At 56.4% G+C, this 57,671-nt stretch carries 45 protein-coding genes, 1 tRNA gene and 1 other annotated feature (2 of these 47 cut by a window edge); of the genes, 38 read left to right on the top strand and 8 right to left on the bottom strand.

What is annotated here, in order from left to right; genetic code table 11:
- The 7 genes from H8699_RS04355 to H8699_RS04325 form a co-directional block, all read left to right on the top strand.
- A protein-coding gene (locus tag H8699_RS04355; protein ID WP_249284646.1) for a nucleoside recognition protein crosses the window boundary here: on the top strand, positions 1 to 500 show its 3' portion. It extends 73 nt beyond the left edge of the window; 500 of the gene's 573 nt are visible here — the last part of the coding sequence; the start codon falls outside the window, past its left edge; its stop codon occupies positions 498 to 500.
- 2 nt (positions 501 to 502) lie between these two features.
- Positions 503 to 1,036, top strand: coding sequence for a spore maturation protein (locus tag H8699_RS04350; protein WP_249284645.1), 534 nt, complete (start codon positions 503 to 505; stop codon positions 1,034 to 1,036).
- A 122-nt stretch (positions 1,037 to 1,158) separates the two neighbouring features.
- Positions 1,159 to 1,887 (top strand): 2-phosphosulfolactate phosphatase, encoded by a 729-nt coding sequence (locus H8699_RS04345; RefSeq protein ID WP_249284644.1) that lies wholly within the window; start codon positions 1,159 to 1,161, stop codon positions 1,885 to 1,887.
- A 33-nt stretch (positions 1,888 to 1,920) separates the two neighbouring features.
- Positions 1,921 to 2,160 (top strand) — a binding site (T-box leader).
- 60 nt (positions 2,161 to 2,220) lie between these two features.
- A complete protein-coding gene (metG, locus tag H8699_RS04340; RefSeq protein ID WP_249284643.1) occupies positions 2,221 to 4,170 on the top strand; it encodes a methionine--tRNA ligase in 1,950 nt (649 codons plus the stop codon).
- A complete protein-coding gene (locus H8699_RS04335) occupies positions 4,171 to 4,938 on the top strand; it encodes a TatD family hydrolase (protein ID WP_249284642.1) in 768 nt (255 codons plus the stop codon). It begins immediately after the preceding gene.
- Positions 4,939 to 5,011: 73 nt separating this feature from the next.
- Entirely contained in the window at positions 5,012 to 5,650 is a 639-nt protein-coding gene (locus H8699_RS04330; RefSeq protein WP_249284641.1) for a TatD family nuclease-associated radical SAM protein, read from the top strand.
- 56 nt (positions 5,651 to 5,706) lie between these two features.
- Positions 5,707 to 6,972, top strand: a complete 1,266-nt coding sequence (locus H8699_RS04325) for an O-acetylhomoserine aminocarboxypropyltransferase/cysteine synthase family protein (protein ID WP_249284640.1) — start codon at positions 5,707 to 5,709, stop codon at positions 6,970 to 6,972.
- A gap of 70 nt (positions 6,973 to 7,042) precedes the next feature.
- On the opposite strand, the gene H8699_RS04320 is transcribed toward H8699_RS04325, so the two are convergent.
- Both H8699_RS04320 and H8699_RS04315 read right to left on the bottom strand, forming a co-directional pair.
- Complete coding sequence (locus H8699_RS04320) at positions 7,043 to 7,555, bottom strand: nitroreductase family protein (RefSeq protein WP_249284639.1); 513 nt, start codon at positions 7,553 to 7,555, stop codon at positions 7,043 to 7,045.
- 12 nt (positions 7,556 to 7,567) lie between these two features.
- Positions 7,568 to 8,113, bottom strand: a complete 546-nt coding sequence (locus H8699_RS04315) for a nitroreductase family protein (protein ID WP_249284638.1) — start codon at positions 8,111 to 8,113, stop codon at positions 7,568 to 7,570.
- 150 nt (positions 8,114 to 8,263) lie between these two features.
- Here H8699_RS04315 and H8699_RS04310 point away from each other — a divergent pair, with 150 nt between their 5' ends.
- Entirely contained in the window at positions 8,264 to 8,734 is a 471-nt protein-coding gene (locus H8699_RS04310) for a GNAT family N-acetyltransferase (RefSeq protein ID WP_249284637.1), read from the top strand.
- A 166-nt stretch (positions 8,735 to 8,900) separates the two neighbouring features.
- Complete coding sequence (locus H8699_RS04305) at positions 8,901 to 9,326, top strand: VOC family protein (RefSeq protein WP_249284636.1); 426 nt, start codon at positions 8,901 to 8,903, stop codon at positions 9,324 to 9,326.
- 113 nt (positions 9,327 to 9,439) lie between these two features.
- On the opposite strand, the gene rsmA is transcribed toward H8699_RS04305, so the two are convergent.
- Entirely contained in the window at positions 9,440 to 10,303 is an 864-nt protein-coding gene (rsmA, locus tag H8699_RS04300) for a 16S rRNA (adenine(1518)-N(6)/adenine(1519)-N(6))-dimethyltransferase RsmA (protein ID WP_249284635.1), read from the bottom strand.
- Positions 10,304 to 10,405: 102 nt separating this feature from the next.
- The gene (locus H8699_RS04295) at positions 10,406 to 11,818 is read right to left on the bottom strand and encodes a 3D domain-containing protein (protein WP_249284634.1); all 1,413 of its coding nucleotides are present in this window, start codon (positions 11,816 to 11,818) and stop codon (positions 10,406 to 10,408) included.
- A gap of 469 nt (positions 11,819 to 12,287) precedes the next feature.
- On the opposite strand from H8699_RS04295, the gene H8699_RS04290 reads away from it, so the two are divergent.
- The 12 genes from H8699_RS04290 to H8699_RS04235 all read left to right on the top strand — a co-directional run bounded on the left by H8699_RS04290 (position 12,288) and on the right by H8699_RS04235 (position 36,157).
- A complete protein-coding gene (locus tag H8699_RS04290) occupies positions 12,288 to 14,360 on the top strand; it encodes a penicillin-binding transpeptidase domain-containing protein (RefSeq protein ID WP_249284633.1) in 2,073 nt (690 codons plus the stop codon).
- A gap of 40 nt (positions 14,361 to 14,400) precedes the next feature.
- Positions 14,401 to 15,105: a hypothetical protein gene (locus H8699_RS04285; protein ID WP_249284632.1), complete on the top strand. Its 705-nt coding sequence runs from the start codon at positions 14,401 to 14,403 to the stop codon at positions 15,103 to 15,105.
- Positions 15,106 to 15,177: 72 nt separating this feature from the next.
- Positions 15,178 to 15,253: transfer RNA gene (locus H8699_RS04280), tRNA-Arg, on the top strand.
- 395 nt (positions 15,254 to 15,648) lie between these two features.
- A complete protein-coding gene (locus H8699_RS04275) occupies positions 15,649 to 16,602 on the top strand; it encodes an alpha/beta hydrolase (RefSeq protein ID WP_249284631.1) in 954 nt (317 codons plus the stop codon).
- Positions 16,577 to 17,830 carry a hypothetical protein gene (locus tag H8699_RS04270; protein WP_249284630.1) on the top strand — a complete coding sequence of 418 codons (1,254 nt, stop codon included), beginning with the start codon at positions 16,577 to 16,579 and terminating at the stop codon, positions 17,828 to 17,830. Before H8699_RS04275 ends, H8699_RS04270 begins: the two co-directional genes overlap by 26 nt.
- A gap of 13 nt (positions 17,831 to 17,843) precedes the next feature.
- The gene (locus H8699_RS04265) at positions 17,844 to 18,506 is read left to right on the top strand and encodes a DUF6320 domain-containing protein (RefSeq protein ID WP_249284629.1); all 663 of its coding nucleotides are present in this window, start codon (positions 17,844 to 17,846) and stop codon (positions 18,504 to 18,506) included.
- A 331-nt stretch (positions 18,507 to 18,837) separates the two neighbouring features.
- Positions 18,838 to 20,028 carry an AfsR/SARP family transcriptional regulator gene (locus H8699_RS04260; RefSeq protein ID WP_249284628.1) on the top strand — a complete coding sequence of 397 codons (1,191 nt, stop codon included), beginning with the start codon at positions 18,838 to 18,840 and terminating at the stop codon, positions 20,026 to 20,028.
- Between the two features lie 178 nt (positions 20,029 to 20,206).
- Entirely contained in the window at positions 20,207 to 31,978 is an 11,772-nt protein-coding gene (locus H8699_RS04255) for a SpaA isopeptide-forming pilin-related protein (RefSeq protein ID WP_249284627.1), read from the top strand.
- A 200-nt stretch (positions 31,979 to 32,178) separates the two neighbouring features.
- Positions 32,179 to 34,008, top strand: a complete 1,830-nt coding sequence (locus H8699_RS04250; RefSeq protein WP_249284626.1) for a hypothetical protein — start codon at positions 32,179 to 32,181, stop codon at positions 34,006 to 34,008.
- Positions 34,009 to 34,123: 115 nt separating this feature from the next.
- A complete protein-coding gene (locus H8699_RS04245) occupies positions 34,124 to 35,065 on the top strand; it encodes a DUF1848 domain-containing protein (protein ID WP_249284625.1) in 942 nt (313 codons plus the stop codon).
- 256 nt (positions 35,066 to 35,321) lie between these two features.
- Entirely contained in the window at positions 35,322 to 35,645 is a 324-nt protein-coding gene (locus H8699_RS04240; RefSeq protein WP_330605136.1) for a cupin domain-containing protein, read from the top strand.
- A 14-nt stretch (positions 35,646 to 35,659) separates the two neighbouring features.
- Positions 35,660 to 36,157 carry a flavodoxin gene (locus H8699_RS04235; protein ID WP_249284624.1) on the top strand — a complete coding sequence of 166 codons (498 nt, stop codon included), beginning with the start codon at positions 35,660 to 35,662 and terminating at the stop codon, positions 36,155 to 36,157.
- Positions 36,158 to 36,210: 53 nt separating this feature from the next.
- Here H8699_RS04235 and H8699_RS04230 read toward each other — a convergent pair whose 3' ends face one another.
- Positions 36,211 to 36,570 carry a hypothetical protein gene (locus H8699_RS04230; RefSeq protein ID WP_249284623.1) on the bottom strand — a complete coding sequence of 120 codons (360 nt, stop codon included), beginning with the start codon at positions 36,568 to 36,570 and terminating at the stop codon, positions 36,211 to 36,213.
- Between the two features lie 246 nt (positions 36,571 to 36,816).
- Here H8699_RS04230 and H8699_RS04225 point away from each other — a divergent pair, with 246 nt between their 5' ends.
- On the top strand, positions 36,817 to 37,953 hold the full coding sequence (locus tag H8699_RS04225) for an ABC transporter ATP-binding protein (RefSeq protein ID WP_147518568.1): 1,137 nt from the start codon (positions 36,817 to 36,819) through the stop codon (positions 37,951 to 37,953).
- Positions 37,946 to 39,520 (top strand): ABC transporter permease/substrate-binding protein, encoded by a 1,575-nt coding sequence (locus tag H8699_RS04220; protein WP_249284622.1) that lies wholly within the window; start codon positions 37,946 to 37,948, stop codon positions 39,518 to 39,520. The genes H8699_RS04225 and H8699_RS04220 overlap by 8 nt, the downstream gene beginning before the upstream one ends.
- Positions 39,521 to 39,571: 51 nt before the next feature.
- On the opposite strand, the gene H8699_RS04215 is transcribed toward H8699_RS04220, so the two are convergent.
- Entirely contained in the window at positions 39,572 to 40,240 is a 669-nt protein-coding gene (locus tag H8699_RS04215) for a DUF3298 and DUF4163 domain-containing protein (RefSeq protein WP_249284621.1), read from the bottom strand.
- Positions 40,241 to 40,790: 550 nt separating this feature from the next.
- Between H8699_RS04215 and H8699_RS04210 the strand changes: the two genes are divergently transcribed.
- The 5 genes from H8699_RS04210 to H8699_RS04190 all read left to right on the top strand — a co-directional run bounded on the left by H8699_RS04210 (position 40,791) and on the right by H8699_RS04190 (position 45,268).
- Positions 40,791 to 41,375: a tryptophan transporter gene (locus H8699_RS04210; RefSeq protein WP_249284620.1), complete on the top strand. Its 585-nt coding sequence runs from the start codon at positions 40,791 to 40,793 to the stop codon at positions 41,373 to 41,375.
- Positions 41,376 to 41,390: 15 nt separating this feature from the next.
- Positions 41,391 to 42,233 (top strand): energy-coupling factor ABC transporter ATP-binding protein, encoded by an 843-nt coding sequence (locus tag H8699_RS04205; protein ID WP_249284619.1) that lies wholly within the window; start codon positions 41,391 to 41,393, stop codon positions 42,231 to 42,233.
- Positions 42,230 to 43,027: an energy-coupling factor ABC transporter ATP-binding protein gene (locus H8699_RS04200; protein WP_249284618.1), complete on the top strand. Its 798-nt coding sequence runs from the start codon at positions 42,230 to 42,232 to the stop codon at positions 43,025 to 43,027. The genes H8699_RS04205 and H8699_RS04200 overlap by 4 nt, the downstream gene beginning before the upstream one ends.
- 1 nt (position 43,028) lies before the next feature.
- The gene (locus H8699_RS04195) at positions 43,029 to 43,790 is read left to right on the top strand and encodes an energy-coupling factor transporter transmembrane component T family protein (RefSeq protein WP_249284617.1); all 762 of its coding nucleotides are present in this window, start codon (positions 43,029 to 43,031) and stop codon (positions 43,788 to 43,790) included.
- A 176-nt stretch (positions 43,791 to 43,966) separates the two neighbouring features.
- The gene (locus tag H8699_RS04190; protein WP_249284616.1) at positions 43,967 to 45,268 is read left to right on the top strand and encodes an L-cysteine desulfidase family protein; all 1,302 of its coding nucleotides are present in this window, start codon (positions 43,967 to 43,969) and stop codon (positions 45,266 to 45,268) included.
- Between the two features lie 65 nt (positions 45,269 to 45,333).
- Here the strand turns inward: H8699_RS04190 and H8699_RS04185 are convergent, their stop codons facing one another.
- Together H8699_RS04185 and H8699_RS04180 are read right to left on the bottom strand one after the other, a co-directional pair.
- Positions 45,334 to 46,692: an MATE family efflux transporter gene (locus H8699_RS04185; protein ID WP_249284615.1), complete on the bottom strand. Its 1,359-nt coding sequence runs from the start codon at positions 46,690 to 46,692 to the stop codon at positions 45,334 to 45,336.
- A 275-nt stretch (positions 46,693 to 46,967) separates the two neighbouring features.
- On the bottom strand, positions 46,968 to 47,168 hold the full coding sequence (locus H8699_RS04180; protein ID WP_138295186.1) for a cold-shock protein: 201 nt from the start codon (positions 47,166 to 47,168) through the stop codon (positions 46,968 to 46,970).
- 1,255 nt (positions 47,169 to 48,423) lie between these two features.
- Here H8699_RS04180 and H8699_RS04175 point away from each other — a divergent pair.
- From H8699_RS04175 to H8699_RS04130, 10 genes are all read left to right on the top strand, one after another.
- Positions 48,424 to 49,185: a 3D domain-containing protein gene (locus tag H8699_RS04175; RefSeq protein ID WP_138295185.1), complete on the top strand. Its 762-nt coding sequence runs from the start codon at positions 48,424 to 48,426 to the stop codon at positions 49,183 to 49,185.
- Between the two features lie 169 nt (positions 49,186 to 49,354).
- Positions 49,355 to 50,164: an aldo-keto reductase family protein gene (locus H8699_RS04170; protein ID WP_249284614.1), complete on the top strand. Its 810-nt coding sequence runs from the start codon at positions 49,355 to 49,357 to the stop codon at positions 50,162 to 50,164.
- A gap of 191 nt (positions 50,165 to 50,355) precedes the next feature.
- A complete protein-coding gene (gene rfbA, locus H8699_RS04165) occupies positions 50,356 to 51,228 on the top strand; it encodes a glucose-1-phosphate thymidylyltransferase RfbA (RefSeq protein WP_249284613.1) in 873 nt (290 codons plus the stop codon).
- Positions 51,229 to 51,795, top strand: a complete 567-nt coding sequence (gene rfbC, locus H8699_RS04160) for a dTDP-4-dehydrorhamnose 3,5-epimerase (protein WP_249284612.1) — start codon at positions 51,229 to 51,231, stop codon at positions 51,793 to 51,795.
- Positions 51,796 to 51,818: 23 nt separating this feature from the next.
- Positions 51,819 to 52,877 (top strand): dTDP-glucose 4,6-dehydratase, encoded by a 1,059-nt coding sequence (gene rfbB, locus H8699_RS04155; RefSeq protein ID WP_249284611.1) that lies wholly within the window; start codon positions 51,819 to 51,821, stop codon positions 52,875 to 52,877.
- Between the two features lie 89 nt (positions 52,878 to 52,966).
- Positions 52,967 to 53,983: an aldo/keto reductase gene (locus H8699_RS04150; RefSeq protein WP_249284610.1), complete on the top strand. Its 1,017-nt coding sequence runs from the start codon at positions 52,967 to 52,969 to the stop codon at positions 53,981 to 53,983.
- 36 nt (positions 53,984 to 54,019) lie between these two features.
- A complete protein-coding gene (locus tag H8699_RS04145; RefSeq protein WP_249284609.1) occupies positions 54,020 to 55,030 on the top strand; it encodes an aldo/keto reductase in 1,011 nt (336 codons plus the stop codon).
- A gap of 42 nt (positions 55,031 to 55,072) precedes the next feature.
- Positions 55,073 to 56,014 carry an aldo/keto reductase gene (locus H8699_RS04140; RefSeq protein ID WP_249284608.1) on the top strand — a complete coding sequence of 314 codons (942 nt, stop codon included), beginning with the start codon at positions 55,073 to 55,075 and terminating at the stop codon, positions 56,012 to 56,014.
- A gap of 185 nt (positions 56,015 to 56,199) precedes the next feature.
- Positions 56,200 to 57,126: a triose-phosphate isomerase gene (locus tag H8699_RS04135; RefSeq protein ID WP_249284607.1), complete on the top strand. Its 927-nt coding sequence runs from the start codon at positions 56,200 to 56,202 to the stop codon at positions 57,124 to 57,126.
- Positions 57,127 to 57,140: 14 nt separating this feature from the next.
- Positions 57,141 to 57,671: the start of a lactate racemase domain-containing protein gene (locus H8699_RS04130; RefSeq protein ID WP_249284606.1), read on the top strand. 891 nt of this gene lie beyond the right edge of the window; only the first 531 of its 1,422 coding nucleotides appear in the window; the start codon lies at positions 57,141 to 57,143; its stop codon lies beyond the right edge, outside the window.

The following is a 57,671-nucleotide window of genomic DNA, read 5'->3' as shown; positions in this document are numbered from 1 at the left end:
CCGTAGGGCAGGCCGCCATGGATGCGGCCAGCCAGGCCGTGACCCTCTCGATCGGCCTGGCCGGCGGATATGCCCTGTGGCTGGGACTGATGCGGGTGGCCGATGCGGCGGGGCTGCAAAAGGGGCTGGGCAGGCTGCTGAAAAAGCCCATCGCCTGGCTGTTTCCCGAGGCGCGAAGCGCCAAAAGCCGGGAGGCCATCTCCATGAACCTGACGGCCAATATGCTGGGCCTGGGGAACGCGGCGACGCCCTTGGGCCTTGAGGCCATGCGGGAGCTGGAGGCCTGCAGCCCGCTTAAGAAAAGGGCGACCAACGCTATGTGTATGCTGTTGGTGATCAACGCCTCTTCCATCCAGCTGGTGCCCACCAGCCTGATCGCCCTGCGTCAGAGCGCGGGCTCGGCCAACCCGGCGGAGATTGTATTGCCGGCGCTGCTGGCCACCACTGTTTCCACGGCGGTAGGGATTTTGGCGGCTAAGCTGATGCAAAGGTGGTTTTGATCATGCAGCTTTTACAATCCGCGGGCGATCTGGTCATCCCGGTCATCATCGCGCTGATCGTGCTGTTTGCCGCGCTGCGCGGCGTACAGGGGTACGACGTGTTTGTGCAGGGCGCGCGCCAGGGTCTGGGCACGGCGCTGCGGGTGCTCCCCTTTTTGACGGCCATGCTGGTAGCGGTGGCGATGCTGCGGGCCAGCGGCGCGCTGGGTGCGCTGGAGAACGCGCTGGCTGCTCCGCTGGCCGCCATCGGCATGCCCAAAGAACTGCTGGGACTGACGCTGATCCGCCCGCTATCGGGCTCTGCGGCGCTGGGCGTGATCTCGGAACTGTTTACCGCGTACGGGCCGGACTCCATGATCGGCCGGATGGCCTCGGTGATGATGGGCTCTACGGAAACGGTGTTTTATACCGTAGCGCTGTATTTCGGCGTGGTGGGGGTGCAAAAGACCCGTTATACCATCCCAGCGGCGCTGCTGGCCATGCTGGCGGGCACGGTGGCGGCCATCGGCATCTGCAACCTGATGTGGGGCGGATAAGATCTGATATAACTGAAGGTGATGCGCATCATAAGCCTTCGCCCATTTTCGCTATATTGCTCTGCCTGCGCGCACAAAGGCCCACGGTTATGGTATAATCCCCTTTGAAGGAAGGGATCAATATGCCAAAGTGCGCGGTGTTTTCGATAATCGATGAGGCGCGGCCGGAGCGGCTGCGCGATCATTTTGTGTTGGTGATCGACGTATTGCGGGCGACCAGCGTGATGGTGACGGCGCTGGACAACGGCGCGGCGCGGGTCTACCCGGTGGAAACGGTGGAGCAGGCCTTTGCAAAGCGGGAGCGCCATCCCGGCGCGCTGCTGTGTGGGGAGCGCAAGGCGGTGAAGATCGAGGGGTTTGACCTGAGCAATTCCCCGTCTGAATATACGCCTCAGGCCGTGGCGGGTAAGGAACTGATCATGACCACCTCCAACGGCACCCGCGCGATCCTGCGGGCAGTGCAGGGGGGTAAAACGGTTGGGCTGGCCTGTTTTCGCAATGCCTTGGCGGCCTGCCGGGCGGCGGCCGCATCCGGGCTGGATGTGGCGATTTTGTGCGCGGGCACCAACGATAAGTACTCCATGGACGATGTGCTCTGCGCCGGGGCATTGGTACACCGGCTGTGTGCATTGGGCGATTTTGAGCTGGACGATCTGGCAAACCATGCGCTGGCGCTCTACCGCCTGGGGAAGGACGATATCAAGGGTGCGCTGGCGCAATGCCTGCACGTGGGCCGGGTGATCGCCGCGGGCTTCGCGGCGGACCTTGATTATTGCTATGCGCAGGATGTGGTGCAGACCCTGCCCCTGTGGCAGGATGGGGCCATCACCACCTTGACAGAAGCGAAATAAGGTATATAATAGTTTTTAATTGGAAATAGTAGACCTGTAGCGATGATGGGAAGAGTAACCGTTTTTATCCCTTTTAAAAGAGAGCCGGGGCGGGTGAAAGCCGGCAAAGGGCGGGCGGCGAACATGGCCCCGGAGCTTCTGGCGCCGAAAGGGATTCTTAGGCGGCAGCGGGCGCGCCCGATACAGCGCGCGGATGGTGTTAGCCGTCCGGCTTTGAGGCCGCCGCAACGGCGGCAAAATAAGGGTGGTACCGCGGGCATTCCCGCCCCTTCGTGGGGTTGGGGTGCCTTTTTTAATTTCCAAAAGAAAAGATAGAAAGAGGGGATTTTCCTCATGGCGGACAAAAAAACTTTTTATGTGACCACGCCCATCTATTACCCCAGCGATAACCTGCATATCGGCCATGCCTACTGCTCGGTGGCGGCGGATACGCTGGCCCGCTTTAAAAAGCTGACGGGGTATGACGTCTATTTCCTCACCGGGACGGATGAGCACGGGCAAAAGATCGAGCGCCGGGCTAAGGAGGCCGGGGTCACGCCCCAGGCGTTCGTGGATAAGATCGTATCCGGCGTAAAAGAGCTGTGGAAGCTGATGGACGTGGACTACAACGATTTTATCAGAACCACGGACGAACGGCACGTAAAAGCCGTGCAGAAGATCTTTAAACAGCTTTACGACCAGGGCGATATCTATAAGGCCGAGTACGAAGGCTGGTATTGTACGCCCTGCGAATCCTTCTGGACGGAGATCCAGGCCAAAGACGGCGTGTGCCCGGATTGCGGCCGGCCGGTGGAGCGCATGCGGGAGGAGAGCTATTTCTTCAAGCTCTCTAAGTATCAGGATTGGCTGATCGATTACATCGAGAAGAACCCGGAGTTCATCCAGCCGGTGACCCGCACCAACGAGATGCTCAATAACTTCCTGCGGCCGGGGCTGGAGGATCTGTGCGTGTCGCGTACCTCCATCAAGTGGGGCATCCCGGTCACCTTTGACCCGGGGCATACGGTCTACGTATGGCTGGATGCGCTAAGCAACTACATTACCGCCCTGGGCTATGGCAGTGAGGACGACAGCCTGTACCAAAAGTACTGGCCGGCAGACGTGCACCTGGTGGGCAAGGAGATCGTGCGCTTCCACACCATCATCTGGCCGATCATGCTCAAGGCCCTGGGCCTGCCGCTGCCCAAGCAGGTGTTCGGCCACGGCTGGCTGGTCTTTGGCGGGGGCAAGATGTCCAAATCCAAGGGCAACGTGGTGGACCCGGTGGTGCTGTGCCAGCGCTATTCTCCGGATGCCATCCGCTACTTCCTGATGCGGGAGATGCCCTTTGGCGCGGACGGCGAGTTTTCCAACGAGGCGCTGGTGGGCCGCATCAACGCGGACCTGGCCAACGACCTGGGCAACCTGGTCAGCCGCACGGTGGCCATGGTAGAGAAGTATTTTGACGGCACGGTGCCCGCGCCCGGCCCGCTGGCCGCGGAGGATAAGGAGCTGCGCGCCAAGGCCGAGGCCCTGCCCGGCAGCATGGAAAAGCAGATGGATCAGCTGCAATTTAGCGTAGCCCTGGCGGAGCTGTTCAAGTTCGTCAGCGATTGCAACAAGTATATCGACGTGACCGAGCCCTGGGTGCTGGCGCGCACCGAGGAGGGGAAGGAGCGCCTGAAGGGCGTGCTCTACCACCTGGTAGAAGCCATCCGCTATATTGCCGTGCTGGTCTCACCCGTCATGGTGCACGTGCCCGAGAAGATTTATGCGCAGATCGGCCTGGAGGATGAGGCGCTCAAGACCTGGGACAGCTTGAAAGCCTTTGGCCAGTTCCCTGCGGGTGCCAAAGTGTGCAAGGGCGAGGCGCTGTTCCCGCGGCTGGATCTGAAAAAGGAGCTGGAGGCGTTGATGCCGGCTAAACCGGAACCGGAGGCCAAGCCGCAGCCCAAGGCGGAGGAAAAACCTGCGCCTGCGCAGATCAAGATCGACGACTTTGCCAAAGTACAGCTGAAAGTCGCCCGGGTGTTGAACTGCGAGGCGGTGGAAGGCTCCAACAAATTGTTGAAATTCAGCTTAGATCTGGGCGGTGAGACCCGTACGGTGGTCTCTGGCATCGCCAAGTATTATAAGCCGGAGGAGCTGGTGGGCAAAAACCTGATTCTGGTGGCCAACTTAAAGCCGGCCAAGCTCAAGGGCATCCTGTCCGAGGGCATGCTGCTCTCGGCCGAGGGGCCGGATGGCAGCCTGAAAGTGCTGACAGTGGACGGGGAGATGGCCCCGGGTTCCGAGGTGGGCTAAATGCTTCTGTTCGATAGCCATGCCCATCTGGACGACAGCCGTTTTGATGAGGACCGGGAGGCGCTGATCGCCCACCTGCAGGCGGGCGGCGTAGCCCGGGTGGCCAACGCGGCCTCCGACCTTGAGACTTCCCGCGCGGCCATTGCCCTGGCGGAGCGGTACGACTTTATCTACGCCATGGCCGGGGTGCACCCCCACGAGGCGGCGCAGGCGCCGGCGGATTACCTGGAGCAGCTGCGCGCGCTGCTCAGTCACCCCAAGGTGGTGGCCCTGGGCGAAATTGGGCTGGATTATCATTATGACCTGAGTCCGCGGGACGTACAGCGCGAAAAGATGGCTGAGCAGATGGCGCTGGCCGTCCAGTTGGATAAGCCGGTGAGCTTCCATCTAAGGGAGGCCTGGGGAGATGCTATGGAATTGCTCCGCGCGAACAGGGGCCGCCTGCCCCGGGGCGTGATGCACTGCTTTTCCGGCAGCTGGGAGACGGCTAAACAGTGCCTGGATATGGGCTTTTACATCTCCTTTGCGGGCCCGGTGACCTTTAAAAATGCCGGCAGGCTGCGGGAAGTGGCCGCGCAGGTGCCATCTGACCGGCTGCTGATCGAAACGGACAGCCCTTATATGGCGCCCGAACCCCACCGGGGTAAGCGCAACCAGCCGGACTTTGTAGCCGAGGTTGCTTCGCGCCTGGCCGCGGTGCGCGGCGTGGGGCCGGACCGGCTGGCCGAGGAATGCTATGAGAACGCCTGCCGCCTATTTGGGCTTTGAGGCGTGACGCGAGAGATAAGATGCACTATAATGGAGAAAAGAGCGGCCGGTCCGCAAAGAATGAGGGGATATTATGCAGACAGTGGTTTATGATCTGGACGGAGCCCTGTATATCAATCTGACCAACCGGTGTGATTGCGCCTGTAGCTTTTGCGTGCGGCGGGACCATAAGGGCGTAGGGGACCATAACCTGTGGCTGGATCACGATCCTTCCACGGATGAGGTATTAGAAGCGCTGCGTCAGGTGAACTTGGAGGATTACCGCGAGGTGGTCTTTTGCGGCTTTGGCGAGCCTACCTATCGCTTAGAGCAGCTCAAAACCGTGGGCGCCTGGCTGAAAGCCCAGGGCAAGCGGGTACGGCTGAACACCAATGGCCATGGGGAGCTGATCAACAACAGAAGGATCGCTCCGGAGTTGGTGGGCGCGGTGGATGTGATCTCGGTCAGCCTGAACATGGACAATGCCAAGGATTACCAGATGACGGTAAACAGCCGCTACGGCGAGCTGGCCTTTGACGCGATGCTCTCTTTTGCCAAGGATTGCGCCAAACAGGGGATCGATACCTGTTTGAGCGTGGTGGACGTGATCGGCCAAGGGCGGGTGGCGAATTGCCGGAAATTGGCGGCTAAGGTAGGCCTGCCGCTGCGGGTGCGCGCCTATATCCCGCCGGAAACGCCGGAATACGCCAGCGGCACGCCTGGCGAGGAGTAATTGAAACGCTGCTTGCCCATTAGAAGTAGGGCAAAGCTTGAAGGAGAGATGAAGTTTTGAAGATCGAGACGCAGTGCCTGCACGCAGGCTATCACGCGGAGAACGGACAGCCTCAGGCGCTGCCCATCTACCAGAGTACCACTTACCGCTATGCCTCTACGGAGCATGTGGGGCAGTTGTTTGACCTGACGGCGCCTGGGCATATGTATACGCGCATCTCCAACCCCACCGTCGAGGCGGTGGAAAATAAGATTGCCGCGCTGGAAGGCGGCGTAGGGGCGCTTTGCACCTCCTCCGGGCAGGCGGCCAGCCTGCTGGCGCTGCTGAATATTCTGGAGGCGGGCGATCACTTTGTCAGCACCTCTACCATCTACGGCGGAACAGTCAACCTGTTTGCAGTGACCATGAAAAAGATGGGCATCGAGGTCACCTTCGTCAATGCTGACGACGATGAGGAGAAGATCGCCCAGGCCTTCCGTACCAACACAAAGGCGGTTTTCGGCGAGACCATCGCCAACCCGGCCATCGCGGTGCTGGATATCGAAAAGATGGCGCGCATCGCCCATCAATTTGGCGTGCCGCTGATCGTAGATAATACCTTTGCTACGCCCATTTTGTGCCGCCCCTTTGAGTTTGGGGCGGACATCGTCACCCATTCCACCACCAAATACATGGATGGCCATGCGGTGCAGGTGGGCGGCGTGATCGTGGACAGCGGCAATTTCGACTGGGAGAACGGCAAGTACCCGGGGCTGACCCAGCCGGATGAATCCTACCATGGGGTGACCTATACCAAGGATTTTGGCAAGGCGGCGTATATCACCAAGGCTCGCGTGCAGCTGATGCGGGACTTAGGTACCTGCCAGAGCGCGCAGGGGGCTTTTTTGATCAACCTGGGCCTGGAGACCCTGCACCTGCGCATGGAGCGCCACAGCCAGAATGCCGATGCCGTGGCCCGCTTTTTAGCCGGGCACGAGAAGTTGGAAGCCGTAAACTATCCCACGCTGCCGGGCAACCCCTATAAGGCCCTGGCGGAGAAATACCTGCCCAAGGGGTGCAGTGGGGTAATCGCCTTTTCCATCAAGGGCGGGCGCGAGGCGGCGGTGCGCTTTATCGATAGTTTGAAACTGGCCTCTTTGGTGGTACATGTAGCCGACGTGCGCACCAGCGTGCTGCATCCGGCCAGCTCGACCCACCGCCAGCTGACCGATCGCCAGCTGATCGACGGCGGCATCACCCCGGGGCTGATCCGCTTATCCGTAGGGATCGAGAACGTGGAAGATATCATTGAGGATGTGCGCCAGGCGCTGGAAAACGCATAGGGAAATAAGCTTCAGGGTAAAAAAGCCTGCGCACTTGTTAGCGCAGGCTTTTTTGTATATTGATAATCTACTACCAGACTTCTTCGTGTACCCGATCTGCTAGGTAACGGTCGTTGGGCTGTCTGCTTTCAGCAGGGTTGCCTACGGCAATAATGCAGAAGGGGACGATGTTTTTCGGCACTTTTAGGATCTGGGAAAGCGCTTCAACCCGCTCCTGCATGGGATAGATGCCTAGCCAGACCGCACCCAGCCCCTGTGCCTGTGCGGCCAGCAAAATATTCTGCGCCGCGGCGCCGCAATCCCCGGGGAAGTAGCCGGGGGCCTTTTCCCGGTCCAGATCCGCCAGGATGACGATGCCAAGATCCGCGTCCAGCAGCGGGCGGCCGTTGGGATGGACTTTGACGATGGCCTCACGGGCCGCCGGATCGCGCATGAGGACAAAGTGCCAGCACTGGGTATTGGCGGCGGTGGGGGCGCACATGGCGGCTTTCAGCAGCTGGTGCAGCTGCTCATCTGTCACAGGTTTATCGGTAAATTTGCGGATCGATCGCCGCGCGTACAGGTTTTCTAAAGCTTGGTTCATCTGTAGCCCTCCTTAGTTCTTTTGGCCGCCAAAACGCTGCCAGTGGATAGCCGCCTCGTCGTACTGGGTGCGGGGCTCCGGCTTTTCGGCCGGGTAGCCGATGTAGACCACGCCCAGCGGAACCAGCGTATCGGGCAGGCCCAACGTCTTTTGTACGGCCGGATATTGGGCGGAATTGGGATAGCTGCCCAGCCATACCGTTCCCAGGTCCAGCCCCACGGCGGCGATGAGGATGTTCTCCAGCGCGGCCGAGCAGTCCTCGATCCAGAATCCACCCTTTTCGCCCTCCTGGGTTTTGGACATATCCCCGCAGACCACGATGGCGGCGGGCGCATTGTATTTGCCAAACAGCATCGTATCCCGCAGGGCGTTCATGCTTTCGGGCTGATCGACCACGACAAAGGCCCAGGGCTTGGAATTGCGGGCGGAAGGTGCGGCCATGGCGGCCTTGAGCAGCAGCTCCAGTTTTTCCCGCTCCACGGGCCTATCTTGATAACTGCGGACGCTGCGGCGGTTAAAGATTACGGATAAACGGTTGTCCTGATGAAATTCCTGCATGCTATTTCCTCCCCTTATGGTTGATTTGTGTATGATGAAGATATCCAAGTATTTCCATATCCATTATAGCATGGTTGTCAACAGGAAAAAGGGAGAGAAAAGGGCGCAGGGCAAAAGTGATCCGATATTTTCTTGAAAGGGTGATGTTTGATGCAGGTCAGAAGGTTCCGCGCGGAGGACGCAACGGCCGTATCGGCGCTGGTTCGCCGCAATTTTATGGAGGTCAATATCCGGGATTATCCGCTTTGCGAGATGCAGGCTCTGTTCGAGGCGTACAGCCCGGAAAAGATATTGGAGATCGCCAGCCAGGCGCATACCTATGTCGTTACGGATGAAGGGGAGCGGATCGTGGGGACGGGCTCCATCACGAGCTATTGGGGCAGCCAGACCGAGAGCATTCTGCTGACCATTTTCGTGCTGCCGGAGTACCACGGAAGGGGCATCGGCCGCCGCATCATACAGGCATTGGAGGGCGATGAGCTGTTTTTGCGCGCCCGCCGCATTGAGATCCCGGCGTCCATCACAGCATGCCGGTTTTATGAAAAGATGGGTTACGGCTATAAGGGCGGCGTCAAGAGCCTGGATGCGGAGGGTCTGTACCGCATGGAGAAATTTCGATGACAAGGTTTGACAAGTCAGCTCCGCGCCGTTACCATGATGATAATAAGGCGGCGCGGCGATAGGATGACGAGGCGTAAAGGCCTGCCTGCTGCCGTAAAATATGCTACATAACCGCGTTTGGTTTAGGCACGGTGAAAATAGGTTGAAAGGGAGAATATATTGCAATATGGATGCAAAGCTGAAAATTAAACTGTACGCCCTTACGGTGGATTGTAAGGAGCCTTATGCTTTGGCGCAATTTTATGCGGCGCTGCTGGGATGGGAGATCCCTTTCTATGATGAGGATTGGGCCTGCGTGGGGGCGCCGGGGGCGGCGCAGGGGGCCTACCCCGGCATAACGTTCCAGCGCAATCCGGACTATCAGCCGCCTGTATGGCCGGAGCAGCCCGGTGCGCAGCAACAGATGGCCCATCTGGACTTCGCCGTTAGTGATTTGGAAAAAGCGGTTGCGCACGCCATTGCGTGCGGCGCGACGGTGGCGGCCGAGCAGTTTTCTAATGACTGGCGGGTGATGCTGGACCCTGCCGGACATCCCTTTTGCCTGTGCCGGATGAAAGAGTTGATGGAAAGCAGCCAGTTTGCCCTGCTTTAAGCCGGTAAGGACAATTATAAAGACGGCTTGCTATAAACACGGAAAGCGGAGGGCTCCTTTTGGAACCTCCGCTTTTGTCTGCGAAGGAAAACATCACCCGCTCTGGGGCATGTTTAATCGGCGCCATAAAACGCCCGGGTCAGCCGTGCAAAATCCTGCAAGGATAGCGCCTCGGCCCTGACGGCGGGCGATAGCCCACAGGCTTCGATCTTTTCCCGCACCTGATCCCGCGAGAGGCCAAAATTTGAAGCGGCCAGGTTGTTGTGTAAAGTCTTGCGGCGCATGGCAAAAGCCGCGCGCACCAGGTGGAAAAATGCGTCTTCGTCCACCGGCCCGGCAGGGCACTCCGGCAATTTTGTCAGCGTAATGACTGCGGAGCCCACCTTGGGGCGGGGCATAAAGGCGGAAGGCGGTACCATAAATTGCAGCTCAGCCCGGCAATAAAACTGCACCGCTACCGATAGCAGCCCGTAATCATTGCCGCCGGGCGCGGCGCTCATCCGGTCGGCCACCTCTTTTTGTATCATCAGCGTCATGCTTTGCAGCGGCAGGCCGCTTTGCAGTATGGCCATAATGACGGGGGAGGTAATGTAATAGGGCAGGTTTGCCACCACGCTAAAGGGCTGTCCCTCCAAGTGCTCTTGCCACAGTGCAGGCAGATCGACCTTGAGAATATCCCCCTGTACCACGCTCGCATGGTCATACCCGGCCAGCGTATCGCTTAAAATGGGGATCAACCGCCGGTCGATCTCCACGGCGGTAACGAATGCGCCGCGCTGGGCCATGGCCTGGGTCAGTACCCCGATGCCAGGGCCTACCTCCAGTACCCGGTCGCCTGGGCCGATGGCGGAGGCATCCACGATCTTTTGAAGGATGTTTTCGTCGATCAGAAAATTCTGCCCCAGGGATTTGGTAAAGCTCGCCCCGTGGCGGGCCATCAGCTCCTGCACGACGGTAGGGCTGGTCAATCTATTCATGCGTTTGCTCCTTATCCTTAAAAAAGGAGTTTAAGCCGAGCAAATCTCTTTGCTGGTTAAACCCCTTTTGCGCGCTTCTATATTATTCTAACAGAGAAGGCCCTATTTTAAAATATAAATTTTTACCGAGCGGATACCCCAAGAGCGGCACTCGGCCTCCGTATTCATGAAGAGATCCACGGTGTTGCCGCTGATAAATGAGCCGCCCGTATCCTGCGCCACGCCAAACCCATAACCCGGGATGTAAAGCCGCGTCCCAAGCGGGATCACGCTTGGATCCACGGCCACCGTACCTACCGAGGGCATAACACCGGAAGCCGTAGGCCTGCCCGTATGGGTATAAGCCGTGGCTCTGCCGGATAAGACGGAGGAATAGGCATAGTTCTTTCCGCCGATGGTTAAAACCGCCTCACTGCTGGAGGAGCTGCCGCTCGAGCTGGAGCTACTGCCAGAGGAAGAGGTCTTATTCCCGCTGCTGGATGAAGTACCTTTGCTGGTGGAGGACGATGTATTTTTGGCCGTCGTTTTACCGCTGGAACTCTCGGTTTTAGAAGTACTTTTCTGGCTGACATTGCTGGAAGCCACCTGTTGCGGCGCACCGGTCCCTTGCAAGATCACGCGGTTTTGCGCCTTTTGCACCATGGAGGCCACCTGCTCGCGCTCTACCTCCTGGCCGTTGCGCAAGGTGATCTCCATCTCGCGCATCACTTCGCCCTCTTTGCCGGAGAAAGCCACCTTTTCGGTGCCGATCTCTAGCGAATCGGTCTTTTCTATAACAGTATCAAAGGGCAGCGTTTCGTAAAGGACCTCCCGCTTTTTTTCCACGCGGGCGACCTCGATCTGCATGCCGGGGTAGATGCTGTTTTCAAGCGCCGGCTCGACTTCGTCATATTCGCCCAGCGTGATGCCGGCCAGCTGCAGCGCATCCTGTACCGTGCCCTCCAGGATCTTGACCTGGCGCACATCTCCATCCACCCGTACCAGAAGGTTGGCGGCGTTTTGTACGGTAACGCGCATGTTGGCGTAAACCGGCGTATCCAAGGGCGGCTCCACCTTGTCCGCCTCGCCAAGGGTAATACCGTATTGCTCCAGTAACTGGCCCACGTTCTCGCTCTGGGTCTGGATCTGGCGGCGTTCGTTGCCGATATCCAGCGTGACGACGCAGCGCTGCGCGCTTTTAACACACCATAGGATCCCTAAGCTCAAAAAAAGTACGGCGATGACGCCCAGACCGATCCGCAGGCTATTCGGGCTGCAAAGGGTCTGCACATCGCTCCAAAACTGGCTCCACGCAGTTTGTCCAAATGAACCATCGCGCACCCGCGCCCGGCGAGAGTGGCTGATTTTGCCCCACTGCCCAGTGCGCCTGCGCGTCCGGTATTGATCCGCATGCCTTTGTAAGGGGGTCAACAATTGCTGAGCCCGTTCGGCGGCGCGCGTCCCCAACCGTTCCTGTTCATTGGTCAGATCCAGCCGGGTGCCCGTGCCATAGGCATAACGTTTCAAGCTGCGCATGTTTTCACCTGCCTTGTCCCACTTTAAGATTTAGCGTATCGCTATTTTATATGAGTAAATTTCGTTTGTCAAACAAATCCTTTGGCGCAAATACCATTTTTGCCTAAAAAAAGGGTTAAATTCGGATATTTTCCCCCACTTTTTTATAAAAAATAAGGGTTAGAGGCTATTGCTGGAAAATACTATATGTTCGGTCTCAAACTTTACACCCATACCATATAAGCGTATAATATATCTAATCGCGGCGCGAAAACTGTCGAAGCCTGAAATGTTACGATTCTGTAATAAAAATACTACTTTTAGTAGCAGCCCAAAGAAACTAAAGAATCAGGTTTTGCAGGCGAAAACGGCGTATTTTACAGGCTGTAACAGCGGAGCGGCCGGGATTCTTACATTATATATAAAGGGATATGGGAATATCGCGCTAAAGCAGCGCTTAACTGGGCCCATAGTAGAAAAGGAGCGACTTATGCACAAGCGGATGGGCGCATTGGCCATCAGTTTTATACTTTTATGCCAGCTATTATTGTTATCAGGCTGCGGGATAGGCGCGCAGGAGGCTGAACAGGCAGCAGCGCAGCGGTACCACCAACTGTGGGCCAAGCGGGATTACCAGGGCATGTACGATATGCTCGACACCGTGACCCAGCGCAGCGTGACGTTTGAGGATTTTGAGCAGGCGCACCGGAAGATCTACGACCCCATCGGGATAGAGGCGATCGCCGCTGAAATGGTGGGGGAGATGCGCAAGAGCGAGACCAGAGCATATGAAAAGTTCAAATTGACCTATACAGCTGGCGATTATGGCGAGGTCAGCTATGATATGGAGCTACCGCTGGTCAAGCAAAATGGCGAGTGGAAGGTGCAATGGGATTATAGCCTGGTACTGCCCGGCATGGAGGCGGACGACGAGCTGCGCACCGTGACCACCCAGGGCAAGCGCGGCGAGATATTCACCAGCGATGGAGAACTGCTGGCGCAAAACGGTTATGCGTCAACGGTTTATGTCCTGCCGGACAAAGTGGAGGACGAAACGGCGCTGGTTTCCTCCTTAAGCGCGGCGCTGGAGATGGAGGCCGAAAAGATCACGGAGATCTTAAACAGCAAGGAAACCCAGCGGGATGGCCTGGCGATCATCAAGGCCTATCCTTATGGAAAGATGAGCGACGAGCTGCGCACACAGCTGGGCGAAATCGCGGGCGTGGGGATTGACGAGAAGATGTACACCCCCCAGCGCATCTACCCCCATGGGGATATGTTGGCCCATGTGATCGGCTATATGGGCGTGGCCTCTGAGGAGGAGCTGGCAAAGTTGGACCCCGAGATTTATGGCGCCGACGAGCGCATCGGCAAGACCGGGCTGGAAGCGGCCTATGAATCCCAGCTGCGCGGTAAAAACGGCAAAGAAGTGCGGCTTTACAGCTCCGATGGCCGGCTAAAATTGACCGTATGCAAAATTGCCGCCGAGGATGGGCTGGATCTGATCCTCAATATTAACTATAAGTTGCAAAGCCGGGCGGAAAAACTGCTAAAAGAGAATATTGACGAGGGAAACAGCGGCGCGGTGGTGGTGTTGAACCCCAAAACCGGCGCGGTGGAGGCGCTGGCAAGCTACCCGACCTTTGACTTGAACCTCTTTGCGCTTGGTATCGATCAGGCGACTTGGGACCAGCTGAACGATGAAAACGGCAACCAGCCCCTGTTCAGCCGGGCATTTCAGGGACTATATGCGCCGGGCTCTACCATTAAGCCCTTTACAGCCGCCATTGGGATGGAGAGCGGCGCCATTACCAAGGACTATGTGTTTACCGGCAATATCGTAAACCGCAGGTGGAAGCCTAACGACCCTTCCTGGATCTACCCGCCCATTACGCGCTATTCTGATTACGCGCAGCCCTACAATATGGAAAATTCGATGATGCACTCGGATAATATCTATTATGCGGATGTAGCGATGAAGGTGGGTTCGGATGGATTTACCGAATACCTGAAAAAGATCGGCTTTGGAGAAAGGATGCCCTTTGACCTTAGCGTTGGCAAGGCGCAGATCTCCAACTCCGGCGAGATGGAGAACGAAAAGTTTTTGGCGGACTGTGGGTATGGCCAGGGCGAGATGCTGATCACCCCGCTGCAGCTGAACGTGCTGTTCTCCTGCTTTGCCAATGGCGGCACGGCGATGAAGCCGTTCCTGGTCAAAGAGACCCGGCGGATGGAGGATAAGGACTATGTGCTGGTATCCAGCACCGAACCGGAGGTCTATCTGGAAAATATCGTTTCTGAGGCATCGATGGAGGTGCTGCAGCCCATTTTGCGCAAGGTTGTGACCAGCGGCACGGGCATCTCCTGCGCCCCGGCAGGCATGGGCGTATCGGGCAAAACGGGTACGGCGGAGGTCGGCACGCTAAAGAAGCACGAGATCAACTGGTTTACCGGTTATGTATCGGACGGCAGCTTTGACAGGGCGGTGTGCGTGATGATCGACGCGATCGACGGCAATACGACGAGTAAATCGGTGATTGCACAAAACATGTTTTTGCCGTAAGATAGTAGGCAGTGAGATGGAAAGGCCGAGGGGGTAAAGTATGGCAGAGCAGAGGGGCCCCAAACCGAGCAAGGCGATTACGGATTACTGTGAGAAACATGCGCGGCCCGAAAAATTGCGCTTGGATGAGGAAACGGTAAAAAAGGATAAAAGCGGCGTGCTGCTGGCGCTGAAGCGGGCAAAGGTGCTGCTGGCGGCGTCTACGGCGGTGATGCTGATCGCCGCGGGCGTGATTATCTATTTTGTGACGGTATATTCCCCGCTGGAGGGGACCAGCCGGGGCGCTTACTTCCGGGGGATGGGCGTGGTGGATCAGCTGAGCGACCCGGAAAAGCGGGAAGAGATGCAGGAAGAATTGGATGCCGCTGTTGCCGCATCCGGCGCGCAGACGGTGCAGGAGATTTATGCGCAGGCACAGGATTGTTTCCCCGAACTGATGGAAAAAATGGATAACATCGCTGGAGATAACGCCGGCCCGGGCGACCAAAGGATGGAGCAGGCCGTAAGGACATATTGGGGCCTGGTACGAGATCAGATGGCGGGTACGACGCTGGGAAAGGCTTCGGCCGCATTTGAGGAGATTTATCCATCCCGAAGCTATGTGCCGCCGGGAGGCACGCCAGAAATGACGATCGCCCAGGCTATCGACAGCGTGCACCAGCGTTTAAAAGACGCGCACGATCAAGTCGCGCTGGAAGAGGTGATCGCTTGGGACGCGATCCTGGGTGTGTGTGCTGAATCATAAGATGGGTAATTTTGGCCGGGGGGTTTTCAATCCGGCGGAAATGTGCTATACTAACATACGCAATCGAAAAATGCGCTTGTAGCTCAGTGGATAGAGTGTTCGACTCCGACTCGAAAGGCCGTGGGTTCGAATCCCGCCAGGCGCACCAAAAAGCCCAGCACCGCGCGAAAGCGCAGTGCTGGGCTTTTTAATTATCGGTGGGATTCGAACCCAGGTGGGTTCAAGCGAGCGGGAGCCTGAAGGGGCGTAGCGCGAGGTATAAACGCGCTTACGGCGGCTTTGGCTCGCTGCCACCTTGGGCGTATAATCTCCACCAGTAAGGCATAAGGAGTATCTTTTATATTTCACAACGATTGCTGACCGATAGGTATAAAGCAACAGTTTAATAATTGCTATTGTATGGGGCCTGGGTGCAAGCTGCGCGCAAAAATCGGCCGAATGCCCAGGTTTGGCGGTTGGTTTTAAACTGTGCTATAATAAAGCCAATCCGGCAATGCGCGGCCTGTGTACTGGCAGCGTGCGTTTGCCGCCGAAAGGTATGCCATGGCGATCAATAAATTTATGCGCCTTGCCCTCAAGGTGCTCTCTTATCCGGATATCGACATCCGTAAAACATATCCGCTGGAGCGGTCTATCCGCTATTTGCGGCCGCCGGCGCTGCTGCCCAAAAACCGCTGGCGGGATCATATGATCCTCTCAGACGGAAGAGAGATTCTGACGCGGATCTATAGCCCGATGGACGATGCGGGAATGGATACCCTGCTTTTTTTCCACGGGGGCGGTTGGGTAACCGAGAGTATTGATACGTACAATAAGGTGTGCTATGCTCTTGCATGCGCTACGCGCAGCTGCGTAGTATCGGTAGAATACCGTCTGGCGCCGGAGTATCCCTTTCCCCAGGGGCTGGAGGACTGTTACGCCGCCGCGCGGGAGCTGATCCTCAGGCCCGCCGGGTTTGGCTTTAAGGCGGCGGGACGGGTGACGCTGATCGGCGACAGCGCGGGCGGCAATCTGGCCGCGGCGGTATCGCTGATGGCCAGGGATCAGGGTGAGTTTTGCATACCGCGCCAGATTTTGATCTATCCGGCGACGGCAGCCGACCATAGCGCAGCTTCGCCTTATCCGTCGATACGGGAAAATGGCAGCGATTATCTGCTGACGGCCAAGCGAATCTGCGAATACATCGACCTGTATAAGCGAAGCGACCAGGACCTTCAAAGTCCTTATTTTGCGCCATTGCTGGCGCAGGATTTTGCAAACCAGCCGGATACCTTGGTCATTACAGCCGAGTACGACCCGCTGCGGGACGAGGGGGAGGCCTATGCCAGGCAGCTGCGCGATGCAGGCAACCGCGTAACGGTTTACCGCATGAAGGATGCTCTGCATGGATTTATGGGCCTGGGCACAGGATATGTCCATGTGCGCCGCGCGCATGCGCTGATCAATTCATTTTTAAGTGGGAGGGATCGGGATGAATCAGCCGGGCAGCTGGCTTAAACTGGATAATGCCGGCAAGATCTTCCCCGCTACCAGCAGCCCGCGTGTGACGGGCGTATTCCGCTTCAGCTGTGAGTTGAACGAGAACGTGCAGCAAGCGCCGCTTCAGCGGGCGCTGGAAAAGACGCTGGAGCGCTTCCCGCATTTTTTATATATCATGCGCAACGGGCTTTTTTGGTACTATTTGGAAGCCAGCGACCTGCACCCTGAGGTGCATGCGGAAAATACCGGCGTATGCGCACAGCTTTTTTACCGAAACCGCCGGCACCTGTTGTTTGATGTGAGCTTCTACCATAACCGCATTAATCTGGAGGTCTATCACGCCTTGACCGACGGTACGGGCGCGATGCAGTTTCTCAATTATCTGATCTGCTGCTATCTTATTCAAATGCACCCCAGCCAGATCGGCGCTGAACTTTTGGATGGACTGGCCCCGGCCCCGACCTCTTCCCGCGAGGAGGACAGCTTTAAAAAATATTACCGCCGCATCAAAAAGGAAAGTAGCGGCCTGCCACGACGCGCCTACCGGCTGACCGGCACGCCCGGCGAGATGCTTCGGGTGACAGAGGGGCTTATGCCCTGCCAGGCAGTATTAGCGCTGGCAAAGGCCCACCATACCTCGCTGACGGTCTTTCTATGCGCATTGATGATGCTGTCCATCCACCGGGAGATGATGCTATACAATGAAAAAAAGCCGGTGGTGATAACGGTACCGGTCAATCTGCGGCAGTACTTCCCCTCAGAGACCAGCCGCAATTTTTTTGGAAATATTCGGGTCGCTTATCAGTTCAAAGATGGGGAAGAGGATTTGGATGAGATACTCGCATCGCTCAAGGCAGCCTTCCAGCGGGAGCTGACGCAGGAGCGATTGCGCGGCAGGATCAGCAGCTATATGGCCGTAGAACGCAATCCATTTGCAAAGATTGCGCCGCTAAGCTTTAAAAACCTTTGCCTGCGCATTGCCCGCAGGGTCTCTGACGGCGGGGAGACGATGGTGGTATCCAACATCGGCAGGGTCACGCTGCCAGAGGCGCTGGAACCCTTTGTGCACAGTATGACGGTGCTGGCCAGCACTGCTAAACTGCAGGCCTGCATTTGTACTTGCGGGGATGTGCTGTCCATTGGCTTTAGCTCCCGTTATGCGGAGACTGATGTGCAGCGCAATTTTTTCAGGATGCTTTCGGAAATGGGGATCAAGATCGAAGTGAAGAGCAATGCCCCCGACTAGAGAGGAAAATACAATGCTTTACTGTAAATCATGCCGCGTTAGCGTGGCGGGCAACCGCAGATACTGCCCGCTTTGCGGAGGCGGCCTTACGGGCGACGGGGAGGAATATACGGATTATCCGATTTTGCCCCAGGATCAAAGCCACAGCAAAAGGCTGATCCAAATCATTTCAGGCGCCGCGCTGACGGCCGCGATCATCTGCGTCGCCATCAACCTGTTGGTGCCGGCCAAGATTTGGTGGTCGCTATTCGCCGCGCTGGGATTGGGGTGCGGGTGGCTGTGGGCAGTTGTGGGCATCGTTAAGAAGGCGAAGCTGCTGAACAATATCGTGTGGCAGCTGGTGCTGATCTCCGCTGTGGCACTTTTATGGGACGGACTGACGGGATGGCGGGGCTGGTCGTTGGATTACGTTTTCCCTTGTGTGTGCACGGGGGCTATGCTGGCGGTGATCATCCTCTCCCGGGTGCGGCATATGCCGGACCGGGACTATATTATCAGCCTGATCCTGTGCGCGGTGATGGGCGTTATCCCCCTGGTTTTTCTGTTCACCGGGGTGCTGAGCGTCATCATTCCGTCGGTGATCTGCGCGGCTGCCAGCCTGATCGTGATCCTATTACAGATGATTTTTAATTGGAAGGCCATGTACCGTGAGATCCATAAAAAATTGCATTTGTGATGAGTAGAACCTCCCTTTAAAGGTAATTGAGCCTAAAAGGGAGGCTTTTTTATTGACGAGCGGATACCTTATTATATATAGGTAGAAACCACTGCTGACAATGATGGTTCAGGAAAAATGCGCTGTTGCTGAGGCAGATCTAAAATAGGCATGAAGAGAAAAATTGGTAAAAAAGGCTATGGGGTTGTGCGTCACATATTTATGATATATACTAAAAATAACCTAATATGTGACGGAAATATCGGGCCTTTGACCGTATATTACAGCGTCTTGCGGCAATGCCCGTAAACTGTACTGAGCTTACGAATATGAAATGGGGGGGAGTTTGTTGTTGAAAAATATCCAACCGCTGCAGATCAAAATGTTTGAAAAGTTTACGGTTAGCAATGAGCACTTTGAATATCCAACGGGCAAGAAGAAAAACAAGCAGCTGAGTACGCTGGTAGCCTATCTGCTGGCCAACCGCAATATTGAGGTTTCCAGGGAAAAGCTGTTTGAAACGCTGTGGACGGAAGAGAACAGCAACCCCGGCGGCGCGCTGCGCAACCTGGTCTACCGTGCGCGGCAGGCTTTTGCCCCGTTCTTTCCCCAGCAGAAGGTGGACTGCATTTTGCTTAAAGGCAATACCTATGCCTGGAATCCGGAGATCCCCTGTGTCCTTGACATCGACGTATTTGACGATTATTATCGCAAGGCCGGGGCGGCTAAGGATGCAGATGAAAAGTATGAGAATCTGAAAAACGCCATTTCAGTTTACTCCGGCGACTTTTTGTCCGACATGCAGGATGAAGAGTGGGTGACCTTTGCCAGTATGTACTACCAGCGCAAGTATATGGAGTGCATTCTGGGCGTGTGCGACTATCTAAAGGCGCACGAGCGCTTCGAGGAAATTCTGGATCTGGTGGACAGCGTCAATAAAGTGGAGCGGATGTATGAAAAGATCCATGAATATTACCTGGAGGCGCTGCTGGCGATGGGGCAATTTCAGCGCGCGATGGATTACTATTACTATGTGGTGGATCTTTTTTATTGCAAGCTGGGCGTGGATATTACCGGCACCCTGCACGACGTATATACGCGTATCGTACAGGTAATCCCCGATTATAAGGTGAGCATACGCAACCTGGAGGACCGGCTGCGGGAGGATGCGCAGCCCTCCGGTTCATTTTATTGCAACTACGAAGTGTTCAAAAACATTTACCGCTTTAATGCCCGGTCCATCCGCCGGGCGCGCAATGCCCGCTTTTTGATCCTGCTTACGTTGGAGGACCGCCGCGCAAGCGCGGCGCCCAGCGAAACGATGGAGCAACAAATGGAGATGCTTAAGCAGATCATCTTTGATCAGCTGCGCCGGAACGATGTGTTTACCCGTTTTAGCGCCACCCAGTTTTCGATCATCCTCTCGGCGCAAAATGAGAATAACTGTATGATCGCCATTAATCGCATCGTGCAAAAATTCGACCAGAAAAACAAGCAGCAGGATATCCGCATCCTGTGGGATGTCAAGCAGATCGAGGGCTGAATAAGCGTCACGTATGCCCACAAAAAATTGCAGATGAGCCAATGCGTGATAATATGTGATGCTGTTATGACAGCGCGATTTTATAATGAAAGCAGAATGAAGATAATAGGGCGGATTATGCGAAAAGGTAGAACGCGGTGCGCGTAAGAAGTTCCACGAGGCACGGGAGGAATACGGAATGAGGAATAGAAGATTCATGCGCAATGCAAATCAGTGGAGAAGGAAATGGATCGCGTGGCTGTTGGTCATTGCGATGGCGATCCCGGGGCTGCAGCTGGATACGGTAGCCTGGGCGGAGCCGTCTGCCAATATCAGCCTGACCGCTAAGGTCCTGAACGCTGCTGAGGCGGGCTCGGCGATCGACAGCGTGCCGGCCGGCGAGACTTTTTACGTCCAGGTGGCTTACAACATCGCGCCCAACAGCTCGGGCGGGACGTATGAGAATCCGCTTATCACCATCCCGATACCCGATGGGGTGGAGTATGTGGGCTTCCGCTCCAGCAATATCGTGGCGGATGTGGTGGAAGGGACTACGCCGAACCACCATGTCGCCTTCATCCTCAATCCGGACCTGAACTCCGGCGCGGCGGGGACGATCTCCATCGCCTGCCGGTTTACCAACATGGTCACCCCCAACGATAAGCAGGTCAGCTTCCAGGCGACCATGGGCGGGACCTATCCGGTTGAGGGCCAGCCCAATCAGGATATCGGCGTGGAGTCCAATACGGTCAACATCAAAAACACCGCATCGGACGAGTGGAACGTCACCAAGGAAGTGACGGCGGGCCCCACCCCCAACGAGGCGAGCGACACTTATGAGGTAACCTACAAGCTCTCGGCCAAACTGGCGGGGGACTGGAACCGCTTTGGCCGCTTGGAGCTGGACCACTATGTGCTGACCGATACCCTGCCTACCAATTACCTGGATAATGGCGGGGCCACGTTGATCGAGATACGCGACAAGGATGGCAAGCTGCTGACGCAGGGAGAGGACTACACCACCACGGCCAATGATGATGGGTCGCTAGCGACGATTGCCATTACTACCTATTCTAAATTCACCCAGCAGGTGGAGGGCGAAACCTATAACGTGCCGCTGAACGCGTCGCTAGACAGCGACTATTATGTCAAGGTAAGCTATCCGCGTTCCCCCTACTATAAACCTTCCAACATTCCGCTGGTCAAGGAAAAACTGACCAACACGGCAAAGTTGGAATACAGCCTGGAAACGGACGCGAACATTATTACCAAAAACGCTGATGCGACCATCGAGCTGGGCGAAAAAGAGCCGCCCACTCAGGCGCAGAGCCTAAAGATCAAAAAACAGCTGAAGATCGGAGACCTGACGTTTGCCTTGGATGGGGCGGCTGTAGCAAAGGGCTATTCTCGCGCGGCCTTCTCCCTGTATATGAATGAGGATTGCACGATCCCGGCGACGGACATCAACGGGGATACCATCGCCACGGAGCTGATCAAAAACGTGGAGACGGATGACGCGGGCATGGTTACCTTTAGCAACCTGCGCTATGGCACTTATTTTGTTAAGGAAGAGATCGTTCCTGAAGGGTTTGCCGCGCCTACAAGCGCGGTGACCAAAGTGACGATCCAAACCAACGGCAAGGTGATCTACGGCGAGGACAATACGCCCAAGGATCAGGTCCTTCTTACCAACGAAGCCACGCCGGATGGAATGGGCATCGTTGAGTTTTGGAAGATCGGCATGGGCGCGGGCGGCACCGATACCGCACCGCTGGATGGGGTGACCTTTACCCTGCGCAATAAGACCACTGGCGCGAGTGTGACGGCTACTTCGGATGCGCAAGGGTATGTGCGCTTTGACGCCGTGATGGCAGGCGATTATGAACTGACGGAAACCGGCCTGGGCAGCCATGCCGGGGAATATGGCTTATCGGATGCCGTGAAGGAATTGACCGTTACGGGCAACACGGTCAACCGGCCGGCGACGGATCAGGGCGCCACGGGCGATATGCCCTCGGTATTCCTGAACGTATCGGAAAAGGGTAAATTTACCCTGACCAAGCTGGATGCAAACGACCATGGCAAAAAGCTCGGCGGGGCGAAGTTCCGGCTGTACGGCCCGTACGATGCGGCGCTGACCCAGCCGCCGATAGACGATGTGGACGATGCGGCGAAGTATACCGAGATCACGATCGGGGCCGATGGAACCTATACTTCTGAAGCGCTGGAACAGGGCAAGTATTTTCTGCAGGAGAGCCAGGCGCCCGAGGGCTATCTGCTGGACGATACCTGGTACGATGTAACGGTGCAGAAAAATAGCACTGCCGCCATTTCCGCATACAACGAAGAATATGCGCACCTGGCGATCTATAAATATGGCGTGCTGGGCAGCGGGCTGTACAAGACTGGCCTAGCCGGCGTGCACTTTGAGATTTACGACGCGCAGACGGGCGGTAACAAGGTGCTGGATGCGGATATCGTCTCCTCGATAGACGCTACCGGCAACCCCAACACCCCCTTTGTAGACCTGCCCGCGGGCACGTACTGGTATGAGGAGGTAGCCTCTACCGTGCCGGGCGAGTATACGCCGATCACCGGGCGGGTAGCCTTTACCCTTAGCGCGGGCCAGAACCTGACGCTGACGGTGGATAACGCCACGGTATATGGCCAGTTTGTGTTCCACAAAGTGGATGCGCGCACCGGCAACGGCGTAAGCGGGGCTGAGTTCCAGATCTTTGATGATGCGGCCTGCGCGGCCCAAAACCTGGTGGATACCGTGACGGTAGACGCAAATGGTAAGGGTACCTCGCGGCTGCTGCCGGTGGGCAAGTACTGGGTAAAAGAGAGCCGCGTGCCGGCCGGCTATTTCCAGGAGATCGAAGTGATCCGCGGTCTGGACGGCGGCGTAGCCACCGGCACGGGCAGCGGGCTGGACATTACGGAAAACGCGCAGACCGAGGTGACCGTGAAAAACGACCCGGCCGTCAGCGTGCGCATTACGAAAAAGGATGAAGCGAGCAATGCCTCCGGGCAGGATATCCTGATCGACGGGGCGACGTTTAAGCTGTATGCTACCGAGGCGGACGCGCAAGATGATAGAAACGCGCTGGCTACCCGGACCACAGACCAGGGCGGCGTGCTGGTGTTTGACGGCTTGAAGCCGGGCGAAACCTACTATTATAAAGAAACGGCTGTGCCCGCAGGTTATATCCTGGATAGCAGCATTCACGCGATCCAGGCGCCTACGACGACTGAGGCGGCGATAAAAGATATTACGGTCACCAATGCCCATGATGCGACGCTGGTCATCTCCAAAACGGGCCAGATGGATCAGCAAAATACCAATCTGGCCGGGGCGGTATTCCACCTGTATCCGCGGCTGAGTACGAATGCGGCGCAGGATAAGCAGGATGCCGGCGCCTTTGATATCCAAACCATTGCCACGCAGACGGGCGGGACCGGCAAGATGGAGCACGTGATCCCGGGGGATTACTGGCTGGAAGAGGTCACCGCGCCTGACGGGTACGATCTGCCGGATCAGCCGGTCCAGGCGATTACCGTGGCCTCGGGTGAGAATACCGCGGGCTATGCGGCCAACGTACATGCAATCGTAAACGTTGCGGGCAAGGGCAAGGTAAGCATTCAAAAGATAGATAGCCACACCCGAACCGGACTGACGGCGACCTTTGATATTTACCCGAAGAATCCGGATGGCAGCTATGCCGCCCAACCGGTAGGACAGATCAAGACCAGCGCCGCCAATAATGGTATCGGCGTATCGGGTTGGCTGGAGCCGGGGACCTATGGCCTCAAGGAAATTTCGGTCACGGGCGATTACGTGATGGAGCCGGATTATCAGGATGTGGTGATCGTGGCTGGCGAAACGGCGCATCTGGACGCGCCGCTGACCATTGAAAACCAACCCATGGGCAAGATTTTGATTAAGAAATTTGCCAAGTGGTCGTTAACGCCTGCTGGCGGCGCGCAGGAAGACGTGCGCTTTACTTTGGGCGGCGCAAAGTTTGAGATCTACCATAAAACCGGTACCTTTGCAGCGGATGCGGCCGGCGGGAAGGATTCTCCCAATTTTGTGCAGGAGCTGACCACCAGCACTGAAAATGGCCAGGCGCTTTCCCAGGCTTTGGCGCCGGGCGAGTACTGGGTCGTGGAGACTGCGGCGCCCGAGCACTACGAGCTGCCCTCGCCCAATGAGCCGGTGGCGATAACCGTGGGCGCCGACGGCGCTACGGTTGAACATTCTTTTGACAATACGCCGGAACGTGGGCGGATCAAGATCTACAAGCGGGAGCTGGGCTCTGAGGCGCTGCTGGACGGCGCGAACTTTGAGCTTTACGTAGAGGACGCGGCCGGAACGGCGTACACCATCGACGGCCAGACCAAGTACCTGACCCGGGTGGATACGGGCGATATCCAAACCGGCACCGTGGTAGGCGAAACGGGTACGGCGCTGACCATCGAGCTGGATCCGGATAAGACCTACTATCTGCGGGAGCTGGAAGGTTCGCCGCTGATGCAGGATGGCTACGAGATGGTGACCGAATGGACCGGGCCGATTCAGGTAACGGCCGCGACCATTGAACCGGTAACCGTATACAACTATAAACCGGTCACCCCTCCGGGTATTAAAGTGGACCAGGCGGGTAAGGGGCTGGAGGGCGTGTGGATCGCCGTATTCGAGAGCGTAACGGATGCGGAGAACATGCAGGCCTACCTGGCGAACCATACCATTACCGATGCCGATATGGCCAGCGCGGATTACCGCGCCAACCTGGAGGCAACCTACAACATCGCCAGCATGGCGCGCTCGGACAAGAACGGATCGTTTGCCTTCCGCGATTTGGTCCCCACCTATACCTATTATGCGCTGGAGATCACCACGCTGCCCAACTATGTGCGGGATGCGGATTACCACGTGGTCACGGTCAGCGATACGGGCGATACCTTCACCAGCGAGCTGCGCATCGTCAATAAGGCGTACCGCCAGATCTTGGTGCGCAAGGTGACCCAGCTTTCGGGCGTGACATATAACTTAAACGGCGTAGAGTTCTCCATTTACAAGGCCGAGCCTACCGGCGTTGCCGGCGAGTACACCCGCGGCGAATTTGTGACCAAGGGCTTTACCGGCACGGGCGGCGCGGCGGAGGGCTATTATAAGTCGATCCTGCTGCCCCCGGGCACATATATCGTGGTGGAGACCGCGGTGCCCGACGGCTTCCAGCTGGATGCCACCGAGCATGTGGTCACGCTGGAGGCGACGGGCGACAATGAGACCTTGGCCGATAACCCGATCAACAATATCACCAGTTATGGACGCTTTGCGCTTAAAAAGGTGGACCGGGATGCGCCGGGCACCAAGCTGAACGCGACCTTCCTGGTGGAGAAGGTGGGGGACGATACATTTGAACCCTTTACCTTCAGTACGGATAAGACGAAGGATTATTACCTCTCCGAGCTGCTGCCGGCGGGAACCTACCGCATTACCGAGCAGAGCGTGCAGGCGGGATATACCAACGCGCAGGCAGTGCGGGAGATCACCATTGAAGGCGGCAAGATCACCGACGCTTCCGGCGTGCGCAGCGATACGGTAGATGCCGATCATCCCATCGACCCGATCGCCATTGCAAACGCAAAACAGGGCTCGCTGGAGATCGAGAAGTACGGCGTGTGGCAAGGCGGGCGTGAGGGCTACCTCAATGGCGTGACCTTCCGCCTGTATAAGAACGTGACCGGCGATGCCGCGCAGGATTGCACGGGAGATGATTACCGCCAGGTCACCACGGCGGGCAACGTAAAATCCACCATCAGCAATCTGGACGAGGACGATTACTGGCTTAAGGAGTACAGCGTTGGCAACAACGGCGCTTATGCCGCCAATCTCGCTCCCATCCCTGTGCGCATTACAGCTGGGCAGACCACCCGTTTAACGGGGGATGCCGCCGTGGAGAATACCACCACTTACGGCAAGCTGAAAGTCGTCAAGGTGGATGCAAACGACGAGACGGTCAAACTGCAGGGCGCCAAGTTCGAGATTTATGATAACGCTAACGGCACGGGCACCAAGTACGATACGCTGGAGACCAATGCCCAGGGCGAGGATACCTCGGTTCTGCTGGATCCCGCCAAGACCTATTACCTCAAAGAGGTGAAGACACCGGATGGCTACATGCTGACGGACGGCGAATTTATAGGGCCTTTCAGCGTGACGGCCAACGGCCTTGCCACCTATACTGTTGAAAACGACAAGATACAGACGGTAGAGGTCTATAAGTACTATCAGGATGCGGGCAAGCACGCTGTACAGGGGGCCAAGTTCCAGCTTTACGCCAGCCGGGAAGACGCGCTGGCCGGCGCCAACCCGCTGTTTAGCGAGGATAAGACCACTAACGCCAGTGGTATCGTCAGCTTTACCGGCCTGCGCCCGGAAACGGATTATTATCTGGTAGAGCGCCAGCCGGCCGAAGGGTATGTGGCCAATCCCGCCCCGGTGCTGGTACGCACGGATAATAGCGCGAGCAAGCGCGTGGAGATCGAGAATATCCCCCAGGGCAAGATCAAGATTGAGAAACTGGCCCAGTGGGTCGATTCGGAAAATGCAGACGTTGCCGTACCGGTAGAAGGCGCGGTGTTCGACATCTATAAATGGAATGGCGATCTGGCCACCGGTTCGCGGGGCGAAAAGCTGGATATGACCATCACCACAGATGCGCAGGGCTACGGCCTTTCCGGCTGGCTGGACCCCGGTAATTATGAACTGGTAGAGAGCACGGTGCCCACAGGCTTTGATCTGGACCCGACGCACCCCAATTCCTACAAGGTAAGCGTAGCTGCCGGCGAGATCGACCAGGCGTATGTGGGCCAGGATCAGGCGATTTATAACGTGCCCAACCGCGGACGTTTTACCTTGGAAAAGCGCATTACCGGCACCGAAACGCCGGTCAGCGGCGCGGTATTTAACCTGTATAAGGAAAGCGCACAGCCGGGCGCCGCGGGGCAGTATGAACTGTACGACCCGCAGAACCCCACCTTTGAGGTGGACGGCAGTTATACCTCCGGCATGCTGCCGCCGGGCAACTATATGGTTGAAGAGGTGAGCGCGCCGGACGGCTACACGATTGTAGCGCCCAGCCGGTACGAATTCAGCATCGTCAGCGGAACTACGGTGCAATTTGAGGTGTATAACGACGCGCAGGGGCGGATCGAGCTGACCAAGCGCGGCGACGTGCAAAACGGCAGCCCGCTGCTGACGGGCGCGAAGTTCCAGCTTTATAAGGATAGCGTGGCACCCGGCAACGAAGAGCAGGATGTTAAGACGACACAAAACGGCGTATGCGCTTGGGAAAATCTGGATGCGGGTACCTACGTGATCCACGAAGTCAGCGCGCCGGATGGCTACAAAATCTCTCAGGCGGATCAGACGATCGTTATTGCTGCAGGCCAGAGCCAGTATCTGACGTATGATGCCGCTGTGACCAACGCTGCCGATAAGGGCCGCGTGGTGATCAGCAAGGTCAATAGCTTAGATCAGCCTCTGACGGGCGCGATCTTTGAGGTGTGGAGTGTAGATGCGCACGGTGATCCGGTAGAAAAAGTGGATGGGCCGCTGACCACCCAGGGCGGTATTGCCATGAGTAAGCTGCTGCCCGCTGCGCAAAGCGGCACGCGGTACCTGGTCAAAGAGATTCAGGCGCCAAACGGGTACACGCTGGACGAACGGTTCAATCCCACCAGCGAATGGGTGACCATCTATCCGCTGCATGTGCCGGCCGGTGAACAGAATCAGGTGACCTTTACCAATACGCCAACCACGGATATTCAGGGCTTTACCGGTATTATCAACAAGGGCATCACCGATACGCAGGCCGACGAGAGCCTGCTGATGCAGCCCTTTGCCACCACGTTTACGCTGCGCGATTATGCAAACGGTGAGAATAACGTAGCGATGGATGATTTTACCGTAACGGATAACAACGTGGCGATGCAGTACTACGAGAGTTCGGATTCCTCTACGCCGGTCGATAAGACGATTGCTCAGGGCGACTATGCATTTAACAGCGTGCGCATCTATAAGGCGAGCAATGCCGGCGGCGGCAGCGTCAGCGCACGGGTAGAGTACCAGACCTACAGCCAACTGGGCACGGAGGAGTGGACGCCGCTCTCGGCGACTTATACGAAGAACGATTTGCAGAACCTGGCGGACGGGCGTTTTGAAGAGGTCAACCTGGATAGCGCCCTGCCCGATGGCGTAAAGGCCATGGGCGTGCGCGTGGTGTATGAAAACGTGGGCGCCGGCTTTACGGCGCAGGGGATCGATCTGGATATTACCTTTGCGCAGCGCCAAGGCGATGTGACTGAGCACGAGATACGCCGCGTGACCAATCAGGCAAAGTTGAGCTATACCTATAGCGAGTACAGCGCCACCGGTACGGCGGTGCCGCGCAGCGTGAATCGCAACAGCAACGTGGTAACGGCTACGATCCCGCTGCTGGAGGTGGCCAAGACCCGCGTATCGCTGTCCAACACCCCCACAGGTACGATGTTCTTCCCGGGCGAGCCGGTGGAATACACCCTGCGCGCCACCAACCAAAGCGCGGATACCCCGTTTGTGGATCCTATCATTTCGATGGATCTGCCGGGCTATACCTCGCTGGACCAGTTCTATGCGGATGGGAAGACCTTTACCTTTACCAACAGCCTGGGTAAAGTGCTGACGCCTCGCATCGCATATGAATATGAGGTGCCGGCCTCGCGGCTGGACGAGAGCACGGGCCAGATCGTACAGATGGCCGGCGTGACGACCACACGCGTGGTATTTACCTTTGACGATGTGGAGCTGGCCCCGGGCGAATCGATCGAGATCAAGTATCAGGTCTACATTGCGGCGGATAAGCCTTCCGAGGTGACGCAGCTGCTCAGCCCGGCGTACTTGAGCAGTGCCTACCGGCTGCCGCTATCGGTAGAGAATCCCACGGGGGTGAGCTTTGAAAACTATATGGGCTCGCTGGTGGAAAACCCCGAGTTGGATGAAGTGGTCAACGATGAGACCGGGCTAGAGGGCCAGAACCAGTACGTAAACGCCAATGCCAACATCACCGTGCATGATAATAACGTGCTGAACATCTACAAGTATGTTAAGGGGCCGCTGAACGACGATTACCTGCCGGCCGGGCAGGTGGCCAGCACTTACCCGGGCGGGGATGTGGATTACAAGATCCGGCTCTACAACGGCTCCACCAGCCCGATCAAGACGGCGCGGATTATCGATATCCTGCCGTTCTCGGGCGATTCGTACGCGCTGCGTAACGTGGATAACGTGATCGGGCGCTCGACCGATATGCCAGGCCAGATGATCCTGACGGGTGTGGATGCGCCGGGCGCTACCGTGTACTACTCGACGGCGGATTGGTCGCAGGATACGCGTAATGCGCAAACCCCCAGTAGCGAGCTGCCCATGGCCTACGAAACGGCTACCGACTGGAGCGGCTGGACGACAACGCCGCCTGCGGATTTGAGCCAGGTAACCGCCATCGGCATTGAGATCACCTTCCCCGATGGGGACCTGATGGAGGAGCGCGACGCCTATGAGATCGAGCTGCACATGCAGGCGCCTGGGTTTACCGGCGAACAGATCGAGGAATACGTAGGCAAGCTGATCGCCAACTCCGCCATGGGCGCGGTGGTACGCGCCAGCAATACCGGCGACACCATCGATTCGGAGGACCGGGTCGAAAACGTTGAGGTGCTTTGCAACCTGGATCTGCCGCTGGGCAGCATTGGCGATTATGTGTTCCTGGACAACAACCGCAACGGCATCCAGGACGAGGGCGATACCTTTGTGGCGGATTCGCCGGTCACCCTGCACATAAAGAAGGTGACGGTGGATGGCACTACGGAATCGACCAAGACCACGGCTACGGATGCAGAAGGCAAATATCTGTTTGAGGATCTGCCCTGTAATTACCTGAAGGCGGGCGCGCCGCAAGGCTCTACCGACCCGAAGGACTATATCGGAGAGACGTACTATACCTACCGCGTGGAGTTTACCAACCCCGATACGGGCTATACGGTTACCGAGCGCTATAAAGGGGAAGACCGCACGATCGACTCGAATATCGATGAGAACTATTTCTCCGAGGAGATCACCCTTAAAGTTACGCTGGACGCCCTGGGCGTACTGCATGGCGAGGATAACGACACCATCGACGCTGGCTTCATCACGGCTTCCGCCCTGGGTAACCGGGTGTGGATGGATGAGAACCGCAACGGCATTCAGGATCCTGACGAGCCGGGCGTAAACGGTGTTACGGTCAACCTCTACCGGGCCGATGAAGCGGGGACGGTCGATCCCGTGATTTACAGGAGTACCACGACCGCCACGATCGACGGCGTAGCGGGCACTTACTGGTTTGAGAACCTGCTGCCGGGCAAGTACGTGGTAGAGTTCGACATTACGAACCTGAAGAATACCCAAGGTATTTATGAGTTTGCCTTTACCACCCCCAGCCAGGGCGTCAGCGATGTGGACGACTCCGATGCGCAGTTCGCCGCTGATGAGAGCGACCGCATCCGCCAAACGGAAGTGATCGATCTGCCGGTGAACACAAGGGATGAGACCTGGGACGCGGGGCTGATCACCTACAGCGCGCTGGGCGGCTACTGCTTTGACGACCGGGACTACGATGATGTGCAGAGCATTGGGATTCCTTTGCCCGGCACCGTGGTCACGCTTTACCGCGTGGTGGACGGCTTCCGCGAGGATACGCCGTATCGCCCGCAGGTCACCGTGGGCGAGGATGGACGGTACTTCTTCGACCGGTTGGAGGAGGGGCAGTATCAGGTCCACTTCGACTTCCCGGATGACTACCGCGCTGTGAAGGCCCATATGGACCTGAACGATACGCAGGACTCCGATGTGGAGATGGAGATCACTGCCGATCTGAACCAAGGCTACACGCCGGTGATCGACCTTGGATACAACACCGTGGACACCACCTGGGATGCCGGCGCCTATCTGCTGGGCAGCATTGGCGATTACGTGTGGTACGATACCAACCGGGATGGCATCCAGGATGCGGACGAATTGCCTGTGGCCGGCGTGCCGGTGATCCTGCAGCAGCGCCAGGGCAGTGAGGATGCTTGGTCTTTCTACGAAGAGACGCAAACCGATGAGAACGGCTACTACCGGTTTGATGGGTTAAAGAGCGGGCCAGACTCCGGATATTCTTACCGCGTGATCTTCGGCTTTGATGTAAACGAGGCGCTGACGATCACCAATGCGGGGGATGACCCTGCGCTGGATTCGGACGCGATCCCGATCTACCTGCCGGGCTGGGGCTTTGCCACCACGGTGATCGACCTGGGCTATGGCCAGAGCGATATGACCTGGGACGCGGGCATCGTAACGGAGAAGGGCAGCGTAGGCGACTTCGTCTGGTTTGACGCCAATAAGAATGGCCTGCAGGATGAAGGCGAAGCCGGCATCGAAGGGATCGAGGTCGTTCTGGAGTACAATCCCAGCGAAAATGTACTGGATGAGGCGAGCTGGATCGTCCTGGGGACGACCTACACCAATGGCGCGGGTTACTACCGCTTTGACGATTTGGATGCAGGTTACTACCGCGTGCGCTTTAACATTCCGGAAATCTATCAGGTAACCACGGCTAACGCCGGCGACACCGAGGACGCGTATATGTACGATTCGGACGCCAGCCGTGCCGGCCAGGACAATGCGTATTATTCGCGGGCTTTCTACCTGGAGCAGGGCGGGTTCGATATGACCTGGGATGCGGGCGTTTATACGCCGGATACCACCGTGACGACGCAGGGCGATGGAGGCGGCATCCAAACCGGCGATGGAAGTATGCCGGCGGGCTACCTGGCGCTGATGCTGCTGTCGCTGATCGGGATCTGCGCATCCATCGTGCAGAAAAAGAAGGAAGAACGCGGCGAATGATGAAAACGGTATGGGGCGGTGAATAGCACCGCCCCATGCGGCTTTTGGGGTAAAAATAGGCGTTTTATCACAGAAACTTTTGCAAAGTTCTTAAGATAGGCTGGTTATGTGACAGGTGTGTGACTTGCAATGTCTATCATAAGATTGTAGGACGCAAGCGGTGTCCATAAATTGTGAGCCATGAGTAAAGGGATGTGATTATGATGAGGAAAACGATACTGCGTTCGCTTACAGCACTTGTTGTAGTCTTAACGCTGGTTCTGGGGAGCTTTACAACGGTATTGGCCAGCGAGTCTGCCTTGCGGCTTGCCGCGCAGACCGCAGATGAGCCGGGTGTGCAGATTTTTACCGTGTCCAACCCCAATGGTGAGGATAAGGAGATCACCTGGGGCGATGTGAACGGCAATATCACAAAGCAGGACGTGGTGCCTGCCGGCGGCAGCATTACGCTGCGCTATCCCGATGCGCAGATGCAGGGCGTGCGGATCTACGTGAGCTATACGCTTAACGGGGCGGCTAAAACGCTGTACGCCATCGGCGCAAATAAGTACAACATCACCATCAAATACATGTCCGGCGGGGTAGAGCTCCAATCCCAAAAGCATGCGGTGAGCGGTAACTATACCCATACGGCCCCGGCCACCCTTACGTCGAGCGGGAAGACCTATGAGTTGGCTTCGGCCTCCAGCCAGACCCACATGTTTGGCAAGAGCAGCACGACGATGACCTTTGAGTATAAAGAGATCGTCAAGCAGCCCTATCAGATCTCGGTGACCTATGTGGATACCAGCGATACCCGCCTTGGCGGCGCCACGCTGGACGTGGCCGTAGATGCTACGGTGAACCACGATAACCCCAAGACGTTGAGCGTGAACGGCCGCAACTATCAGTTGATGACGGGGCAGCCCTCTTCGATCAGCCATGCCTATGGTACGGCGACGCGCAGCTACAAAATCTATTACGAGCTGGTGCAGGAACCTGCCGCTACGGCATATAACGTTAACGTACAGTATGTGGATGGCAGCGGAAAGCTGCTGGGTTATAAGCGTGTGACGGTACCGGTGAATGAGACGGTAAATATCGATATTCCCGCTAGCATCGCCACAGCCAACGGTAGCCAGTATAACCGCGCCTCTGGAGAGCCGGCTACGATCACCCACGCCTTTGACAACACTAAGCGCACTTATACGGTGCGTTACGATCTGGCGGTCGCCACCGCGCCGTACGAGATTCGCATTAATTATCTGTCTTCTGCTAATGGGGCTACCCTTGCGACGGAAACGGTGACGGTAAACCTTAACTCCACGGCGACCTTTGAGGCGGTCTCTTCCTTTGAGCGGGACGGCACCACGTATTACCTGGCCTCGGGCCAGAACCGCAATATCGCCCACGCATTCTCTAACAGCCAGCGCGTGTACAACTTCTACTATAACGTGCAGGGCCAGGAGGAGAGCAGCTACGCGGTTACGGTGCAGTATGTAAATATTGCGGATAACAGCATTCTCTACCGCACGGAACAGGTAGTTTCCAGCGGTGGGAGCGTATCTTTCGACCTGCCGGCGACCTACACGGTTGACGGTACGGAGTATAAGCTGGTTTCTGGACAGGAGCAGACGATCGACCACGCGTTCTACCTGCCGCGCCGCGTATACTCGGTGTTCTATCAAAACGCGGCCGATAATACGGAAAATGTGGTCATTACCGATAATACGACCGGCGTAACCACCATCATCACGCCGGAGGGTACCACCACTGTTGTGACCGACGGGGAAGGCAATATCGTCGAGGCGACGGAGGAGGATCTGGTGGACATCCTGGATAATCCGGTTCCCGCTGCCGCGGGAACGGAACCAGAGGATGACGGCGGCGACGTAGTGGATATCCCGGATTCGGAAGTGCCTGCTGCCGCGGCTGAACAGCCGGCGAGCCAGGCCTGGATCTGGTGGACGGTCGCCGGTGCGGCCGTGCTGGTAGCTGGCGGTATCCTTTGGATCGTGCTGAAAAAGAAGAAAGCGGCTGAAGCGAAATAGTTTGGATGATTAAAAACAGGCGTCCGTGTTGGCGGGCGCCTGTTTTCTTTTGCTAAGACTTATACATATTGTGCGCGGGCTTGCGGCGGCGTATAGTGGAAGGGGAGGTGAAACGATGATCATCAGTGCCAGCCGGCGTACGGATATTCCCTGCTTTTATTCCGATTGGTTTTTTGAGCGCATTCGGGCGGGGAAGGTGTGGGTGCGAAACCCCGTAAACCTGCACCAGATCAGCGAAATTTCTCTTTCGCCGGAGGTGGTGGACGGCATTGTCTTTTGGACAAAAAATCCCACGCCAATGCTGAATCATCTACATCAACTACACCAGTATATGTATTACTTCCAGTTTACGCTCAACGCTTATGCGAGCGATGTGGAGCCCCGGCTGCCCGATAAGCAGCGCGTGCTGATCCCGGCTTTTCAAAGGCTTTCGGATGCCGTCGGCCCGGAGCGGGTGGTCTGGCGGTACGACCCTATTTTTTTGACGCGGCGCTACACGATGGAAAACCATATTCGTTGCTTTGCGGCGCTGGCCAAGCGCCTTTCCCTCTATACAAAGCGGTGTACTATCAGTTTTTTGGATTATTACCGCAATACCGCCCAAAACCTGGCCGGCCTGACATTGCAGCATTTTACCCCGGCGGAACAAAGGCGCCTGGCCAAAGCCTTGGGCGAGATCGCCCATAGTTATGGACTGGAAATCGACGCCTGTGCCGAAACACTGGACCTAGAGGAATACGGGATTGGACGCGCCCGATGTATCGATGGGGAATTGCTGGGCCGGTTGCTGGCCTGCCCGTTGGCCGTGCGCAAAGATCGGAACCAGCGCCTGGCGTGTGGATGTGCCGAAAGCATCGATATTGGTGCGTATAACACCTGCCCAAATGGTTGCCGGTATTGTTATGCTAACTATAGTGAAAGCCTATTGCGGGCTAATGGCGGCCAGCACGACCCGCATAGCCCCCTGCTGACCGGAGTACCGGTGGAGGGCGACCGCGTGAGCGTAAAAAAGATGTATTCGCTGCGAGAGCAGCAAATGCGCTTGACGGAAGTATGAGCGGATCAATGCTCAGCGCGTTCCAAAGCCCTTCCATGAGGCGGAAGGGCTTTTTATGATCTGGGATAAAAAATCGATGTGATGTATTGACTTGGAGTTTGCTCCAGGCGGTACAATGAGGGCGTAAAGGGCAAAAGCCGATTTGACGAGGATGGGAGTGTTGAAAATGAACGGATTGGATAACGGTATATTTCCGCGCGGAGAAAAGATGCCGCCGGAGCTGTCCCCTAATTTTATAGGGAAGGCCTATTTGCATATGCTGGTCCCGGGGGGAAATGCGTGGAACTGCCCCATCGGCAATGTGACCTTTGAGCCGGGCTGCCGCAATAACTGGCACCGCCATCCGGGCGGGCAGATTCTGCTTGTCACCTCTGGCAGGGGCTGGTATCAGGAGGAAGGAAAGATGGCACGGGAATTGCACCCGGGCGATGTGGTGACCATCCCGGCGGATGTCAAACACTGGCATGGGGCAGCGCGGGATACAGAGATGTCCCATATCTCCATCGAGACCAACTGCCAGGCAGGGCCGGCCCAATGGCTGGAACCCGTGGATGAGGCGTTTTACCAGGCGTTAAAATAAGAGGAGGAAGAAAAATGGAGCAGAATAACGGTAAAATATTAGTCGTCTATTATTCCCATTCAGGCAATACGGAAACGATCGCCAGGTTGATCGGCCAGGAGAGCGGCGGAGTATTGGCTGAAATACGGCCGCAGGCCGCTTATCCCCAGGATTATAACACTGTGGTGGCACAGGCTAAGGGGGAAATACAAAGGGGGTTCTTGCCGGCGCTGGCGCCGGATGCGGTGCCTGACCCGGCGGAGTATGATGTGGTTCTGATCGGCACGCCTAACTGGTGGAGCACGGTGGCGCCGCCCATTGCTACTTTCTTGACGGAAAACGATCTAAATGGAAAAACGGTGGCGCCTTTTTGTACCCATGGCGGCGGAGGGTTAGGCCATATTGAGCGGGATATTCAGCGGCTATGTCCCCATGCAACCGTGCGGCGCGCCTTTGAAACCTATGGCGACGGCGGCGCAGGCGCCCGCGCCAAGGTGCTGGCCTGGCTTAAAGAGATCGGGTTAAAAGCTTAAATACACTAGAACGAAATGCCCCACAGGAGTTGCCTGTGGGGCATTGGCTTGGACTAATCGTCAGATCGCTGATAGACGGAGGAGAGCTGGCGCAGCAGCTTTTCGATCTCGGCGGGCGTGTCCTGCCGCCTTAAAAATCGTTCCAATTCCGCTTTAGAGGCGTAAAAGAGATAATTCATACGGTATTTATCGCCGCCCTCAAAACCTGCGCCCACCTCCAGCACGCGCTCTTGCGCGGTTTGATATCCGGCGCGGATCAACAGTTTAAATTCATCACAATAGGTATCCTGCTCGGGATTGGGGAACGTCAGGCTGTAGGGGGTAAATTTGCCGCTGCTGGCAATGCGGCCCCAGGGCTCATCTAAGATATGGGCAATAGCGGCGGCAATCATCTCATGGAACGTATGGAACATAAGGATACCTCGCTTTCTGTTTTTTAGCCGGCGGAGCAAGTTAACTTACTTTTAACGCTATTATAGCATGGGTGTGCCTGCGCATGAACCCCCTACTGCACAGGTATTAATGGAATGCTAATTTGACTTTTGCTGCCCTTTGTGGTTATAATTAATATAATTAACACATTTTTTTTATTCATATTTGCGTAAATTCTGCGGATTATGGATGGTCATTTCGAGCAAAACTATACGAGGAGGGAAGATATGATCGAATTTGAGGGCGTCTATAAAGCCTACAAAAGTAAATCTGTGTTATACGATATCAATATGGAGATCCGGTCGGATGAGATTTTTGTGCTTATCGGTTCCAGCGGCTGCGGCAAAACTACGCTGCTCAAGATGATCAATAAGCTGATCTCCTTTGACCGGGGCGATATTCGCATCGATGGGGAGAGTATCAACAAGATCAGCGGTACCCTTTTGCGCCGGAAGATAGGCTATGTGGTGCAGGATGGCGGGCTGTTCCCGCACATGACCATTGGAGAGAATATTGGCGTGATCCCCAAAATGCTAAAGCAGCCTCAGGCGCAGATCGAACAGCGGGTGGATGAGCTGCTGCGCATGGTCAACCTGGAGCCCAACTTATACCGCGACCTGTACCCGGCCCAGCTCAGCGGCGGCCAAAAGCAGCGCGTGGGCGTGGCCCGGGCTTTCTCGGTAAATCCGGATATTATTTTGATGGACGAACCCTTTAGCGCCTTGGACCCGGTTACGCGCAACGAGCTGCAAGATGAGATCTACAACCTGCAGCATCAGTTCCACAAGACGATCGTATTCGTAACCCACGATATGGACGAGGCGATCCGCCTGGCGGACCGAATTTGTATCATCCAGGACGGACGCATCGTGCAGCTGGATACCCCCGAGCAGGTGCTGCGCCACCCGGCCAGCAGCTATGTGGAGCAGTTTGTGGGCAAGAACCGCATCTGGTCCAGCCCTGAGTTTATCAAAGCTGGGGATATTATGGAGGTGGACCCCTGCCGCATCTCCAGAGGGCGCACGGCGATACAGGCGGTGCAGAGCATGAACCACCGCAAGGTAGACAGCGCCTTGGTCACAGAGGGGCGCAAGCTGGTGGGCATCGTGCGGCTGAAAGACCTGCGCAATTTTAAGGATTACACCATCCCCCTGGAGCACTTTATCTCGGAGGATTACCGTACCGTGTACGAGGATGATTCGCTGCAGGATATTATCAATACCATCGACTATAACCAGTCCGGCATCATCCCGGTCATCACACATGAAGATGAGCTGGTGGGCTACCTGACCAAGAGCAGCCTGCTGGCTACCCTGAGTAAGCAGTATATGGACGAAGGAGAGGAGGGGATGCTGGGTGTCTAACTTTTTTACGCTGCTTGTGGATAAGCGATGGGAGCTGTTGGACCTGTTCGTCGAGCATATGAACATGACCACCATCGCGGTTCTGATCTCGCTGGCCATCGGCGTGCCGCTGGGCATTTTGATCTGCCGCAGCAAAAAGGTCTCCAGCATCGTGATCGGCATCGCCAATGTGTTCCAGTCCATCCCCAGCCTGGCGCTGCTGGCCTTTGCGGTGCCCTTTGTGGGCATCGGCACCAAGCCGGCCATCATTATGGTCATCGTCTATGCGCTGCTGCCCATCATTAAAAACACCTATACTGGCATCTCGGGGATCGACCCTAAGATGATCGAGGCGGCACGGGGAACGGGCCTGAACCGAACCCAGCGGCTGTTTAAGGTGCAGCTGCCTATCGCCGCCCCCTTTATCATGGCAGGCGTGCGCATATCCGCAGTAACGGCCGTGGGTACGATGACCATTGCCTCCTTTGTGGGCGCGGGCGGCCTGGGCTGGTTTATCAACCTGGGGCTGAACTCCGGCGACCCAGCGATGGTGCTGCTGGGCGCCATTCCGGCCTCGCTACTGGCGCTGCTGTTGGATTTTATCCTCTCCAAGCTGGAAAAGGTGATCACCCCCGAGGGGCTTAAACCCGCGGACCAGATCCAACACGTATCCCGCAAAAAGCGCAGGCGGCAAAAGGCCGTTGTTTTTGCCCTATGCGGTATTTTGGTGGCGCTGCCCATCGGCACCAATATCGCAGAGAGCATGGGCGGGCAGGATCGTACCGTCGTCATCGGCACCTCAAACTTTACCGAGGCCATCATCCTTGGTTATGTGTATAGTGAGCTGATCGAAGCGAATACCGATTTGACTGTGGAGCAGAAATTCAACCTGAATGGGACGACCATCTGCTTTAACGCCCTCAAGGGCGGCAGTATCGATATGGTGACCAGCTATACCGGCACGGCGCTGACCGGCATGCTGCAACAGCCCATCTCCAGCGATGTGGATGGGGTTTACGATACGGTCAAGACCATGATGCAGGAGCAGTTCGGTATCCGGGTCTCCCAGCCCCTGGGCTTTAATAATAACTATGTGCTTAGCGTGCGTCCGGAAACGGCGCAGCAATATAACCTGGAAAAGCTCTCCGACCTGGCGGCAGTCTCCTCGGAGCTGCGGCTGGGCGCTACGGTGGACTTTATCCAGCGCGAGGATAACCTGCCCAGCTTGAAAGAAGAATACGGCATAAATTTCAAGGAGGAAAACGGCCTGGCGGCCAATATTCGCTATCAGGCGATCACCAGCGCTCAGGTGGACATCATTGATGCGTTCTCCACCGATGCAATGCTGGAAAAGACTCAGCTGACGACCCTGGAGGACGACCGCAACTTTTTCCCGCCCTATTATGCCATCAACTTGGTGCGTGAGGAAACCCTGGAGCAGCATCCGGAATTAGAGGGGGTGCTGGCCAAGCTGGACGGCGTGCTGGATGAGCCTACTATGCGCAATATGAACTACCAGGTGGACGTAGAGGGCAAAGACGCCCAGCAGGTAGCGCGCGATTTTCTGACGGAAAAGGGATTGATCTAAAGCGCGACGATGAAAAAGGCTCCGGCATTTTGCCGGAGCCTTTTCTTTGCTCTACCGGGGCAGGGCGCAGGGGTAATAGGGGATGGTAAATTCCATGATGCCGCTGGAATAGGGCGCGATGGCGTACTGCTGGTAAAAGATGACTAGCCCCTCCGGGGTCAGGTAGAAATTCTGAGGGTTGAATTCGGCAATGACGTTCTCCTCATAATTGTCAAAGTAAATATCATTGCCCGCGGCGATCTGCTCGGCGATCTGGCCGATGATCTGCTCGGTCAGATCAATTTTATAGTCGAAATTGCGCGGGAAGAAGTCCTGCAGCGTCAACGCGCAGCCCGTTTTCGCGTCCCAGGAGTGGCCGTAACGGGTGGTATTGCCGTGGGCGCCGCCGGTAAATATGTATTGGTCCCAGTAGAGGCTGAGGGTACAGCCGTTATTTAGGGTGACCGTATAGTTGGCCACCAGCTCGTAGGGCATGACGGGGAAGCCGTTTTCCTGGTCGTAGTCGTACTGGTCAGCGGCGGCTGCAAACAAATCCTTACAGGCGTAAAGGGCCAAACGTTGGGCGCACTGGCTGTAAAAGGCGTTGATCTTTTCCAGGCCCTTTTCGCATCCCTCTCCCTCGAATTGGGGATAGCGGATATCGTAGTGCAGGATAGGAGTAAAATCATACTCCAGTTCTTGGGTCAGCTGCTGCTCGGTTATAGTAATTTCACATGCCATTTGCATCATCCCTCCTTACAGGCATGATATGCAGAGAGGAGAAAAATTGCGCATGCCGCCGCCCCGCCGGATGGATGGCAAAACAGGGGCCGCGCGGGCGCGTGCGGTGCTGGTAATGGGCCTTGTGCGGGAAGATGAAAAAGAAAGGGCGAAAATTATTTTTAAAAATAGGTTGACAACGGGATTGTATTTGTGCTATTTTTTAACCAATCAAAAAACCTTTGATGTGGAAGTTAAACCGCAGAGCGCACCTACAGAGAGCGGGCGATGGTGGAAGTCCCGTGGAGAGCGGCGCGGCAAATGGTCCACTGAGGGCGAGGGGAAAGGCCGGGGTCACCGGCCCAGTATCTAAGACGTAGGCCGGCGTTAACGGCAGAAAATGTGTTGGCATTTTTGTAAGAGAGGGGCCTTGATGCGATGGTGCGTTGGGGCCGTATAAGGTGGTACCGCAGATATTCAGTCTGCCCTTATAGAAGGGGCAGGCTTTTTTATTTGCCTGAATCGTCCTTTTCTCTTACGCCAGCCGAAAATTTGAAAGGATGGTTGGAAAATGGAAACGATGGAGAAACGGACACAGGAACAAAACGCACAAAAGCGGGTGGTCGCCGTGCAGGAGAAAAAGGGGTTGGGCATCTCGGAGATATTGCTGATCGGCATTTTGCTGGCCGCCGGCGCGGTGCTTAAATTCTTTGTAGGCTCCGTCATCAACTTTGGGATGAAACCCAATTTCATCATAGCCATGTACTGTCTGGTGATGCTGCTGATCCGGCCCAAGGTTTACGAGGCGGCGATCATCGGCCTGCTGGCCGGGGCGATCTGCCAGTTCTTCCCGGGGCAGCCGTATATCAACATTGCCAGCGAACTGGTGGGCGCGGTCGCCATGGTGCTGCTGATGAAGATCCCCATGAAGATCGGCAAATTTTCATTGGCGCCTGTGGTATGCACCTTTCTGGCCACGCTGGTCAGCGGGTTCGCCTTTATCGGCATCATGTATTTGATGTACTATACGGGGGCGGATATCACCCCCACGCCGCTGGCAGCCTTTATGGCCATCATCTTTGGCACGGCTACCATTAACGCGGTGATCGTGCAGGTGCTATTCCCGCCGCTGAAACTGGCTTTTCGGCGCAAATAGAAAGGCGGTAACACCATGATCCGGATTCGGGATTTGAGCTTTAAATATCAGGGCGACGAGGGCTTTGCCCTACAAAATGTGGATATGGATATAGCAAAGGGCGACTTTGTGGGTGTTATCGGCGCCAGCGGCGCGGGAAAGTCTACGCTGATCTACGCCATCGGGGGCGTGGTGCCGCACCACTACACCGGCGATTTTTACGGAAGCGTGTGCGTAAAAGGACAGGATACGGTGGAGACCCGGCCGGATGAACTGGCATTGACGGTGGGCAGCGTTTTCCAGGATATTGAAAGCCAGCTTACGGCCATGACCGTGGAGGACGAAGTGATCTTCGGCCTGGAGAATTACGGGACGCCGCGCGAGCTGGTGGCACAGCGGTTGGTACAGGCGCTGGAGATGACCGGAATCGAAAACCTGCGCCACCGGGCCCTGGACACCTTAAGCGGCGGGCAAAAGCAAAAGGTGGCCATTGCAGCCATTCTAGCTTTGCAGCCGGAGATACTGGTGCTGGATGAGCCTACGGGCGAGCTGGACCCCCGCAGCAGCCGGCAGATCTTTGAACTTTTAAGGAAGCTTAACCGGGATTATGGGACAACGATCGTCGTGGTAGAGCAGAAAATCATGCTGCTTAGCGAATTTGCGGGGCGGCTTGTGGTGATGGAAAAGGGCGGCGTGGCCTATGATGGCGGCGTGCGCGAGGTTTTGGGCCACAGCGAGGCGCTGCGGCGGATGGGGATCAACGTGCCGCGCGTGGTCTCGCTGGCGGAAGAGCTGCGCGATAGGGGCCTGTATGACGGGCCGACCCCGCTCAACCTGGACGAGGCGGAGCAAATGGCAAGGCGGGTGATGGGCGCATGATCCGGTTTGAAAACGTATCCTTTCGCTATCCGGGCGGCGCGCAGGTCAAGGCGCTGAACTTTGAACTGAACAAAGGCGACTTTGCCGTATTGGTCGGGGCCAACGGCGCCGGTAAATCGACGGTAAGCAAGCTGTGCAACGGTCTGCTCAAGCCCCAGGAGGGGCATGTCTTTGTGAAAGGGCAGGATACGCGCAGCGTCCCCACCAGCACGCTGGCAAAGGACGTAGGTTTTCTGTTTCAGAATCCGGACCGGCAGATCTGCCAGCCGACGGTGGAAAAGGAGATCGGCTTTGGTTTGCAGTTTGCGATAAGCGATGAGGCTGCCCGCGCGGCCCGCTGCCGGGCAGTGCTGGATGCTTTTGGCTTTGAGGGCGATAGGGTGCCCTTCTCCATGAGCCGGGGAGAACGCCAGCGCATTGCCCTGGCCTCCGTGATCGCCGCCCGCCCGGATATCCTGATCCTGGACGAACCCACAACGGGGCTGAATTATCAGGAGTGCGTCAGGATCATGTCGCTGCTGTGCGAGCTTAACGCTGGCGGGACTACGATTTTAATGATCACCCACGATATGGAGCTGGTGCAGGACTACGCACAGCGGGTCCTGGTGCTTTGCGAGGGTGAGCTGATCGGCGACGGGCCGGTGCACACGGTCATGCGGGATGAGGCGCTGCTGGCCCGCGCGGCCCTGCTGCCAGCACAGATACCGGGGCTGGCGCTGCGCCTGGGCCAGGGCTTTGAGCAGATCAATACCGTGCAGGAGATGGCGGCGGAACTGGAAAGGCGGTGTAGCTAAAATGGGCGGATTTTTGGATTATATTCCGGGTGATACCTTTTTACACAGGCTGAACCCCGTCACCAAACTGGTGCTGGCGTTCTTGCTGTGCGCGGCCTGTTTCTGCGCAGGCAGCATCCCCTTTGTGTTGGGGGTGATCGCCCTGAATCTTTTACTGGCCGCCAGCGCTGGCGCACTGCCGCGTGCCCTGCGGCTGTTACTGGCATTGGCAAAACTGGCTTTGATGTTTTTTGTGATCCAGCTGCTTTTTGTGCAGGAGGGAAGGGCGCTGGTGAACCTGCCGCTGGGCCTGATGATCACGGACAAAGGATTGGCCTTTTCTACCCTGCTGGCCCTGCGTCTGATCGGCGCGACGCTGCCGCTGGCGCTGATGCTCTCGGTCACCCAGATGAGCGATTTGACCGGAGCGCTGGTACAGCAGCTGCACATTCCCTATCGCTATGCCTTTGCGCTGATGACGGCGATCCGCTTTATCCCCACCTTTAACCGGGAGATGAAGGATATTATGGAGGCGCAGACGGCGCGGGGCGTGGCCTTTGACACTAAAAACTTCTTCAAAAAGGTCGGGTTGATCCTTCCGCTGTGCGTGCCGCTGCTGGTCAGTTCAGTCGGGCGGATCAACCAGGGGGCCATTGCAGTGGAGCTAAAGGGCTTTAACCGCCGCAGCCGAACCAGTGGATATAAGCGTTATGCTTTCCGGCTGTGGGATGCAGCGGCTGCCGGCAGCGCGGCCGCACTGGTGGTATTGGCCGCCGTGCTGTAAATGGATATTTAAAAGAACCCCAAGCCCTGCGTGGGTTTGGGGTTCTTTTGGGTTATATGGTATAATAAACAAGATAAATGCCTGCAAAGCTATGGGCGGATAAGTTCTTACTTTGGCGTAAGGCATATCCCGCTCCACAGGACAGGCGGCGTTAACCAGCAGAAACGAGGGATATTATGAAGCGCACTGACCAGCGTTACCGCGAATATGTGGAGATATTGAACCGGGAACTGGTGCCGGCCATGGGCTGCACGGAACCCATCACCATTGCTTATGCAGCCGCAAAGGCGCGTGAGACCCTGGGCGCTGTGCCCCAGCGGGTAAAGGTAGAGGCCAGCGGCAACATCATTAAAAATGTAAAAAGCGTGGTAGTGCCCAATACCAATCACCTAAAGGGTATTGAGGCCGCCGCTGCCGCGGGCATTATCGCAGGAGATGCCGGCCGGGTGCTGGAGGTGCTCAGCAACGTAAGTGAAGCGCAAAAGGCTGCGATAGCGGATTATTTGGCCTTAAATGTGATAGAGGTATGCCGCGCGCAGTCGGACTATGTCTTTGACATTACCGTCACGGTTTGGGCCGGTGCGGATGAGGCGCGCGTGCGCATCGTCCATTATCATACCAATATCGTGTTGATCGAAAAAAACGGTGAAAAGCTGATGGATCAGATGCTGGATTGCTACCGTGCGCCTGCGCAGGAAAAAGCGGAGCAGCCGGAGGATTGCCTGAATATCGAGGAGATCATCGATTTTGCCAACAGCTTGGCCGTCGAGGATGTTCAGCCGGTTTTGCAGCGGCAGGCACAATACAATATGGCCATTGCCGAGGAGGGGCTGCGGGGCAACTATGGCGCCAATATTGGCCGAGTGCTGCTCAAGACCTATGGGGAGCGCGTAAGCAACCGGGCCAAGGCCAAGGCGGCGGCCGCGTCCGATGCCCGTATGAGCGGATGCGAGTTGCCGGTGGTGATCAATTCCGGCAGCGGCAACCAGGGCATCACCGCCTCGATCCCGGTGATCGAATACGCCCGGGAGCTGGGCGTGGGCAAGGATAAGATGTACCGCGCCCTGGCCCTTTCAAACCTGGTGGCGATCCACCAAAAACGGTGCATCGGCACGCTTTCGGCCTATTGTGGTGCGGTCAGCGCCGGCGGGGCGGCGGGCGCAGGCATCGCCTATCTCCATGGCGGCGGGCTAAAGGAGATCGCACATACCCTGGTCAATTGTCTGGCGATCACCTCGGGCATCGTATGCGATGGGGCAAAGTCCTCCTGTGCGGCCAAGATCGCTGTGGCCATTGACGCGGCGATTTTAGGTTATGCGATGTATGAGGATGGCCAGCAATTCCGCGCGGGCGAGGGGATCATCAAAAAGGGTGTGGAAGCCACCATCTCCAGCGTGGGGCGCTTGGGCAAAGTCGGCATGCGGGAGACCGATAACGAGATCATCCGGATCATGATCAACGCGGAGGAAGAAAAGTAAAAGCAAGCGCGAACTATAGAAAAGAAAGAGCCGGCAGTTTTGACTGCCGGCTCTTTTGCGCTTGTTTAGATCACGCGCTTGGTCTTCCAACGGCCGCTCTTATAGCGGAACCAGAAGATGATGGCACGCACCGCCCAGTCGATGTACATGGCGTACCACACGCCCTGCAAACCCATGTTAAAGCCCTGCGCCAGGATATAACTAAAGCCGATGCGGAAGATCCACATAGAAATGACCGAGGCGACCATGGTAAACTTGGCATCCCCTGCGGCGCGCAGAACGTTGGCAAAGGGGAAGGCGATGGGCCACAGCAAGGCGTTGACCACGCAGAATATCTGTAAAATCTGTATGGCCAGCGTGGTGGCCTCCGGGCTCAGGTTAAACATGCCCACCAGCGGATAGGCCAGCGCAAAGATGATCAGGTTCATGGCGGCCATGGCCGCGTAGATCAGCCCCATCAACCGGCGAGTATAATACACCGCCTGGTCGTACGCATCCGCCCCCACACATTGGCCGATGACGGTGATCATCGCCAGGCCGATCGCCAGGCCGGGCACGTTGATGACGGAGGTGACGCTGTTGACAATGGCGTTTGCCGCAATGGCCGAAGTGCCGAACAGGGCGATCAATCCCTGCACCATCAGCTTGCCAATTTGGAACATACCGTTTTCCAGCCCGTTAGGGATGCCGACCTTCATAATGCTTTTGACCATCTGCGGCTTATACTCAAAGTGCAGCAGACCGTCCACATAGATCATGTTATCGTGGTTGCGGATCAAAACCAGCATGACCCCAGCGGCCAGCGCACGGGAAACCAGTGAGGCGGTGGCTGCGCCCGCAACGCCCCAGCCGCACCCAAAGATTAGGATGGCGTTGCCGCCGATGTTGACCACGTTCATCAGCAGGCTGGTCAGCATGGAGACCTTGCTGTTGCCCATGGAGCGGTACAGCGCGGCGATAGAGTTATAAATCGCTAAAAACGGATAAGAAATGGCGGAAAGCCAGAAATAGGTCAACGCGTTTTCCATTACGTCAGCTTCAATGCTGCCAAATACCAGCTGCAAGATGCCTTTTTGAAAGACCAACGCCAATGCCATGAGAATCAGCGAGAGCAGCGTGGAGGTATAGATCAGCTGCTTGGCAGCAGTGCGCGCGTTTTTATGCTCCTGCCGGCCCAGGTACTGGGAAACCACCACCGCTCCGCCGGTGGCCAGCGCTGAAAAGATCTGGATCAGCAGAATATTAATGGAATCCACCAACGATATACCGGAAACCGCGGCCTCGCCTGCGGAGGTGACCATAACGGTATCGGCCATACCTACGGCCATAGCCAGAAACTGTTCGATGATCAGCGGCACGATGAGCTTGCGCAGCATCTGCCGGGAAAAGAGCTTTTGTTGGGGGACAAGGGTTTCGCTGGGCATAGAATGCTCCTTTCGCTATTATGATCTTCTTTTATCGTAGGCTATACTATTATATATAAAAGAAAAGCCCCACAGGAAGAACGGAGGATACAGGAAAGCCCGCTATGGCACTTAATAAAGTGTTAGCAGGCAAACCGGTCAAAAAAACTTAGGCATCTAAAAGGTTATAGCTTTTTAAAGGATTTGTCAAGGCTGCTTAATGTTAGCAAGACAGGACCGGCATGAAAAAAGCTTCCCTATATTATATAAGGAAGCTTTTTTGCAAGGCTCAGTTTTTACTCGGGGATAACGTTGACCGCCTGCAGGCCGCGGTTGCCGCTTTCGGTATCAAACGTTACGTGCTGGCCCTCGTTCAGGGTCTTATAACCATCCGTCTGGATCGCGGAGAAGTGTACGAACACATCCTCGCCGTTTTCCATCGAGATAAAGCCATAACCTTTTTCTGCGTTAAACCATTTTACCGTTCCGTGATTCATTGATCGGTACCTCCAAAATATTCTTTCTTATCCCAGACGCATGAAAAATCGCGTGCAGTCGTAAATCATTTAAACGATGCTAAATGATTTACAACCACACGCGAAATCAATCCATCCATCTAAAATACTTTACCACTATAGCATTGACGAAAGACATTGTCAATATCCCTTTACAGAGCAAATCTATAAAGCGGATACTTGAAAAGGGTTTTCTACATTATATAAGGGGAATGGTAAAGAACCTGAAAAGTTTGTGCCATTTTGCCGCGGCAGACGATTTGAGGATATGAAAGAACCAGAGAAGCAGAGACTACAGAATTTCACACTTCGTAAAATACAAACAACCCAATAAAATCACGTGATGAAAAATATATTGTGAAATTGATTTGCTTGGGAATACAATATTGAGTACTTATAATCATTATAAATAAAACTATAAGTCTATCTTTAAAAAAGCTGATTATACAAAAAGTGGGAAATATTTACCCTAAAAGTGTAGATTTCAGGTGTGGATATGGTGCGTTAACGTAAAATTTAACCGTAAATCTGACAAGTTTTGCACCGCGTTAAGGGACTGAGACCTGCTGCAAAGAAGCAAAGGGAATTGAGAAAAAGTTATATTTTTGTAATAAATTTAAAAAAATTTTAAATTGTATAAAACAGAATAAAAATGCGAGGCGGATTGGCTCAAGATCGGTGTGGAAGAAGCAAAGCTGCCATGAAAAACGTAAAATACGCAGGATTTTGCAACTTAGATACAACACCTTTACATTTGCCGTTTACACGATGGCTGTTAAAATGTGGGACAAGTCCAATAAAACGCGGAAAAAATGCTGCAAACACTGGACTGCCAGGCCTTTGCGGGATATGAGAGTACTATGGACTTGTTTTGGTATGCTAATTGCATGCTTTAAAGCGTTAAAATACCATCAAGATTTACGGAGCGGTTGGAAAGACATTTAGGCTAAATTAAATGAAACAAAAACGATAAAAAACGATCAAATATGACCTTTTTGAAAATCTATATATAAATCGATATAAAAGACTATTGAAATGATAAAATACCAATATTTATCATGTATTATGGGGTTGCATTTTTTCAAAAACGGCGTATATAATGACTATCGATCGCTCACAATTGGATGTGTCAGAACAAATTGGCGTATTCTGGCACGTCAACCAAACGGCCTCAATGGACAGGAACGCACAAAGTGTGCGCCTGAAAAGGAGGGCCGCAAGGAAGGAGATTTATACTGTGAATAATCAAGCGATGGCTTCCGTCTTGCTGGGGGCGATGATGATCCTAAGGATCGGCCAGCCGGCGGACGCAGTTCCGTCTGAGGTAACGCAGCCGCGTACGACGCAGGTGCAGACCCTGACGGGGGAAGCCAAACCGGTCCCGGAGAATTTGATCAAGTGGACCATGCAGACGCAAGAAGAACAGGAAAAAGAGCGTTGCCAATGGATTACGGATCCCGCGGCGCAGGTGCGCGAGTTGAAATTGGCTGACAGCAAGCTCCAGGCAGAAAAAGAAGCCCAGGAGCGCGAGGCGGCCCAAAAGGCTGCAGAGGAAGAGGCGGCGCGCAAGGCTGAGCAGGAACGTAAAGAACAGGAAGCAGCTGCGAAAAAGGCAGCGCAAAAAAAGGCGGCGGCCAAGAGCCAGAGCGCCAGCGCTGTACAGGCCAGCGGCGGCAGCATTGAGGTAGGCGGCAGGAGTTACCGGGTGGTTTCCAGCACGAAGGCGAAGATCACCGCCTATACCCATACGGGCAACCGCACGGCATCGGGCGCCTGGCCCAGCGCGGGTATGGTAGCGGTGCCTAAAAAGGCATTGCGCAGCAACCTGCCTTTTGGAACAAAGATCTATATCGAAGGATACGGCATTGTAACGGTGAGCGATACGGGCGACAGCCGGATGGAGAATTACGGCGGCCTGTGGCTGGATATTTTTATGGACAGTGAATCGGCCTGCCGCCAATGGGGCGTGGCCAACCGTACCGTATATGTTTTAGCATAAGAAGAACGGGCGCCTCCATGGACGCCTGTGTAGAAGAAAAGCCCTCCCGGTATTCCCGGGAGGGCTTTTCACGTGGATACGCTGTTTGGTATAATGAACTTAAAGCGCGGGGCGCGGCATATTATAGATAGAAAATGTGAAGGACGGGACCTTGAAGGAGGGGGAAAAGATGCGTAAGTTTCCAAGAACGCAGATCGGCGGGTTGTCGGTATCCAGGATGATTATCGGATCCAACTGGTTTTGTGGGTACAGCCACACGTCAAAAGCGCAGGACGACTATATTAAAGAGCATATCCACAACCGCGAGGCCATGGCGAAGATTTTGGAGGTCTTTTTCCGCGCGGGGGTAGACACTTTTATGGCGAACATGACCGATGAGGTGGTGCGGGACGCGGTGCATATGGCCCAGGATGCTACCGGCGTAGGGTGCAATATGATCTCCTCGCTGCACTTTACCATCACGCCCGAGACTCCGGCAAAAGGCTTTGATCTAGGCGAGGTAGAACGGATATTGGATGAACAGGCTGCGCTGGGGGTAAAGATCTGCCAGCCGCACCAGGTGGTGACCGATGCCATGGCGGATAAATGCACCCGGGAGATTCGGCAGATGGCGCCGGTAATGCGCATGTGCCGGGAGCGGGGGCTGATCCCCGCGCTTTCAACCCACATGCCCGAGACGATCCAGTTTGCGGATGAATCGGGACTGGATGTGGAGAGCTATATCCAAATCTATAATTCCATGGGCTTTTTGATGCAGGTGGAAGTGGATACCGTGCATGCCGGCATACTGGCGGCAAAAAAGCCGGTGATGACCATCAAGCCCATGGCGGCGGGACAGCTGCGGCCCTTCCAGGCGTTGCATTTTGTTTGGAGCACGCTGCGCCCCTGCGATATGGTCACGGTGGGTTGTATGTCCCCCCAAGAGGCGCAGGAGTGCATCGACCTTTCGCTGGAGATATTAGATAAGCTGGGACAGTAGCGCACTTGACGGCGGCTCATTCCATCTCTATGGTGATCAGAACTGTGGATGGAATGGGCCGCCGCTTTTACCTTAACATGCCGTAAATTTGAAACTTTCGGTAAATCAGGTTATAATATAAGGCGCGACGTTTGAAAAGAACCTTTAAATACGCCGGAGAACCGGATAAATAGCAAAAGAGGACTTGTGTAATGAAAGGGATTATCTTGGCAGGTGGCGCGGGCACGCGCCTGTACCCGATCACCCAGGCGGTGTCCAAGCAGATTCTGCCGATCTATGATAAGCCGATGATCTATTACCCCCTCTCGGCATTGATGCTGGCGGGGATTCGTGAGATCCTGGTGATCTCTACGCCCCGGGATATCGCCACTTTTCAGGAGCTGCTGGGAGACGGGCATCAGTGGGGCCTGGCGTTTTCCTATGCGGTGCAAACGGCGCCCCGCGGCCTTGCCGACGCGTTTTTAGTCGGCGAGCAGTTTATCGCCGGCGAGCGGGTGGCGCTGGTGCTGGGCGATAACATTTTTTACGGACACGGCTTTAGCGGCGCGCTGAAAAACGCGGCCGAGCGCCAGCAGGGGGCCACGATTTTCGGCTACCATGTCAGCGATCCGCGGGATTTCGGCGTGGTGGAGTTTGATAAGGACTTCCACGTGGTATCGCTAGAGGAAAAACCGGAGAAACCCAAGAGCAATTATGCCGTGCCCGGCCTGTATTTTTACGATGAGCAGATCGTGGACATCGCCAAGTCCATCAAACCCTCTCCGCGGGGAGAGCTGGAGATCACCTCTGTCAACAACGAATATCTGCGCCGAGGGCAGTTGAATGTGGAGTTATTCTCCAGGGGGATGGCCTGGCTGGATACCGGCACCCACCGGGGGCTGTTGCAGGCTGCAAATTTTGTGGAGGTCATCCAGACCCGGCAGGGGCAATATGTTTCTTGCATTGAGGAGATCGCCTACCGCCGCGGCTTTATCGACCGGGAGCAGCTGCAGCGCCTGGCCCAGCCGCTTTGCAAGACGGAATACGGCCAGTACCTTTTGGGGATTGCAAAGGAGGCGCTGTAGATGGCTTTTGAATTTGAACATTTGGATATCCCGGGTCTGGTCATCGTACACCCGCAGGTGTTCGGGGACGCGCGGGGATGTTTTGAGGAGACCTTCCGGGAGGATGTCTTTGCCCAGCACGGCATCAAGGGCCTGTGCCAGGACAATGAGTCCAAATCCACCACAAAGGGCGTGCTGCGGGGCCTGCACTTTCAGACCCGGCATACCCAAGCTAAGCTGGTGCGCTGCATCATCGGCGCGGTATACGATGTGGCGGTGGACCTGCGCAGGGGATCGCCCACGTACGGCCAGTGGCGCGGCGTGGAACTGACGGCGGAAAACCACACCATGTTTTACGTACCCGAGGGGTTTGCCCACGGATTTATGGTGACAAGTGATGAGGCGGTGTTCGCCTATAAGTGCTCGGATTATTACGCGCCGGAGTTTGAGGGCGGCATCCTCTGGAACGATCCGGATATCGGGGTACAGTGGCCGCTGGACGTTGCGCCCATGCTATCCCCCAAGGATCAGGCGCTGCCCCGCCTGCGGCAGGTCAAGGACGAATTGCCATTTGTCTATCAAGGCTAAAATTTGAGGGAGAATCGCTGCATATGAAGACCTATCTTGTCACCGGCGGCGCCGGGTTTATCGGTTCGAACTTTATCGAGTTCCTCTTTGAAAAGTACGGGGACGGCGTGCGCGTCGTCAATTACGATAAGCTGACCTACGCGGGCAACCTGGAAAACCTTAAAGGGGTGGAAAATCGCCCGGGTTACCGCTTTGTGCAGGGGGATGTGTGCGATGCGCAGGCGCTGGGCGCCCTTTTTGCGCAGGAGGATTTTGACTACGTGGTGCACTTTGCGGCCGAATCCCATGTGGACCGGTCCATCGTAGACCCGGAGATATTTGCCCGCACCAACGTACTGGGGACGCTGACGCTGCTGAATACCGCCAAGGCGGCCTGGCAGCAGGGGGAGGGCTTTAAGCCTGGCAAGCGCTATCTCCAGGTCTCTACAGACGAGGTGTACGGCTCCCTGGGGGCGGAAGGGTACTTTACGGAGAATACCCCCCTGGACCCGCGCAGCCCTTACTCGGCCAGTAAAGCGGGCGCGGACCTGCTGGTGCGGGCCTATGCGGAAACCTTCCATATGCCGGTGAATATCACGAGATGTTCAAACAATTACGGCCCCTATCAGTTCCCGGAAAAGCTGATCCCGCTGCTGATCAATAACTGCCTGGCGCATAAAAATCTGCCGGTCTACGGGGATGGGATGAATATCCGGGATTGGCTGTATGTTAAAGACCATTGCAAGGCCATCGACCGGGTATTGGAAGCGGGCCGCCCGGGCGAGGTATACAACATCGGCGGGCATAACGAGCGCACCAATATCCATATCGTCAAGACCGTGATCGAATATCTGCATGAAAACAAGGACCCCAGCATTACCGATGCGCTGATCACCTACGTGGCGGATCGCAAGGGACATGACAGGCGGTATGCCATCGACCCGGAAAAGATCACCCGCGAGCTGGGCTGGGTGCCGGAAACGCCCTATGAGGAGGGCATCAAGCTGACCATAAAATGGTACCTTGATAACCGCCAGTGGATGGAGCGGGTGACCAGCGGCGCCTATCAGCAGTATTATGAGCGGATGTATGCCGCGCGGTAACTGCAACAACGCCTGAAGGGGGCGAAGGATAGATTTCTTTACGCGCATAGACCATGAAGGACCGACCAACGACAAAAGGAGTAGTGAAGATGCGTTTTAAGGAACTGGGGAAATCGGGGATCAAGGTATCGGCTATCGCGGTGGGCAGCTGGGCGCTTGGGGGCGGCCCTGCCTGGGGCGATAACGACGAAAAGCAATCCATCGCGGCGCTGCACAGCGCGTTTGACCACGGCATCAACCTGGTGGATACGGCGCCGACCTACGGCCTGGGCTTAAGCGAGACCATCGTGGGCAAGGCCTTGCAGGGACGGCGGGATAAAGTGGTTCTGGCGACCAAATGCGGCCTGGGGCTGGACAAGCCGGGCGGCACCCAGCGGGTGAACCGCGGGGAATATGAGAGCATCATGAGCCAGGTAGAGGAATCGCTTACCCGGCTGAATACGGATTATATCGACCTGTATCAGATCCACTGGCCGGATTATCTGACCCCTGTCGATGAGACCATGGCGGCGCTGGTGAAGCTAAAAGAGCAGGGCAAGATCCGCGCCATCGGCGTATCGAATTTTGACGAGGCACTGCTGGCCGCGGCGATGGACTGTGGGCAGATCGATTGCCAGCAGCCCCAGTATTCGCTGCTGCATACGGTGAACGAGCCGATCATGGAATTCGGCGCACAGCGCGGGGTGGGCGTGCTCAGCTACGGCTCCTTAGGCAGCGGCGTGCTCAGCGGCAAGTATAAGGAGAAGCCTGTATTCCCGCAGGGCGATGCGCGCAACGCCATGTATGCGCCCTTCTTCCAGGAGCCCATGTGGACCAAGATCACGCAGCTGCTGGATGTGCTGCGCCAGATCGCGCAGGCGCATGAGGTGCCGGTGGGGCAGGTGGCCATCAACTGGAGCCTGAAGCACCCCTATATGACGGCGGCCCTGGTGGGCGTGCGTACGCCCGAGCAGGCGGCGCAAAACGCCGCTGCCGGCGACTGGGAACTGACGGATGAAGAGTTTGATACGATCAACGCCGCGCATGCCAAGATCTTTGGCGGCGGGCTGCTGGGCAAGCGGGCGACTTGGCCCGGCGTGCGGCGCAAGAAATTTAAGCGGGACTAAGAGTATCATACAGGAAGCGAAGGAGGAAATACGATCATGCGTTTTAAAGAATTGGGGAAATCGGGGATCAAGGTATCCAACATCGCCATCGGCTGCTGGGCCATCGGCGGAGACAAATTCTGGGGCGGCAATGAGGAGAAACAGTCCATCGAGGCGCTGCAGGCCGCGGTAGATAACGGCATCACGCTGATCGACACTGCGCCGGGTTATGGCAGCGGCGTCAGCGAGCAGATCGTAGGCAAGGCCATGAAGGGCCGGCGCGACAAGGTCGTATTGGCCACGAAGGTGGGTATTCCCATCGGTCCGGATGCGGACGGCGCCTGCCATAGCGATTACGAGGTGATCATGCGCCAGGTGGATGAATCCCTGGAGCGGCTGCAGACCGACTATATCGATATCTATCAGATCCACTGGCCGGACTTCCTGACGCCGGTAGATGAGACCATGGCGGCGATGGCCAAGCTCAAAGAGCAGGGCAAGATCCGCGCCATCGGCGTATCCAACTACGACGAGGCCATGCTGGCCGCGGCGCTGGACTGTGTGCAGATCGACTGCATCCAGCCCCAGTTCTCCCTGCTGCACACGGTGAACCAGCCCATTATGGAGTTTGGCGCGCCGCAGGGCGTGGGCGTGCTCAGCTACGGCTCCTTAGGCAGCGGTATTTTGACGGGCAAGTATAAAGAGATCCCCACCTTTAAGGATGGAGACGCCCGCACAGAGATGTATGGCCCGCTGTTCCAAGAGCCCATGTGGAGCAAGATCCAGCAGCTGCTGGTCGTGCTGCGCGAGATCGCCGAGGCGCACAATGTGCCGGTAGGCCAGGTGGCCATTAACTGGACGGCGCAGCATCCGCTGGTATCCTCCGCGCTGGTGGGCGCGCGCACCGCGGCCCAGGCTGAGCAGAACGCGGCGGCGGGCGAATGGGATCTGACCGATGCGGAGATCGCGCGCATCAATGAGGCCCATACCCAGATCTTCGGCGGCGGGCTGCTGGGCAAGCGCGCCGTATGGAGCGGCACGCGGGCCAAGAAGTATAAAAGGGGCTAAACGGAAACGTTTAAACAACATACATTAAAGGAGAAATGAAGCATGAGGTATAAGAAGTTAGGCAATACCGACCTGAACATCTCGGTGATGACGGTGGGCACCTGGGCCATTGGCGCCGACGGCTGGGGCGATGTGGACCTGAAGGATTCCATCGATGCGATCCATACGGCGCTGGATAACGGCATCAACTTCATCGACACGGCCCCGATCTATGGCTTTGGCAACTCCGAAGAGGTAGTAGGCAAGGCCATCCAGGGCTATAAGGACAAGGTGATGATCGCCACCAAGTGCGGTATCGTCTGGGGCGAGGAAAAGGTCTCCCGCAAGTATGCCGGGTATGACAGCATCATCAAAGAGTGCGATATGTCCTTAAAGCGCCTGGGCGTGGATGTGATCGACCTGTATCAGATCCACTGGCCGGATGTGACCACCCCCATTGAAGAGAGCATGCGTGCCCTTAACAAGCTCAAGGAAGTGGGCAAGATCCGCTATATCGGCGTATCCAACTTCTCGGCCGAGCAGATCGAAGAGGCGCAGCAGTATGGCGAGGTGAACAGCCTGCAGCCCCCGTATTGCATGGTCAACCGCACGGCGGAGGACTTGATGAAGTGGTGCAAGCAGCGCGGCATCGGCACGCTGACCTACGGTTCGCTGGGCGCGGGCATCCTGACCGGCGCGTTCCGCGAGCTGCCCCACTTTGAGGCGGACGACCGGCGGCTCAAATTCTACGATTACTTCGTAGAGCCCAAGTTCTCCAAGATCATGGAGCTGCTCAAGACCCTGGACGCCATCGCGGCCGACCACGGCAAGCCCACCGCCCAGGTGGCGCTGAACTGGTCCACCCAGAACCCCATCGTGGATACGGCGCTGTGCGGCATCCGTAACCCCCGCGAGGCCAAGGAGAATTGCGACGCGATGGATTGGATGCTCTCCGAGGACGAGATCAAGACCATCGACGCGGCGTATGCCAAAATCTTTGGCTAAAGGATAAAACCGATATCAATACCCGGGCGCTTGGCTGCCCGGGTATTTCTTTATCTGGAGGAGAAATCCGGCAATCAGGCAGGAAAATGGACGCGCCAGCGCGAAACATATGTACAGCGTGTTAAATAAAACTGCCCCTGCTTTTTTATGGGGGGCGAGGATAAAAGAAAGGCGGGGAAGGATATATGAACCGTATTTTTGTCAACCTCAAGCGGTTTGACGTGCCGCGTCACCTGGGCGGACTTTGCCCCATGGATCGCGCGCCGGAGTGGGTGCAGTGGATCGTGGAGCAATCGGTATCGGCGGGCCTGGGCAAGCTCCAGGAGCTGACGCTGACTTATCTTCTGCCCGAATCGCTGATCGTACCGGCGCTGGAGGCTTTGAAGGAGTATCCGGACGACCAGAAAGCGGGCATTACCATCGGCAGCCAGAGCGTGTACCGCGCCGATGTGAAGAACGGGGGCAATTTTGGCGCCTTTACGGCAGACCGGCCGGCTGCGGCGATGCGCGCGCTGGGGTGTGAGTGGAGCATGGTGGCTCACTCGGAAGAGCGCAAAGACAAGCTGCAGATGCTTGCCGCTTTTGAACCCAAGATTGATACCTGCGAAAGCTGCGCGGCCCGCGCGGCGCAGACGGTGGATACGCTGGTAGGGCAGGAAGCGGCCCGCGCCATCGAGCAGGGGATGAAGGTGATCTTCTGCATCGGCGAGACGGCGGCCCAACGGGGCGAGGGCAGCTTTGAAGAACAGCAGCCGCGCATCAAAGCCGTGCTGGGGCAGCAGCTTGGCGCCCTTAAGGGCATCGGCGCGGACGAGGGGAACCTGGTGATCGGCTATGAGCCGGTGTGGGCCATCGGCCCGGGCAAGACCCCGCCGGGACCGGATTATATCGCTTATGTATCCGACCTGATCAAAAAAATCGGTAAAGAGATGTTGGGTATTGGGGATCTGCCGGTAGTGTATGGCGGCGGCTTGAAAGAGGAAAATGCCGGCCCCATCTCCCAGATCGAAACCATTGACGGTGGGCTGGTGGCGTTGACCCGCTTTAGCGGGGAGATCGGCTTTTATCCGGACGAACTGGCGAAGATCATCGCCAAATATCAAGGAAAGTAAGAGGAGTGCGTAAGATGAAACAGGTTATGATCGAATACGGCGACGGAATGATGCCTATTGAGGTGCCGGACAGTGCGACTATCGTCAGCCCTGAAACGCACTATGTAGACCCGCCTGAGGTAGACCCGCGCGCAGCTACGCGCGAGGCGCTGGATCATCCCTTGGGGATGGATCCGCTTTACGTGCAGGCCAAGCCGGGCAAAAAGGCGGTCATCTGCTTCCCGGACCGGGTCAAGGGCGGCTCGCACGACCTGGCGCATCGCAAGATCTGTATCCCCATGATCGTGGAAGATCTGAAAAAGGGCGGCATCCGGGATGAGGATATTACCCTGGTGTGCGCGGTGGGGCTGCATAAAAAGAACAGCTATGAAGAGATGCTGGGCTATCTGGGTCAGGAGATTATGGATGAGTTTTGGCCGGACCGCATCGTCAACCACGATGCGGAGGACCCGGAGAATATGATCGAACTGGGCGTGGATGAGCTGGGCGATACCGTTAACATGAACAAGCAGGTGTATGAGGCGGATATCGCCGTTATGATTGGC

Origin of the sequence: Luoshenia tenuis (assembly GCF_014384745.1) — a bacterium.
Taxonomy (GTDB): Bacteria; Bacillota; Clostridia; order Christensenellales.
This window is presented reverse-complemented; position numbering and strand designations above follow the sequence as displayed.

Excerpts from the sequence above, each read along its gene's own strand:
- H8699_RS04180 (WP_138295186.1), bottom strand. The coding sequence starts at position 47,168 with ATGAATCACGGAACGGTAAAATGGTTTAACGCAGAAAAAGGTTATGGC.
- H8699_RS04295 (WP_249284634.1), bottom strand. The coding sequence starts at position 11,818 with ATGCGCAGCTTGAAACGTTATGCCTATGGCACGGGCACCCGGCTGGAT.
- H8699_RS04320 (WP_249284639.1), bottom strand. The coding sequence starts at position 7,555 with ATGAACCAAGCTTTAGAAAACCTGTACGCGCGGCGATCGATCCGCAAA.
- H8699_RS04255 (WP_249284627.1), top strand. The coding sequence starts at position 20,207 with ATGAGGAATAGAAGATTCATGCGCAATGCAAATCAGTGGAGAAGGAAA.
- H8699_RS04350 (WP_249284645.1), top strand. The coding sequence starts at position 503 with ATGCAGCTTTTACAATCCGCGGGCGATCTGGTCATCCCGGTCATCATC.
- H8699_RS04305 (WP_249284636.1), top strand. The coding sequence starts at position 8,901 with ATGGATGCAAAGCTGAAAATTAAACTGTACGCCCTTACGGTGGATTGT.
- H8699_RS04265 (WP_249284629.1), top strand. The coding sequence starts at position 17,844 with ATGCTTTACTGTAAATCATGCCGCGTTAGCGTGGCGGGCAACCGCAGA.
- H8699_RS04345 (WP_249284644.1), top strand. The coding sequence starts at position 1,159 with ATGCCAAAGTGCGCGGTGTTTTCGATAATCGATGAGGCGCGGCCGGAG.
- rfbC (WP_249284612.1), top strand. The coding sequence starts at position 51,229 with ATGGCTTTTGAATTTGAACATTTGGATATCCCGGGTCTGGTCATCGTA.
- H8699_RS04170 (WP_249284614.1), top strand. The coding sequence starts at position 49,355 with ATGCGTAAGTTTCCAAGAACGCAGATCGGCGGGTTGTCGGTATCCAGG.
- metG (WP_249284643.1), top strand. The coding sequence starts at position 2,221 with ATGGCGGACAAAAAAACTTTTTATGTGACCACGCCCATCTATTACCCC.
- rfbB (WP_249284611.1), top strand. The coding sequence starts at position 51,819 with ATGAAGACCTATCTTGTCACCGGCGGCGCCGGGTTTATCGGTTCGAAC.
- H8699_RS04270 (WP_249284630.1), top strand. The coding sequence starts at position 16,577 with ATGAATCAGCCGGGCAGCTGGCTTAAACTGGATAATGCCGGCAAGATC.
- H8699_RS04285 (WP_249284632.1), top strand. The coding sequence starts at position 14,401 with ATGGCAGAGCAGAGGGGCCCCAAACCGAGCAAGGCGATTACGGATTAC.
- H8699_RS04215 (WP_249284621.1), bottom strand. The coding sequence starts at position 40,240 with ATGGCATGTGAAATTACTATAACCGAGCAGCAGCTGACCCAAGAACTG.
- H8699_RS04200 (WP_249284618.1), top strand. The coding sequence starts at position 42,230 with ATGATCCGGTTTGAAAACGTATCCTTTCGCTATCCGGGCGGCGCGCAG.
- H8699_RS04210 (WP_249284620.1), top strand. The coding sequence starts at position 40,791 with ATGGAAACGATGGAGAAACGGACACAGGAACAAAACGCACAAAAGCGG.
- H8699_RS04225 (WP_147518568.1), top strand. The coding sequence starts at position 36,817 with ATGATCGAATTTGAGGGCGTCTATAAAGCCTACAAAAGTAAATCTGTG.
- H8699_RS04185 (WP_249284615.1), bottom strand. The coding sequence starts at position 46,692 with ATGCCCAGCGAAACCCTTGTCCCCCAACAAAAGCTCTTTTCCCGGCAG.
- H8699_RS04275 (WP_249284631.1), top strand. The coding sequence starts at position 15,649 with ATGGCGATCAATAAATTTATGCGCCTTGCCCTCAAGGTGCTCTCTTAT.
- H8699_RS04290 (WP_249284633.1), top strand. The coding sequence starts at position 12,288 with ATGCACAAGCGGATGGGCGCATTGGCCATCAGTTTTATACTTTTATGC.
- H8699_RS04205 (WP_249284619.1), top strand. The coding sequence starts at position 41,391 with ATGATCCGGATTCGGGATTTGAGCTTTAAATATCAGGGCGACGAGGGC.
- H8699_RS04150 (WP_249284610.1), top strand. The coding sequence starts at position 52,967 with ATGCGTTTTAAGGAACTGGGGAAATCGGGGATCAAGGTATCGGCTATC.
- H8699_RS04145 (WP_249284609.1), top strand. The coding sequence starts at position 54,020 with ATGCGTTTTAAAGAATTGGGGAAATCGGGGATCAAGGTATCCAACATC.
- rfbA (WP_249284613.1), top strand. The coding sequence starts at position 50,356 with ATGAAAGGGATTATCTTGGCAGGTGGCGCGGGCACGCGCCTGTACCCG.
- H8699_RS04335 (WP_249284642.1), top strand. The coding sequence starts at position 4,171 with ATGCTTCTGTTCGATAGCCATGCCCATCTGGACGACAGCCGTTTTGAT.
- H8699_RS04310 (WP_249284637.1), top strand. The coding sequence starts at position 8,264 with ATGCAGGTCAGAAGGTTCCGCGCGGAGGACGCAACGGCCGTATCGGCG.
- H8699_RS04140 (WP_249284608.1), top strand. The coding sequence starts at position 55,073 with ATGAGGTATAAGAAGTTAGGCAATACCGACCTGAACATCTCGGTGATG.
- H8699_RS04330 (WP_249284641.1), top strand. The coding sequence starts at position 5,012 with ATGCAGACAGTGGTTTATGATCTGGACGGAGCCCTGTATATCAATCTG.
- H8699_RS04230 (WP_249284623.1), bottom strand. The coding sequence starts at position 36,570 with ATGTTCCATACGTTCCATGAGATGATTGCCGCCGCTATTGCCCATATC.
- H8699_RS04135 (WP_249284607.1), top strand. The coding sequence starts at position 56,200 with ATGAACCGTATTTTTGTCAACCTCAAGCGGTTTGACGTGCCGCGTCAC.
- H8699_RS04250 (WP_249284626.1), top strand. The coding sequence starts at position 32,179 with ATGATGAGGAAAACGATACTGCGTTCGCTTACAGCACTTGTTGTAGTC.
- H8699_RS04315 (WP_249284638.1), bottom strand. The coding sequence starts at position 8,113 with ATGCAGGAATTTCATCAGGACAACCGTTTATCCGTAATCTTTAACCGC.
- rsmA (WP_249284635.1), bottom strand. The coding sequence starts at position 10,303 with ATGAATAGATTGACCAGCCCTACCGTCGTGCAGGAGCTGATGGCCCGC.
- H8699_RS04240 (WP_330605136.1), top strand. The coding sequence starts at position 35,322 with ATGCTGGTCCCGGGGGGAAATGCGTGGAACTGCCCCATCGGCAATGTG.
- H8699_RS04190 (WP_249284616.1), top strand. The coding sequence starts at position 43,967 with ATGAAGCGCACTGACCAGCGTTACCGCGAATATGTGGAGATATTGAAC.
- H8699_RS04245 (WP_249284625.1), top strand. The coding sequence starts at position 34,124 with ATGATCATCAGTGCCAGCCGGCGTACGGATATTCCCTGCTTTTATTCC.
- H8699_RS04235 (WP_249284624.1), top strand. The coding sequence starts at position 35,660 with ATGGAGCAGAATAACGGTAAAATATTAGTCGTCTATTATTCCCATTCA.
- H8699_RS04195 (WP_249284617.1), top strand. The coding sequence starts at position 43,029 with ATGGGCGGATTTTTGGATTATATTCCGGGTGATACCTTTTTACACAGG.